At 61.5% G+C, this 55,619-nt stretch carries 54 protein-coding genes (1 of these 54 running past the window's edge); 30 read left to right on the top strand and 24 right to left on the bottom strand.

Features of this window, described 5'->3' with window-relative positions; translation table 11 throughout:
* Positions 1-863: the 5' portion of a hypothetical protein gene (locus tag AC3WKX_RS18810; RefSeq protein WP_102604866.1), read on the bottom strand. The gene continues 106 nt to the left of window position 1, outside the view; 863 of the gene's 969 nt are visible here — the first part of the coding sequence; its start codon is at positions 861-863; its stop codon lies off the left edge, out of view.
* Between the two features lie 175 nt (positions 864-1,038).
* Here AC3WKX_RS18810 and AC3WKX_RS18805 point away from each other — a divergent pair, with 175 nt between their 5' ends.
* The 3 genes from AC3WKX_RS18805 (at position 1,039) to AC3WKX_RS18795 (ending at position 3,200) form a co-directional block, all read left to right on the top strand.
* Positions 1,039-2,535 carry a PAS domain S-box protein gene (locus AC3WKX_RS18805; RefSeq protein ID WP_102604865.1) on the top strand — a complete coding sequence of 499 codons (1,497 nt, stop codon included), beginning with the start codon at positions 1,039-1,041 and terminating at the stop codon, positions 2,533-2,535.
* A 132-nt stretch (positions 2,536-2,667) separates the two neighbouring features.
* Positions 2,668-2,919, top strand: coding sequence for a CsbD family protein (locus tag AC3WKX_RS18800; RefSeq protein WP_003211583.1), 252 nt, complete (start codon positions 2,668-2,670; stop codon positions 2,917-2,919).
* Positions 2,920-2,930: 11 nt separating this feature from the next.
* On the top strand, positions 2,931-3,200 hold the full coding sequence (locus tag AC3WKX_RS18795; protein WP_003211585.1) for a DUF1652 domain-containing protein: 270 nt from the start codon (positions 2,931-2,933) through the stop codon (positions 3,198-3,200).
* Positions 3,201-3,290: 90 nt separating this feature from the next.
* Here the strand turns inward: AC3WKX_RS18795 and AC3WKX_RS18790 are convergent, their stop codons facing one another.
* Positions 3,291-4,484: an MFS transporter gene (locus AC3WKX_RS18790; protein WP_102369374.1), complete on the bottom strand. Its 1,194-nt coding sequence runs from the start codon at positions 4,482-4,484 to the stop codon at positions 3,291-3,293.
* 152 nt (positions 4,485-4,636) lie between these two features.
* A complete protein-coding gene (locus tag AC3WKX_RS18785) occupies positions 4,637-4,945 on the bottom strand; it encodes an RcnB family protein (protein ID WP_003211589.1) in 309 nt (102 codons plus the stop codon).
* A gap of 160 nt (positions 4,946-5,105) precedes the next feature.
* On the opposite strand from AC3WKX_RS18785, the gene AC3WKX_RS18780 reads away from it, so the two are divergent.
* Positions 5,106-5,456, top strand: coding sequence for a LemA family protein (locus tag AC3WKX_RS18780; protein WP_003211591.1), 351 nt, complete (start codon positions 5,106-5,108; stop codon positions 5,454-5,456).
* An 11-nt stretch (positions 5,457-5,467) separates the two neighbouring features.
* Here the strand turns inward: AC3WKX_RS18780 and AC3WKX_RS18775 are convergent, their stop codons facing one another.
* On the bottom strand, positions 5,468-5,851 hold the full coding sequence (locus AC3WKX_RS18775) for a nuclear transport factor 2 family protein (RefSeq protein WP_003211593.1): 384 nt from the start codon (positions 5,849-5,851) through the stop codon (positions 5,468-5,470).
* A 66-nt stretch (positions 5,852-5,917) separates the two neighbouring features.
* Here AC3WKX_RS18775 and AC3WKX_RS18770 point away from each other — a divergent pair, with 66 nt between their 5' ends.
* From AC3WKX_RS18770 to AC3WKX_RS18755, 4 genes are all read left to right on the top strand, one after another.
* Positions 5,918-6,475: a helix-turn-helix domain-containing protein gene (locus AC3WKX_RS18770; protein ID WP_003211595.1), complete on the top strand. Its 558-nt coding sequence runs from the start codon at positions 5,918-5,920 to the stop codon at positions 6,473-6,475.
* A gap of 11 nt (positions 6,476-6,486) precedes the next feature.
* Positions 6,487-7,833: a glutamine synthetase family protein gene (locus AC3WKX_RS18765; protein ID WP_102604864.1), complete on the top strand. Its 1,347-nt coding sequence runs from the start codon at positions 6,487-6,489 to the stop codon at positions 7,831-7,833.
* A 50-nt stretch (positions 7,834-7,883) separates the two neighbouring features.
* Positions 7,884-8,981: a DNA alkylation repair protein gene (locus tag AC3WKX_RS18760; protein WP_102604863.1), complete on the top strand. Its 1,098-nt coding sequence runs from the start codon at positions 7,884-7,886 to the stop codon at positions 8,979-8,981.
* A 150-nt stretch (positions 8,982-9,131) separates the two neighbouring features.
* Entirely contained in the window at positions 9,132-10,991 is a 1,860-nt protein-coding gene (locus AC3WKX_RS18755) for a DUF3857 domain-containing transglutaminase family protein (protein ID WP_008435877.1), read from the top strand.
* Here AC3WKX_RS18755 and AC3WKX_RS18750 read toward each other — a convergent pair.
* Complete coding sequence (locus AC3WKX_RS18750) at positions 10,988-11,878, bottom strand: LysR family transcriptional regulator (protein ID WP_003211603.1); 891 nt, start codon at positions 11,876-11,878, stop codon at positions 10,988-10,990. The two genes, AC3WKX_RS18755 and AC3WKX_RS18750, sit on opposite strands and share 4 nt — an antisense overlap.
* A 129-nt stretch (positions 11,879-12,007) precedes the next feature.
* Here AC3WKX_RS18750 and AC3WKX_RS18745 point away from each other — a divergent pair, with 129 nt between their 5' ends.
* From AC3WKX_RS18745 to AC3WKX_RS18720, 6 genes are all read left to right on the top strand, one after another.
* On the top strand, positions 12,008-13,651 hold the full coding sequence (locus AC3WKX_RS18745) for a GMC family oxidoreductase (protein ID WP_087694091.1): 1,644 nt from the start codon (positions 12,008-12,010) through the stop codon (positions 13,649-13,651).
* A 158-nt stretch (positions 13,652-13,809) separates the two neighbouring features.
* Complete coding sequence (locus AC3WKX_RS18740; protein WP_102604862.1) at positions 13,810-15,432, top strand: MFS transporter; 1,623 nt, start codon at positions 13,810-13,812, stop codon at positions 15,430-15,432.
* Between the two features lie 235 nt (positions 15,433-15,667).
* A complete protein-coding gene (locus AC3WKX_RS18735; protein ID WP_087694093.1) occupies positions 15,668-17,617 on the top strand; it encodes a DNA topoisomerase III in 1,950 nt (649 codons plus the stop codon).
* A 135-nt stretch (positions 17,618-17,752) separates the two neighbouring features.
* On the top strand, positions 17,753-18,193 hold the full coding sequence (locus AC3WKX_RS18730; RefSeq protein WP_003211614.1) for a CBS domain-containing protein: 441 nt from the start codon (positions 17,753-17,755) through the stop codon (positions 18,191-18,193).
* A gap of 14 nt (positions 18,194-18,207) precedes the next feature.
* Positions 18,208-19,056, top strand: coding sequence for an NAD-dependent protein deacetylase (locus AC3WKX_RS18725; RefSeq protein ID WP_102604860.1), 849 nt, complete (start codon positions 18,208-18,210; stop codon positions 19,054-19,056).
* A gap of 626 nt (positions 19,057-19,682) precedes the next feature.
* A complete protein-coding gene (locus AC3WKX_RS18720) occupies positions 19,683-20,012 on the top strand; it encodes a hypothetical protein (protein WP_003211618.1) in 330 nt (109 codons plus the stop codon).
* Between the two features lie 64 nt (positions 20,013-20,076).
* Here the strand turns inward: AC3WKX_RS18720 and AC3WKX_RS18715 are convergent, their stop codons facing one another.
* Positions 20,077-20,985: a LysR family transcriptional regulator gene (locus AC3WKX_RS18715; RefSeq protein ID WP_023658941.1), complete on the bottom strand. Its 909-nt coding sequence runs from the start codon at positions 20,983-20,985 to the stop codon at positions 20,077-20,079.
* Between the two features lie 133 nt (positions 20,986-21,118).
* Here AC3WKX_RS18715 and AC3WKX_RS18710 point away from each other — a divergent pair, with 133 nt between their 5' ends.
* Genes AC3WKX_RS18710 through AC3WKX_RS18700 form a run of 3 tightly spaced genes read left to right on the top strand, consistent with a single transcriptional unit; the run spans position 21,119 to position 23,701 of the window.
* The gene (locus AC3WKX_RS18710) at positions 21,119-21,817 is read left to right on the top strand and encodes a CoA transferase subunit A (RefSeq protein WP_008435892.1); all 699 of its coding nucleotides are present in this window, start codon (positions 21,119-21,121) and stop codon (positions 21,815-21,817) included.
* A gap of 31 nt (positions 21,818-21,848) precedes the next feature.
* On the top strand, positions 21,849-22,508 hold the full coding sequence (locus tag AC3WKX_RS18705) for a CoA transferase subunit B (RefSeq protein WP_003211625.1): 660 nt from the start codon (positions 21,849-21,851) through the stop codon (positions 22,506-22,508).
* An 11-nt stretch (positions 22,509-22,519) separates the two neighbouring features.
* The gene (locus tag AC3WKX_RS18700; RefSeq protein WP_003211627.1) at positions 22,520-23,701 is read left to right on the top strand and encodes an acetyl-CoA C-acetyltransferase; all 1,182 of its coding nucleotides are present in this window, start codon (positions 22,520-22,522) and stop codon (positions 23,699-23,701) included.
* 60 nt (positions 23,702-23,761) lie between these two features.
* On the opposite strand, the gene AC3WKX_RS18695 is transcribed toward AC3WKX_RS18700, so the two are convergent.
* Positions 23,762-24,181 carry a PaaI family thioesterase gene (locus tag AC3WKX_RS18695; protein WP_003211628.1) on the bottom strand — a complete coding sequence of 140 codons (420 nt, stop codon included), beginning with the start codon at positions 24,179-24,181 and terminating at the stop codon, positions 23,762-23,764.
* A gap of 93 nt (positions 24,182-24,274) precedes the next feature.
* Complete coding sequence (locus AC3WKX_RS18690) at positions 24,275-25,360, bottom strand: DUF1615 domain-containing protein (protein WP_008435895.1); 1,086 nt, start codon at positions 25,358-25,360, stop codon at positions 24,275-24,277.
* 146 nt (positions 25,361-25,506) lie between these two features.
* On the opposite strand from AC3WKX_RS18690, the gene AC3WKX_RS18685 reads away from it, so the two are divergent.
* Positions 25,507-26,121: a LysE family translocator gene (locus AC3WKX_RS18685; RefSeq protein ID WP_102604859.1), complete on the top strand. Its 615-nt coding sequence runs from the start codon at positions 25,507-25,509 to the stop codon at positions 26,119-26,121.
* A gap of 125 nt (positions 26,122-26,246) precedes the next feature.
* Here AC3WKX_RS18685 and hemB read toward each other — a convergent pair whose 3' ends face one another.
* The 3 genes from hemB to AC3WKX_RS18670 all read right to left on the bottom strand — a co-directional run bounded on the left by hemB (position 26,247) and on the right by AC3WKX_RS18670 (position 28,894).
* Positions 26,247-27,221 (bottom strand): porphobilinogen synthase, encoded by a 975-nt coding sequence (gene hemB, locus AC3WKX_RS18680; RefSeq protein WP_003211635.1) that lies wholly within the window; start codon positions 27,219-27,221, stop codon positions 26,247-26,249.
* Between the two features lie 123 nt (positions 27,222-27,344).
* Positions 27,345-28,187: a PhzF family phenazine biosynthesis protein gene (locus tag AC3WKX_RS18675; protein WP_102604858.1), complete on the bottom strand. Its 843-nt coding sequence runs from the start codon at positions 28,185-28,187 to the stop codon at positions 27,345-27,347.
* Positions 28,188-28,195: 8 nt separating this feature from the next.
* Positions 28,196-28,894, bottom strand: a complete 699-nt coding sequence (locus AC3WKX_RS18670; RefSeq protein WP_008435902.1) for a glutathione S-transferase N-terminal domain-containing protein — start codon at positions 28,892-28,894, stop codon at positions 28,196-28,198.
* Positions 28,895-29,111: 217 nt separating this feature from the next.
* On the opposite strand from AC3WKX_RS18670, the gene AC3WKX_RS18665 reads away from it, so the two are divergent.
* Positions 29,112-29,813, top strand: coding sequence for a histidine phosphatase family protein (locus AC3WKX_RS18665; protein WP_102604857.1), 702 nt, complete (start codon positions 29,112-29,114; stop codon positions 29,811-29,813).
* Positions 29,814-30,006: 193 nt separating this feature from the next.
* Positions 30,007-31,062 (top strand): permease, encoded by a 1,056-nt coding sequence (locus tag AC3WKX_RS18660; protein WP_003211251.1) that lies wholly within the window; start codon positions 30,007-30,009, stop codon positions 31,060-31,062.
* Between the two features lie 129 nt (positions 31,063-31,191).
* Here AC3WKX_RS18660 and mnmH read toward each other — a convergent pair whose 3' ends face one another.
* From mnmH to AC3WKX_RS18640, 4 genes are all read right to left on the bottom strand, one after another.
* Positions 31,192-32,295, bottom strand: a complete 1,104-nt coding sequence (gene mnmH, locus AC3WKX_RS18655; RefSeq protein ID WP_102604856.1) for a tRNA 2-selenouridine(34) synthase MnmH — start codon at positions 32,293-32,295, stop codon at positions 31,192-31,194.
* Positions 32,295-33,329: a selenide, water dikinase SelD gene (selD, locus tag AC3WKX_RS18650; RefSeq protein ID WP_003211248.1), complete on the bottom strand. Its 1,035-nt coding sequence runs from the start codon at positions 33,327-33,329 to the stop codon at positions 32,295-32,297. The genes mnmH and selD overlap by 1 nt, the downstream gene beginning before the upstream one ends.
* A gap of 84 nt (positions 33,330-33,413) precedes the next feature.
* Positions 33,414-34,160: a TerC family protein gene (locus AC3WKX_RS18645; RefSeq protein WP_003211245.1), complete on the bottom strand. Its 747-nt coding sequence runs from the start codon at positions 34,158-34,160 to the stop codon at positions 33,414-33,416.
* 28 nt (positions 34,161-34,188) lie between these two features.
* Positions 34,189-34,452: a hypothetical protein gene (locus AC3WKX_RS18640; RefSeq protein WP_023658942.1), complete on the bottom strand. Its 264-nt coding sequence runs from the start codon at positions 34,450-34,452 to the stop codon at positions 34,189-34,191.
* Between the two features lie 134 nt (positions 34,453-34,586).
* Here AC3WKX_RS18640 and nhaR point away from each other — a divergent pair, with 134 nt between their 5' ends.
* On the top strand, positions 34,587-35,489 hold the full coding sequence (gene nhaR, locus AC3WKX_RS18635) for a transcriptional activator NhaR (RefSeq protein WP_003211241.1): 903 nt from the start codon (positions 34,587-34,589) through the stop codon (positions 35,487-35,489).
* A gap of 4 nt (positions 35,490-35,493) precedes the next feature.
* Here nhaR and AC3WKX_RS18630 read toward each other — a convergent pair whose 3' ends face one another.
* Positions 35,494-36,648 (bottom strand): MFS transporter, encoded by a 1,155-nt coding sequence (locus AC3WKX_RS18630; RefSeq protein WP_102604855.1) that lies wholly within the window; start codon positions 36,646-36,648, stop codon positions 35,494-35,496.
* Between the two features lie 214 nt (positions 36,649-36,862).
* Here AC3WKX_RS18630 and sstT point away from each other — a divergent pair, with 214 nt between their 5' ends.
* The gene (gene sstT / locus AC3WKX_RS18625; RefSeq protein ID WP_102604854.1) at positions 36,863-38,083 is read left to right on the top strand and encodes a serine/threonine transporter SstT; all 1,221 of its coding nucleotides are present in this window, start codon (positions 36,863-36,865) and stop codon (positions 38,081-38,083) included.
* Between the two features lie 69 nt (positions 38,084-38,152).
* Here the strand turns inward: sstT and AC3WKX_RS18620 are convergent, their stop codons facing one another.
* Positions 38,153-38,662, bottom strand: coding sequence for a DUF1993 domain-containing protein (locus tag AC3WKX_RS18620; RefSeq protein ID WP_003211233.1), 510 nt, complete (start codon positions 38,660-38,662; stop codon positions 38,153-38,155).
* A gap of 126 nt (positions 38,663-38,788) precedes the next feature.
* On the opposite strand from AC3WKX_RS18620, the gene AC3WKX_RS18615 reads away from it, so the two are divergent.
* A complete protein-coding gene (locus AC3WKX_RS18615; RefSeq protein ID WP_003211232.1) occupies positions 38,789-39,436 on the top strand; it encodes a YceH family protein in 648 nt (215 codons plus the stop codon).
* Positions 39,437-39,603: 167 nt separating this feature from the next.
* On the opposite strand, the gene AC3WKX_RS18610 is transcribed toward AC3WKX_RS18615, so the two are convergent.
* Positions 39,604-40,422: a shikimate 5-dehydrogenase gene (locus AC3WKX_RS18610; protein WP_102604853.1), complete on the bottom strand. Its 819-nt coding sequence runs from the start codon at positions 40,420-40,422 to the stop codon at positions 39,604-39,606.
* 241 nt (positions 40,423-40,663) lie between these two features.
* Here AC3WKX_RS18610 and AC3WKX_RS18605 point away from each other — a divergent pair, with 241 nt between their 5' ends.
* The 3 genes from AC3WKX_RS18605 to AC3WKX_RS18595 all read left to right on the top strand — a co-directional run bounded on the left by AC3WKX_RS18605 (position 40,664) and on the right by AC3WKX_RS18595 (position 41,727).
* Positions 40,664-41,017, top strand: a complete 354-nt coding sequence (locus tag AC3WKX_RS18605; protein ID WP_008435927.1) for a hypothetical protein — start codon at positions 40,664-40,666, stop codon at positions 41,015-41,017.
* Between the two features lie 232 nt (positions 41,018-41,249).
* Entirely contained in the window at positions 41,250-41,444 is a 195-nt protein-coding gene (locus AC3WKX_RS18600; RefSeq protein WP_003211226.1) for a hypothetical protein, read from the top strand.
* Positions 41,445-41,547: 103 nt separating this feature from the next.
* Entirely contained in the window at positions 41,548-41,727 is a 180-nt protein-coding gene (locus tag AC3WKX_RS18595; RefSeq protein WP_003211225.1) for a hypothetical protein, read from the top strand.
* On the opposite strand, the gene AC3WKX_RS18590 is transcribed toward AC3WKX_RS18595, so the two are convergent.
* Entirely contained in the window at positions 41,724-42,785 is a 1,062-nt protein-coding gene (locus tag AC3WKX_RS18590; RefSeq protein WP_003211223.1) for an AI-2E family transporter, read from the bottom strand. The two genes, AC3WKX_RS18595 and AC3WKX_RS18590, sit on opposite strands and share 4 nt — an antisense overlap.
* 149 nt (positions 42,786-42,934) lie before the next feature.
* Here AC3WKX_RS18590 and trhP point away from each other — a divergent pair, with 149 nt between their 5' ends.
* From trhP to AC3WKX_RS18570, 4 genes are all read left to right on the top strand, one after another.
* On the top strand, positions 42,935-44,254 hold the full coding sequence (gene trhP / locus AC3WKX_RS18585; protein ID WP_008435935.1) for a prephenate-dependent tRNA uridine(34) hydroxylase TrhP: 1,320 nt from the start codon (positions 42,935-42,937) through the stop codon (positions 44,252-44,254).
* 191 nt (positions 44,255-44,445) lie between these two features.
* Positions 44,446-45,687 carry an exonuclease SbcCD subunit D C-terminal domain-containing protein gene (locus AC3WKX_RS18580; RefSeq protein WP_102604852.1) on the top strand — a complete coding sequence of 414 codons (1,242 nt, stop codon included), beginning with the start codon at positions 44,446-44,448 and terminating at the stop codon, positions 45,685-45,687.
* On the top strand, positions 45,684-49,322 hold the full coding sequence (locus AC3WKX_RS18575; RefSeq protein WP_102604851.1) for an AAA family ATPase: 3,639 nt from the start codon (positions 45,684-45,686) through the stop codon (positions 49,320-49,322). Before AC3WKX_RS18580 ends, AC3WKX_RS18575 begins: the two co-directional genes overlap by 4 nt.
* Positions 49,319-49,912, top strand: a complete 594-nt coding sequence (locus tag AC3WKX_RS18570) for a glutathione S-transferase (protein WP_102604850.1) — start codon at positions 49,319-49,321, stop codon at positions 49,910-49,912. Before AC3WKX_RS18575 ends, AC3WKX_RS18570 begins: the two co-directional genes overlap by 4 nt.
* Positions 49,913-50,043: 131 nt before the next feature.
* Here AC3WKX_RS18570 and AC3WKX_RS18565 read toward each other — a convergent pair whose 3' ends face one another.
* The 5 genes from AC3WKX_RS18565 to AC3WKX_RS18545 all read right to left on the bottom strand — a co-directional run bounded on the left by AC3WKX_RS18565 (position 50,044) and on the right by AC3WKX_RS18545 (position 55,388).
* Positions 50,044-50,223: a hypothetical protein gene (locus tag AC3WKX_RS18565; RefSeq protein WP_003211212.1), complete on the bottom strand. Its 180-nt coding sequence runs from the start codon at positions 50,221-50,223 to the stop codon at positions 50,044-50,046.
* Positions 50,224-50,379: 156 nt separating this feature from the next.
* Positions 50,380-51,555: a lactonase family protein gene (locus AC3WKX_RS18560; protein ID WP_008435939.1), complete on the bottom strand. Its 1,176-nt coding sequence runs from the start codon at positions 51,553-51,555 to the stop codon at positions 50,380-50,382.
* Positions 51,542-51,838: a DUF5629 family protein gene (locus AC3WKX_RS18555; protein ID WP_008435940.1), complete on the bottom strand. Its 297-nt coding sequence runs from the start codon at positions 51,836-51,838 to the stop codon at positions 51,542-51,544. The genes AC3WKX_RS18560 and AC3WKX_RS18555 overlap by 14 nt, the downstream gene beginning before the upstream one ends.
* A gap of 118 nt (positions 51,839-51,956) precedes the next feature.
* Complete coding sequence (locus tag AC3WKX_RS18550) at positions 51,957-54,332, bottom strand: efflux RND transporter permease subunit (protein ID WP_003211205.1); 2,376 nt, start codon at positions 54,330-54,332, stop codon at positions 51,957-51,959.
* Between the two features lie 15 nt (positions 54,333-54,347).
* On the bottom strand, positions 54,348-55,388 hold the full coding sequence (locus tag AC3WKX_RS18545; RefSeq protein ID WP_256579776.1) for a WD40/YVTN/BNR-like repeat-containing protein: 1,041 nt from the start codon (positions 55,386-55,388) through the stop codon (positions 54,348-54,350).
* Positions 55,389-55,619: the final 231 nt, after the last annotated feature.

Raw genomic sequence — 55,619 nt, 5'->3', positions numbered from 1 at the left:
AGTTGCTTGGCCGCGACTTCACCGGCTTCACGGGCTTTCTGTTCAGCCTGTTGCTTCAGTTCGTCGACCTTCTGCACGGCCTGCTGGTAGGCCTGGGCGTAGTTGTCGACAATCTGGGTGGCCTCAGCCTGGCTCTTGCCGGTACGGGCCGCAACAATGTTGACCAGTGCCTGCTTGTCCGCCGCGTTCAACGCCGGCTCACCGGAAGCCTTGACCCGCTCGAACCACTGCTTCAATTCATCACCAGCCTGGGCTGGGTTGGTCGCGGCATCGTTGGCCGACTGCTTGCCGTCCGCAGCCGCCTGATCGGCTTTTTGCTCAACGTTGGCCGGGTCCAGTTCAGGTTTGCCGCTCTGCTTGAGCAGTGTGTCGAGCTGACCTTGCAGGCTGTTCCAGTCCAGCTTGATGCCCTGCTCATTCAGTTGCTGCTTGACGCTGTCGCTGATACCCGGCGCCACGGCGGCGATCCCGCTGCCGGCAGCCGACAGGCCCTTGCCGACGACATTGCCCGCCGCTCCCACAACGCTGGTGGCCAGCGCGGCCAGCAGCCAGGTGGTGAGCAAGGTGGTGATGGTCCAGCTCAGCACGCCGTGCAGGCCGCCGCGATCCGGCGCGGTGCGCCCGGCCACGAATGCACCGGTACCGATTGCCAGCAGCGTCGAGACAAACAGCCAGATCCCGGCACCGGTGCCGAAACCGCTCAGCGGGTTACCCGCGGCCATCGGGTCTACCGCGCTGGCGCCAATCGCGGTGCCAAGTACGCTCAATACCAGATAGGTCACCAGGGCAATTGCACTACCGGCCAATACCGAGCCCCAGGACACACGAAACAGCGAACGGTTGGTTTCATAGACAGTGGTCATGTTAAATCCTTTGAACAGTGGGTAGGTGGCCAGTTTGGCGAGGCACCTGCCCTGCGGTCTCGACACAATTGCACTAGGCGCACTGGTGCATTCGCACCCCGCGCCGGGCACTTTCTCTGCACTATCCTGAGCCTCAGGTGTCGTACTTCCCATGCGACTTACCCCAGGAGAAACCATGAGCCAGGCCGTCCTCGCCAAAGAAACCAACCGCCGCCAACTGCAGCAGATCATCTCCGGCTTGTCCGATGGGGTGATCCTCGCCGAGGCCGACCAGACCATCCTCTGGGCCAATGAAGCCGCGCTGCTAATGCATGGCGTGGATAAAGTCGAAGACCTGGGTGCCAACACCAAGGAATACGCCGCGCGCTTTGCCTTGCGGTATCGCAACAACCACCCGTTGGTGCTGGAGAATTATCCTCTGAGCCGGGTGGCAGACGGTGAAGAGTTCAGCGATGTGGTGGTGGAAGTCACCCCCACCGGCGACGAGGAAAAAGTCTGGGTGCATCGCCTGCGCAGCCTGGTGCTCGACGACGCGTCGGGCGAGCCGGAATTGCTGGTGTTGATCCTGAGCGACGCCACCGAATGGGCCAGCGCCGAACAGCGCTTCGAAAAGACCTTCAATGCCAACCCGGCGCCGGCGGTGATTTGCCGCCTGAGCGACCTGCGCTACATCAAGGTCAACCAGGGCTTCCTGGAGATGACCGGCTACAACCGCGACCAGGTGATCGGCCACTCGGTGTATGAACTGGACGTGCTGGAACAGGCCGAAAACAAGGACCTGGCCGTCAAGCGCCTGGGCGAAGGCGCGACCATTCCACAGATGCAAGCCGAACTGAAACTGCCCGAAGGCGGCAGCAAACTGGTGATCGTGGCCGGCCAGCCGCTGGACATGAATGAGGAAGACTGCATGCTGTTTTCCTTCACCGACCTGGAGCCTCGCCGCAAGGCCGAAACCGCCCTGCGTCAGAGTGAGGAACGCTTCGCCAAGTCGTTCCGCCTGACGCCGGTGCCGACCCTGGTGTGCAACGCCGCCAACCGCCAGGTGGTGGATATCAACGAAGCCTTCATGACCATCACCGGCTATACCAGTGAAGAACTGATCGGCAAATCCATCGAAGACATCGACTTTATCGACAGCCCCCAGGCCTGCACGCAACTGTTCACCACCCTGCAAAAAGCCGGCAACCTCGACGGCCTCGACCTGAAGATCCGCAAGAAAGGCAATGAGCTGATCGACTGTGTGCTGTCTGCCGACACCGTCAGTATCCAGGATGTGCCCTGCTACCTGCTGGTGCTGATGAACATCACCGAACGCAAGCGCTCCGAGCTGGAACTGGTGGCCGCGATCGAGGAAGTGATGCAGGACGCCTCATGGTTCAGCCAGACGCTGATTGAAAAACTGGCCAATGCCAAGAGCGTCAACAGCCCCAATGTACCGAACATTTCCTTCACCGACCTGACCGCCCGGGAGCGCGATGTACTGGGGCTGATTTGCGAAGGCCTGGCCGACAAGGAAATCGCCTCGCGCCTGAAACTGGCGCCCAACACCGTGCGTAACCATGTGGCCACGGTGTACTCCAAACTGGGGGTGCATAGCCGTAGTGCAGCCATCGTGTGGGCCCGTGAGCGCGGGCTGTTTGCCGGTGAATTGCGGGTTAAAAAGCCCAAATAGAGTGCAAATGCACTAGTGCGACCGGTGCAAATTCGCCTTATTGCGCGGGGGTGCACTGCTTAACCTTGAAGGGTGGGCATAGGGCTTAGGGTCCTGTGCCGTTGAGATGTCATGCCCTTTAAGGAATCCATCATGAAAAGCGAACAAGTCAAAGGCGCCGTCGAAAAAGTGGCCGGCAAGGCTCAAGGTTTTCTGGGTGATCTGACCGGTGACGAACGTCTCCAGGCCGAGGGTGTAGCTCGCCAGGCCGCTGGCCAGTTGCAGCAAACCTACGGTGACGCGCTGGACACCGTTGGCGATTTCGCCAAGCAAAAACCCCTGGCAACGGTTGCGATCGTCGCCGGTGTCGGCCTGCTGCTGGGCCTGTTGCTGCGTCGTCGCTGAGGAGAACCCTGATGTTTACGCTCTCCCAACTGCGCAACTGCATCGAAGAGGCCCTGTCGCCCCTGACCTGCGAATTCACCCTGTGCCGTGACGCGTCGTTGACGCTCAAGGTCTTCGACGCCGAAAGCGGCCGGGTGGATTTGGTGGTCACCGGGATCAGCGTCAACAAGCTGCAGACCCCGCAGGAAGTGGAAAAGATGGTCGACGAGTTGCGGTACGAATTGCAGAGCAACACCGTCGGTAAACTCAGGCTGGATGACCTGCCGCTGCGCCCTTTGTAGGAGCGGGCTTGCTCGCGAAAAACGCCCAGGCACCGCGTTCATTCAGGCGTGGCGCGTTATCGTTAACGACCTTCGCGAGCAAGCGTGCTCCTACAGTATGTCGCGGGCTTTCAACGACGCCCCGATAAAATAGAACACCCCTCCCCCGACAATGAACGCTGCCAACATGTAGAACATGTAGTGGGCCGGCAGGTTGGCCAGCACCAGCCCGCACAGCACCGGCCCCAGGGCAGCACCGAGGTTGGAGAGGTTTTGCGCCCCGTAGTACATGCCCCGCAGGTTGTCCGGGGCGATGCGGTCGATGAACATGTACTCGGCCGGAAACACCACGATTTCGCCCACGGTGAAAATCGCCATCGCCAGGATCCACCACCACACGTTGCTCGCCAGGGCAAAGCCAATCACCCCCAGCATGAACATGCCCAGGCCGAAGATCAGCCACTGGCTCAGGTAGCGGTGGGAAATGCGCCGGCCAATCGCGTATTGCAGGGCAATCACCAACACCGCGTTGGTGGTGAGTACCGCGCTGATGATGGTGTAGGTGTATTCGGCGGTAGTGGTGGTCACCAGGTACTGCGACAGGTACGCGGTGAACTGGCCGAACACCACGGCACTGAGCAGGCCGCCGACGGTGAAGCACACCAGTCGGTGATCCCGCAGCAATACACGCCCCACCGCGAGGAACGACACCGGCTTTTGCGTGGTGTCTACCGTGGCCAGCGTGCGGTCGCCCCAACGCCAGTACAGCAGGAAAAAACCGAAGCCCAGGACCGCCGACAGGATAAACGGCAAGCTGATATCGAGCTTGGCCACCATCGCGCCAAAAAACGGCCCTACGGCATAGCCGATATTGGTCAGGGTGTACTTGATGGAAAACGCTTCGCTGCGCTCATCTTCCGGCAACAGGCTGGCAAACCCGGACTTGATCGCGATGTCGATCACCGCGTACGCCAGGTTGATCAGGATCAGGCAGCTGTAGAACGACCAGATTTCCCGGGCCAACACCGTGCCGATAAACCCCAGGGCAAACACCACACTCAAGCTGAGCAATAGCCTGTAGCTGTTGATGCGGTCTACCAGGAAACCGCCGTAGACACTCAGCAGCGAGCCGACGATCAACGAACTGCCGATCACCAGGCCGACCTGGCTGATGTCGAGGGCAAAGTGGTTGGTGAGGTAGATCACCAGGTACGGGAAGGTGATGGCCTTGGCCAGGGTGAGGATCAGCGTGGCCGACAACAACAGGTTCACAGTACGCGGGTAATTTCTTATTGTGGCAAGCATCCTGCTCTCATTCCAATCAAGGTAAAGGGACCATTGCGGCCCGCAGCGGACGTACCTTAACGCAAAACAAGAAGAAAAAAATGCTGGTTTATGCATTTATGCAAAATCAAATCCAGCGGGATGAAGCGCGATCACCCATCCCGCCGAACGCTTTATTTTTTAACGGGGGTGATGTCGAGAATCGTGCCGTTGGTGGTTTTGAGCAATACGTACTTGTCGTTCACTCGAGCCCACTGGCTGTCTTCTTCCGGCTGCTTCAGGCCACGTTTCTTCCAGTCGGCAATGGCCGACTCCTTACGCATCAGAATGTCTGGCGCGCGGTCTCCCGTCTTGAGGTCGCGGGTATTGATATTCGAAGGCTGCACGGTTTTTTGCGGAGTATCTGCGGCCTGGACGGTGAGACTCGCGGCGGACAGGCTCGCGGCAACCAGCAGGCAGGCAACAAGGGATTTGGACTTCATGGGCACTTCCTTCAATGAATGACGCGTAAAGATTCCGACCGCAGCGGCGTGGAATCATTCAGCGCCGTGATGGAAGCGGCAGATGGATGGGCGGCCAGCGACCGGGCCGGCGATTAATCAGATAAGATTGGTTCTTTTTTCCAGCCGCTCAGGAATTCCAATGACTGGTACCCACGTCATCATCATTTTCGTGACCGTTGTCACCTTGCTCGCGCTCTACGTGTTCGGCACCTACAGGGAACTGGTGGCCCTGCTCGATCGCTGCAAAAAAGCCTTCGGCCAATTCAAGGAGGCCGAACAACAATTGGCGGCGGCGCAAAATGCCTCGTCACCCAGCGCAGAAATCGCCAGCCTGGAAAGCCGTGTCGCGTTCACCCGCCAGCTCTTCCACGACTCGGTCAACAACTACAACACCTACAAGCACAAGTCGCCGACCTCGGTGGTGGCCGAGCTGCTCGGGCATCGTGATGATGTCAGCCTGTCGGGGTTCGAGGCCAAGCGTACGGTCTGACCTGCCGGCGCTTACACAGGTGCACGCTGACGTGTCGGCGTGCCCTGATGAAACACCATCTGCCACTGCCCGCCGCTTTCGCGCCACACCGAACTGCGCAACGACTCCCCCGCCGCATTTGCATCCGTCGCCGCGCGCTGGCAGCGATACGTCACCAACGCCACGCCTTCGGCCAGCACCTTCATTGCAAAGTCACTGATGCTACGGACTGAAAACACCTCATCCTGCAGCCCTTCGATCACCTCGGCCTTGCTGCCCCACACATTGCCACTGGCACCAAATTCGACGAAATCATCCGCCAGCAGCACCGACAACCGCGCCGCATCTGCACGGGTGGTGCATTGGTGCAGCTCCTGTTCCAGGCGGCGTAAATGCTCTGCCAACTCCATACCCATTGCCCTCGTGAAATTAATCCTGTAATTTTTCATGAAATTTCCCGATAAGAATTTCACGAAGCGCCCATGGACAAGCAAGAAGAACTCGACGCCCTGGCGATCCTGATCCACGACCTGCGCAAGCACAAGAAGCTCACCCTGGCGCAACTGGCGCAAAAGATCGAGCGTTCCGTGGGTTTCCTGTCCCAGGTTGAACGCGGCCTGTCGCGCCCGACCGTGGCCGACCTCACGGCCATCAGCCACGCCCTCGGTGTGCCCACCACCTATTTCTACAGCCTGTCCAAACCCAAGGCGGTGGACTGGGTCACCCGCCCCAACGAACGGCGCACGGTGTATTACGCCAATGGCATCACCGACATCCTGGTGTCGCCGAGCATGCACGGCGCGTTCTCGATCCTCGACAGCCTGCTGGCCCCCGGTGCCAACAGCGGCGAACAAACCATGAGCGACCGTGCCGAACAGGCCGGTTACGTGCTGGAGGGCGAGTTGACGCTGTGGGTCGAGGGCGAGCCGGACTCGGTCACCCTGGGCCCCGGCGACAGCTTCCACCTGGCCAGTTTTGCCCACTGCCGCTACGGCAACCTGACCGACCTGCCAGCCCGCGTGCTGTGGGTCTATAACTAGGAGCAACACCCGTGAAAAGCCATGCTTCCACGCTTTTGGCCGAAGTCCGGACCTTTCGCCAGAACCATCCCGATGTGCGCTACGTCGACCTGATTGCCCTGGACATTCCCGGGCATTTCTACGGCAAGCGCTACCCGGTGGAGATGCTGGAAAAGGTCGCCGCCGGCAGCCCGTTGAAACTGCCGCAGAACGCGGTGCTGCTGGGTGCCCAGGGCGGCCTGTTCAAGATCGGCGACTATTGCTTCCACGACGGCGACCCGGACGCCAACCGCCGCCTGGTGCCCGGCACCCTCAAGCCGGTGAGCTGGGAGGCGCAGCCGCTGGGGCAGATGTTGATTACCTCCGACGGCACCGAAGCGCCCATCGAATTCGAACCCCGGGAAGTACTGGCCAAGGTGCTGGAACGCCTGCAGCGCAAAGGCATTCACCCGGTGGTCGCGTTCGAGCTGGAGTTCTACCTGTTCGACAAAAAGCTCAGCGACGGCCTGCCGCAATTTGCCCGCGACCCGCTGAGTGATGACGCGGACGACCAGCCCAACTTGCACATCGAGCGCCTGTCACGCTTTGCGCCGGTGTTGGACGATATTGTCGAGACGGCCAAGGCCCAGGGCATCGACATCACGGTGATCACCGCCGAACTCGGCCCCGGCCAGTTCGAAATCAATTTCGGCCACCTGGAAGACGGCCTGCGCGCCGCCGACTGGGCCGCCCTGTTCTGCCGCAGCACTCGTGGCGTGGCCCTCAAGCACGGCTACCGCGCCAGCTTCATGGCCAAGCCTTACCTGCAACATCCCGGCAGCGGCATGCATGTGCACGTCAGCCTGTACGATGCGGCGGGCAATAACCTGCTGGCGGCCCACCAGCAGCAACCGTTGCGCCACGCGGTGGCGGGTTGCCTGGAACTGCTGCCGCACTGCATGCCGATCTTCTCGCCCAACCACAACGCCTTCCGCCGCCTTGGTGGCACGGTCAACGCGGCAACCCGCGCGTGCTGGGGCTTTGAAGACCGTGACGCGTGCGTGCGAATTCCTGAATCCGACCCGCGCAACCTGCGCATCGAACATCGCCTGGCGAGTGCCGATGCCAACCCGTATCTGGTATTGGCGGCGATTCTGGTGGGGCTTGAGCATGGTCTTGAAGCAGCGAAGGAGCCCATCGCCCCGCTGAACGAAGACCGCAACAGCGGCGCGGACTTCCCCCTGGAAATGCTGGAGGCGGTGCGCGCCATGCAGCATCAGCCGACGTTGCGCGAAGGCCTGGGCGCGGAGTTTGTCGACGTATATTGCGAAAACAAACGCCAGGACCACCTGGCATTCCAGCAGGAGATTCATGCACGGGAATATCGCTGGTATCTCTAGGCACTGATGGTTAGCCTCGTGGGCATCTCTGGCTAACCGCGGATTTGCCCATGACCGACCAAAGCGCCCCGGCCCTGAAGGAAATCTTCAACGCCGAACGCCTGCAACACATCGCCAGCGAAATGACGGCGGTGTACCCGGCGTTCGACGCCAAGGGTTTTCTCAAACACGCCAAGGCCGGGTTGGCAGACCTGTCGGTGATGCAGCGCATGGCGCGGGTCAGCGAAAGCCTGAACGCTGTGATCCCGCTGGATTATCCGCAAACCCTGAAGTTGCTGTATGCCCTTGCCCCTCGGCTGAACAGCGCCTTTGTCAGCCTGTTCCTGCCCCACTACGTTGCCAGCTACGGCGGCGATGATTTCAAGCGCTCCATGGCTGCCCTCAAGTATTTCACCACCTTCGGCTCCGCCGAGTTTGCCGTGCGGCATTTCCTGCTGAGGGATTTCAAGCGCACCCTGGCCGTAATGCAGCAATGGTCGCTGGATGACAACGAACACGTGCGACGCCTCGCCAGCGAAGGTTCACGGCCACGGCTGCCATGGTCGTTTCGCCTGGCCGAGGTGCAGGCCGATCCGAACCTGTGCGCTTCGATCCTCGACAATCTCAAGGCCGACAGCAGCCTCTACGTGCGCAAGTCGGTGGCCAACCACCTCAACGACATCACCAAGGACCATCCGGATTGGGTGCTGGGCCTGATCGAAGGCTGGTCCCTGGATAACCCCCACACCGCGTGGATCGCCCGCCACGCGCTGCGCAGCCTGATCAAGCAAGGCAACACCCGGGCACTGACGATCATGGGCGCCGGGGCCAGGGCCGAAGTGAAGATCCATCAACTCAAGGTCGAGCCGGCGGCGATCAAGTTGGGGGAGCGGATCAACCTGTCCTTCAGCCTGGAGTCCACTGCCGATTCGTCGCAAAAGCTGGTGGTCGACTACGCCATCGACTATGTGAAAAGCGCCGGTCACAGCGCGTCCAAGGTGTTCAAGCTCAAGGCATTTACCCTGGGTGCCGGAGAACATCACGCCATCAGCCGTGGCCAACATATCCGTGAATTGACCACGCGCAAGCACTATCCCGGCAAGCATGCGGTTCACGTGCTGGTGAACGGTGAGCGGCTGGGAAGCGTCGAGTTTGAACTCGAAAAATAATCATTAAAACATTAACAAAGGCTCTAGATCGGGCCTTACAGCGTAATTAATTGTCGGACAATGCTAGGCATTCGTGTTGCGATCCATTATCATCCGGCGCCTTCTCGGTACCCCTAGGGTACTTGTGTCAATGTTCCACCTGAGGCGCCCATGCTCCGTTTTTCGTTTTACCGTCCCCTGATCTGCATCAGCTGGGGGCTTGCCAGTCACAGCGCGCTTGCCGCCCTGCAACCAATGGCCGAAGCCCCACTGGCCAGCGACACCGAGCTGCATTGCCACTTCAACCGCGACGCCAGCGTCGACTGCACTACCCGCTTTCACTACACCATCCTCAAGCCAAGCGGCCGCGAAATGCTCTCGCGGATCGACTTCAGCTACCAGGAAGAAGACGGCTTCGAACTGATCAAGGCCGAGTCCACCCAGCCCGGCGGCAAACCTGTGCCCCTGGACCCGACGCAAATCGACACCCGCACCGCCCCCAACCCGGACCAGGGTTTCTCCCGGGAAAAACAGACCTCGCTGGCGTTTCCCAACCTGCGGGTCGGCACGCAAATCCGCTACACGGTGCGCGAACATCACCCGGCCAAACCGCTGATGACCGAGTTCTACTACGCCTTGCAGTTCGGCCCCAACGCCGCACGGCGCGACCACTTCAAGGCACGCTTCACCGCCGAGCGGCCGATCGAGTGGCGCAGCGAATTGATGGAGGGTTTCAGCATTACGCCATCGGCCAATCGCAAGACCCTGGACGTGGTGCAAAAGGCCCCGACCTACCTCAGCTACATCAACGAATCCGCCAACGCCTACATACGCCACGCCCCGCGTATCGAAGTCGGCAGCTCCCTGGATCGCCAGCAGTACTTCGGCGGCTTTGCCGAACGCTACAACCAGATCCTCGGCGCCAAGCTGCCGCCCCAGGGCGCCGCCGCCGTGGCCGCCGTTCGCGGCTTGCCACCGGCACAACAGGTGGCCGGCCTGATGCAGCACATCAACGACCACTATCGTTACTTGGGCGACTGGCGCGCCTCGGATCGCGGCTATGTACCCTTCAGCCTGGCGGAGATCGAACAGCACGGCTACGGCGACTGCAAAGACCTTTCGACGCTGCTGGCGGCCATGCTCAAGGCCAGCGGAATCAAGGCCGAGCCCGCCTGGGTCAGCCGTGGCGATGTGGTTAACCCGCTGCTGATTCCCGGCACCGGCGCACCGAACCACGCCATCGTCCGCGCCGAAGTCGATGGCCAGGTGTGGTGGCTGGACCCGACCAACCCGATCTTCGCCCCCGGCCAGACCCTGCCCGACATCCAGGACCGCTGGGTGCTGGTGACCAACGCCGAGGGCCAGGTACGTGAAGAACACATCCCGCTGCAACCCGCCGCCCCCACGTTGATCCTCGACAAACAAGAGCGCTTCGACGCCCAGGGCACCGCCCGGGTCTCGGCCACCGTTGATTTTCGCGGCATGCCGCTGATGCAACTGAGCGTCGCCGACCGCCAGCAAGGCGCCACCGCCAGCGACCAGAACATCTGCGACAACTTCGGCAAACAGATCACCGACTGCCAGGTCGAGCGCCCCGCCACCGCCTTCCTGATCCCGGCCAGCTACAAGGTCAGCGCCACCCTGACGGACATGCGGCCCCTGGAACCGCTGGGCAACGACCACGTCTACAACGATGCCTTGCTGCAAGAGAAATGGGACGGTCTGCTCAACTACCGCCGCAATGGGCAACTGGCCGACTTGTACATAGGCAACCCCGAGACGCTGGATTACACCATCACACTGTCGGGTGGGCAGATCGACAAGGACATCAAGGCTTGCCAGGTACGCTCGCCGTGGTACGACCTGGACCTGACGGGTGAGCGCGTCAAGGGCGACTGGCGTTATCACTACGTCCTGACGCAGAAAATACGCTGGCTGACCCACGATGAAATTGTCAGCGCACCGTTTGAAAAGATGATCAAGGAGATCCGTGCCTGTGGTGAGCAGGTGCATCAGGTGGTGAAGCTCTAACCCTCCCCCAGCAAAACCCCTTGCTCCCGCGCGCAGAGTTCCACCAGGTAATCCCACAACACCCGCAACCTTACCGACTTGTGCAACTCGCGCCGGGAGCTGATCCAATAGCTGCGCTGGATGCTCTCCGCCGGCAGCAGCGGCACCAGGTCCGGGTCGCTCGCCGCCATGAAGCACGGCAATACGGCAATTCCCAACCCCGAGCGCGCCGCCTGGTGCTGGGCGATCACGCTGGTGCTGTGGAACACCACTTTGGGGTTGCGGCAGAAACTGCTGAGGAATTTCAGTTCCTGGCTGAACAGTAAATCGTCGACGTAATCGATCCAGGCGTGCACCGCCAGGTCCTCGCGTTTTTCAATCGGCGGTGTGCGGTCCAGGTAGCTGCGGCTGGCGTAGAGCGCCAGGCGGTAGTCGGTGAGTTTGCGGGTCACCAGTTGGTCGACGCTGGGGCGTTCGAGGTGGATGCTGATTTCCGCTTCGCGGTTGAGGATGCTGACAAACCGTGGCACTGCCAGCAGTTCCACTTCCAGGCCCGGGTAGCGTTCGAACAGGCCGCCCATGCGACTGGCCAGGAACATCACGCCCAAACCCTCGGCCACCCCCAGGCGGATCTTGCCCAGGGGCGCGGCGGAATGAGTCAGTTCTTCTTCGGCCAGCAGCGCCACGTTTTCCATGGCTTCGGCATGTTTGAGCAGGGCTTCGCCGGAGGGCGTGAGTTCGTAACCCTGGGCGTGCTGCACGAACAGCGCAGTGCCCAGGCTTTTCTCGATGGCCTCGATGTGCCGGGCCACGGTGGCGTGGGTGGTTTTCAGGCGCTGCGCCGCCGTGAGCAAGCGTCCGCTACGCTGTAATTCAAGAAAGAACCGCAGATCATTCCAGTCGAACATGCCTTCCCCTTCTTCCCCTGAACAGCAGCGTTGTCTAAAAACGCACAGCAGCTGGGTAAAAACTAACATTTTTAAGACGAAAACTAACAACTAGGATGGGGCCAATAAGAAAAACAAGCGAGGTCACAGATGCATTCTGCAGCTGCTGAATACGATTACGTGGTGGTAGGCGCCGGCCCGGCGGGCTGCCTGCTGGCCAATCGACTGTCTGCCAACCCTGCCCATCGCGTGTTGCTGCTTGAAGCAGGCGGTCGCGATAACTACCCCTGGATCCACATTCCCGTCGGCTACCTGTTCTGCATCGGCAACCCACGCACCGACTGGTGCTTCAAGACCGAAGCCCAGGAAGGCCTGCAAGGCCGAGCGCTGAGCTACCCGCGCGGCAAGGTGCTGGGCGGGTGCTCGTCCATCAACGGCATGATCTACATGCGCGGCCAGGCCCGGGATTACGACGGCTGGGCCGAGGACAATCCCGGCTGGGCCTGGAAGGATGTGCTGCCGCTGTTCAAGCAGAGCGAAAACCATTTTGCCGGTGCCTCGCAATTTCACAGTGACGGCGGTGAATGGCGGGTTGAGCAACAGCGCCTGCACTGGCCGATCCTCGATGCGTTTCGTGACGCGGCGCAGCAAAGCGGTATCGACAGCATCAGCGACTTCAACCAGGGCGACAACGAAGGCTGTGGCTATTTCCAGGTCAATCAGAAATCCGGCGTGCGCTGGAATGCGGCCAAGGCGTTTCTCAAACCGATCCGCCAGCGGCCCAACCTGACGGTGATGACCGAGGTTGAAGTCGACCGCGTACTCCTGGAGAACGGCCGTGCGGCGGCGGTGGTTGCTCGCCAGAATGGCCAGCCAGTCACGTGGCGGGCGCGCAAGGAAATCATCCTGTGCGCCGGCTCCGTCGGTTCGCCGGGCATCCTGCAACGCTCCGGTATCGGCCCCTCCAGCGTGCTCAAGCCTTTGGGCATCGATGTGCTGCACGAGTTACCCGGCGTGGGCGGCAATCTGCAGGATCACCTGCAACTGCGCCTGATCTACAAGCTGGAAAACGCCCGCACCCTGAACCAGATCGCCGGCACCGTGTGGGGCAAGATGGGCATGGGCCTGCGCTACCTGTACGACCGCAGCGGCCCGTTGTCCATGGCCCCCAGCCAGCTTGGCGCGTTTGCCCGCTCCGGGCCGGAGCAGACGTCGGCCAACCTCGAATACCACGTGCAACCGCTGTCCCTGGAGCGCTTTGGCGAACCACTGCACGGGTTCCCGGCCTTCACCGCTTCGGTGTGCGACCTGCGCCCGCAAAGCCGTGGCCGCATCGACATTCGCTCGGCCAACCCGGCAGACGCACCGCTGATCCGCCCCAACTACCTCAGCCATCCGGAAGACCTGCGGGTGGCCGCCGACGCCATTCGCCTGACCCGACGCATCGTCTCGGCGCCGGCCCTGAAGCAATTCAACCCGGTGGAGTACCTGCCCGGCGCAGAACTGCAGACGGACGAACAACTGCAGGAAGCCGCCGCCCGCATTGGCACCACGATTTTCCATCCAGTGGGCACCTGCCGCATGGGTAGCGACAAGGACGCGGTGGTCGACGCCCAACTGCGAGTGCACGGGGTTCCCGGCCTGCGCATCGCCGACGCGTCGGTCATGCCACGCATCACTTCAGGCAACACCTGCTCACCGACGCTGATGATCGCGGAAAAAGCCGCGCAGCTTATCCTTTCGCCGAACACAAGGAGCCTCGCCCCGGAGAAAGAACTGACCTTACCGGCTTGACCTGCAGGACCCCGGCTTGCCGGCGGTGGCGTTTTCAAGCGTTGTGCACAGCTTGAGAGCGCCATCGCCGGCAAGCCGGGCGCCTACAGGGGAATAGCGGCGCCGATGTGGCGCCGACAGTGGAACAACAATAAATAATCACTGTGAGGGCTACCCAAATGTCAGAACACGCTCAACCCCTGGGCTCCGCCACCAAGGCGCGAGACAGCAACGACACGCAGAAAGTCATCTTCGCCTCCTCCCTCGGGACGGTGTTCGAGTGGTATGACTTCTTCCTCTACGGCGCCCTCGCGGCGGTGATCAGCAAGCAGTTCTTTGCCGGGGTCAACGACACCACGGCGTTTATCTTTGCCCTGATGGCCTTCGCCGCCGGCTTTGTGGTGCGCCCGTTCGGCGCGCTGGTGTTCGGTCGGCTGGGTGACATGATCGGGCGCAAGTACACCTTCCTCGCCACCATCATCCTGATGGGCCTGGCGACTTTCTGCGTCGGCCTGCTGCCGACCTATTCGAGCATCGGCATTGCCGCACCGATCATCCTCGTCGCGCTGCGCATGCTCCAGGGCCTGGCGCTGGGCGGCGAGTACGGCGGCGCAGCCACCTATGTGGCCGAGCACGCCCCGGCGGGCAAACGCGGCTTCCACACCAGCTGGATTCAATCCACCGCGACCCTCGGCCTGCTGCTGTCGCTGCTGGTGGTGCTGGCGTGCCGTTACTTCACCGGCGACCAATTCGAAGTGTGGGGCTGGCGCCTGCCGTTCCTGCTGTCGATCGTGCTGTTGGGCATCTCCACCTGGATCCGCCTGAGCCTGCACGAGTCGCCGGCGTTCCTGAAAATGAAAGAGGAAGGCAAGGCCAGCAAGTCGCCGATCCGCGAATCCTTCGGCAAATGGGAAAACCTCAAGATCGTGCTGATTGCGCTGTTCAGCATCAACGCCGGCCAGGCTGTGACGTTCTATGCCGCGCAGTTTTATGTGCTGTTCTTCCTCACACAGTTTTTGAAGATGGATCCGGCACTGGCCAACATGCTGCTGATCATCAGCGTGGTGATTGGTGCGCCGTTCTTCATCTTCTTCGGCTGGCTTTCGGACAAGCTGGGGCGCAAGCCGGTGTTGATGGTCGGCCTGCTGCTGGCCACCGCACTGTACTTCCCGATCTTCAAGGGCCTGGCGCACTACACCAACCCGGCGATGGACCACGCCAGCCGCCAGTCGCCGATCACCGTATTGGCAGACCCGGCCACCTGCACCTTCCAGTTCGACCCGGTGGGCAAGGCGCGTTTTGACAGCCCGTGCGACAAGGTCAAGACCTTCCTGGTGAAACAGGGCCTGCCGTATGAAAGCGCGGCCGCCCCGGCGGGCAGCGCAGTGCAGGTGAGCGTGGGTGATGTGCGTATCGACGGTTACGACGAAGCCGCCCTGAAAGGCGCGGTGACCCTGGCGGGTTATCCGCAATCGGCTGATGTGGCCCAGGTCAACAAAACCATGGTGGTGCTGCTGATCGTCGCGCTGATCCTGATCGCCGCCATGTGCTACGGCCCGCTGGCAGCGCTGATGGTGGAGCTGTTCCCGACACGCATCCGCTACACCTCGCTGTCGCTGCCATACCACATCGGGAATGGCTGGTTTGGTGGCTTCCTGCCGACGGTGTCGTTTGCGCTGGTGGTGTACACCGGGGATATTTTCTATGGGCTGTGGTACCCGGTGGTAATTACCGGGGTGAGCCTGATCGTGGGGCTGATTTGCCTGAAAGAAACCAAGAACGTCGATATCGACAATAACTAAACGTCGATCCGGCCGACGCTGGAGTTTCAGTGTGGGAGCGGGCTTGCTCGCGAAAGCGGGGTGTCAGTCGCCGGATAGGTTGACTGATACACCGCATTCGCGAGCAAGCCCGCTCCCACATTGGGTTTAGCACCAGACACACAAATTGCTGTATATCCATCCAGATAAAAGTTGCCCAATTCTGATTTATTGCCCATCCTGCTCCCCATTCAATTGCGTAGCGAATGTGGTGACCATGCGGCTGTTCCTCTGTGAAAAACCGTCCCAGGCCAAGGATATCGCCGCCGTGCTCGGCGCGACTCGGCGTGGCGACGGTTGCTGGCTGGGCTCAGGCGTGACGGTGACCTGGTGCATCGGCCACCTGCTGGAAACCGCCCCGCCCGACAGCTACGACGCCAAGTACAAGCGCTGGGTGCTGGCCGACCTGCCGATCATCCCCGAAAAGTGGAAGATGCTGGTCAAGCCCAAGACTGCCAGCCAGTTCAAGGCGGTCAAGCGTCTGCTGGGGGAAGCCCAGGAACTGGTGATCGCCACCGATGCCGACCGTGAGGGCGAGATGATCGCCCGTGAGCTGGTGGAGCATTGCCGTTATCGCGGCCCCATCCAGCGGCTATGGCTCTCGGCGCTCGACGACGCGTCGATCCGCAAGGCCCTGGCCTCGTTGAAGCCCGGTGCTGAAACCTTCAGCCTCTACCATTCGGCCCTTGGCCGCTCCCGCGCCGACTGGCTGATCGGGATGAACATGAGCCGCCTGTTTACCCTGCTGGGCCAACAGTCCGGCTACCAGGGCGTGTTGCCGGTCGGCCGTGTGCAAACCCCGACCTTGCGCCTGGTAGTGGACCGGGACCGCAGCATTGCCGACTTTGTACCCGTCGCTTATTGGGCCATCGATGTGGATCTGCTCCACGACGACATCACCTTCACGGCGCAATGGCGCGCGACCGAAGACGCCTGTGACGATCAGGGCCGCTGCCTCAATCCGCAGCTTGCCCGGGACGCCGCCAATGCCATGAGCAACGCCGCCAGCGCCCGGCTGGTCAAACTGCGTACCGAGCGCATGCGCGACGTCGCGCCCCTGCCCTTCGACCTCGGCACCCTGCAGGAAATCTGCTCGAAAAAGCTTGGCCTCGGCGCCCAGGAAACCCTGGATGTTGCCCAGTCACTCTACGAAACCCACAAGGTCATCACTTACCCACGCAGCGATTGCGGCTACCTGCCCCTGAGCCAGCACGGCGACGCGCCGAAAATCCTCGCGGCGCTGGGGCGGGCCGATCCGGCGGTGAATGAATTGATGCCACACATCGATCCGAAGCGACGCTCCCGAGCCTGGAACGACGCCAAGGTCAGCGCTCACCACGGCATCATTCCCACCGGCGCCGGCAAGGATGTCGGGCAACTGACCGGCAAGCATCGCGCGGTTTACACCCTGATTCGCGCCCGCTATCTCGCGCAGTTCCTGCCCAACCACGAGTACGACCGTACCCAGGCAGATTTCGATTGTGCCGGTGAAGCCTTGCGGGCTGTCGGTAAAGTCATCGTCGAGCCGGGCTGGAAACGCGCATTGCCGGAAGCATTGGCACCGGCCAAGGGCCGTGAAGCACCTGCGCCGCAGTCCTTGCCAAAACTGGTTCAGGGGCAGGACTACGCCGTGGCCAAGGTCAACCTCAAGGACCTGTGGACCCAGCCACCCAAACCCTTCACCGAAGGCGACCTGATCAAGGCGATGAAAAACGTCGCCAAGCTGGTGGAAGACCCGCTGCTCAAGCAAAAGCTCAAGGACACCACCGGGATCGGCACCGAAGCCACCCGCGCCGGGATCATCCAGGGCCTGCTGGACCGCGGCTACCTGGTGAAAAACGGCAAGGCGCTGTCGGCAACACCCGCCGCTTTCAGCCTGATTGATGCAGTGCCACGGGCAATTGCCGACCCCGGTACCACCGCTATCTGGGAGCAGGCACTGGACATGGTACAAAGCGGCGAGATGAGCCTGGAAGAGTTCGTCGCCAAACAGGCCGCATGGATGAGCAAACAGGTGACCCGCTGCACTGGCATGCGCCTGACCATCAGCGGCCCGGCCAGCCCGGCCGGACGTGGCGCCACACCGTGGAAAAACAAACGCAAACCGGCCAAGCGCAAGACGGCCACCAGCCCGAAGCGTGCGGCAAAACCGGCAAACAAGGGCTGAGAAGCACTAAGAAATCGCGACAATGACGTTTTTCGACGGGATGTATGCCGCTTTGGACCTTGCCCTGCTGCAGGCCATCCAGGATTCTGTAGGGCCTGCTAACCTCCCAACAATAACAACACCGGAGTGGCCTCCATGAAAACCGTTGCCCAAGTGCTGAAGTCCAAAGACCAGCATAACCATCAAGTCCACACCATCCCCCACGACCATACGGTATTTGAGGCCTTGATCGTGATGGCTTCGAAAAACGTCGGGGCCTTGCCAGTGCTCCAGGACGGCAAGGTGGTGGGCATCATCAGTGAACGAGACTATGCCCGTAAGGTCATCCTCCATGGATTGTCTTCGGTGACGACCAAAGCCCACGAGATCATGAATTCACCGGTGATCACCGTCGACACTCACCAGACTGTCGAGACTTGCATGACGATCATGACTGACCGACATCTGCGGCACCTGCCTGTGGTGGAGAACGGCGAGCTCCTTGGCCTGCTGTCCATCGGCGACCTGGTCAAGGAAGCGATTGCCGAACAGGCCGACCTGATCAAACAGCTGGAGCAGTACATTCGCGGCGAATAATCATTGGGGACCCCATGCTCGATACCCTGCAACATCAAGTCGATAACCAACTCGACAGCCTGCACCGGGCCATGTCCCAACGGCGCTTCCTGGTGCTGACCGGTGCGGGTATCAGCACCTCTTCGGGGATTCCCGATTATCGCGACAGCGAAGGCGTGCGCCGGGGCAAGGCGCCGATGATGTACCAGGAGTTCCTGGCAACCCCGCAGGCGCGCCGCCGCTACTGGGCGCGGGCGATGCTCGGCTGGCCGAGGGTGCGTGTCGCGCAGCCGAACGCGGCGCATATCGCCCTGGCCACTCTGCAGCAGCGCCAGCGCATTGCCGGGCTGATCACCCAGAACGTCGACACCCTGCACGATCAGGCTGGCAGCCATGATGTGATCGAACTCCACGGCAGCCTTCACCGGGTGCTATGTCTGGATTGCCAGCAGACCAGCGACCGGAACCTGATCCAGCGCCAAATGGAAGCGGAGAATCCGTACCTGGCGGGTGTGGATGCCGTTCAAGCCCCCGACGGTGACACCCTGCTGGACCCGGCCTTTGAAGGACGTTTTCAGGTGCCCCGCTGCCCCCACTGCGGCGGGCAACGGTTGAAACCGGACGTGGTGTTTTTCGGTGAGAACGTCGCCCAGGGCACGGCAGCCAAGGCGATGGCGGCGGTGGATGACGCAGAAGGATTGCTAGTGGTGGGTTCGTCGCTGATGGCGTATTCAGCGTTTCGGTTGTGCAAGGCGATGGTCGAGCAAGGCAAGCCCGTGATTGCCATCAATCTGGGCAAGACACGGGGCGATGAGTTGCTGCAACTCAAGATCGAAGCCTCCTGCGAACGTTTGTTGCCGTTGCTGGCAGAACGCCTGGGATAGCCCAATCCTGCTTTTCTGTGGCGAGGGAGCTTGCTCCCGCTGGGCTGCGCAGCAGCCCCAAAACCGACAACCGAATGATTCCTGAAGAACCGCAGTCAGCCTGGTGGGGGCGCTTCGCACCCCAGCGGGAGCAAGCTCCCTCGCCACAAAAAGCCCCCGGACCCCGCGACCTGCCCGCACGAAAAGTGACGCCCAAGTCACGTTTTCCGCTCACACCCCCGCCCTGCAAGGATTTATGTAGTGCTCAAAAATAATCACTACATAATCGTTGACGTAACCGTTTTGTAATTGCATGATTCAAGCGTCTCCCGGATCGGGAGCGTTGGTAACACGCGTTTTGAACAAGCTCGTCTGACCGCCGAGCTGTTTTTTCCGGATGTGCACTGCCCACAAGGCAGATTGATGAAGCTGACCGGCCCGAAAGGATCGGTACAAGGAGCTCAAACGCTGCTTGTCTTCGTTATGAAACCATTGCGTAGCAGGTCATCAGCAAGACTACATGCATCGGTTCAAGACCCTGCCCGTATTCGGCAGACAGTCGCTGACGCCCGGTTTTCTGAGCCGGAGACAACTTAGTAGTTTTAACGGATCAACTAGAGATCGCCAACTGGTCAAGGGGCTTACACATGAATCTGAACAACCAACCAACTATCGATGAATTGGCTGAGATGTTCGCAGCGCAGAAAGACACGCTCGACGACCATATCCTCTGGATTGGTAAATCGGGCCAGGTCCATATTGACTGCCTGGCGCCCCACACCGTGGAAGAAGAGTTCGACAGGAATAACCGTGAACTGGCAGCGCGCCTGAAGATGTACCGCCGCGGCCAGGGTTATGTCGGCAAGAAAGCCGCCGCCGATCGCAACTTTATCGAGCAGGTCTTCCATACACTTAATACCGAGTGGCAGAACCTTAAAGGCCATTCGCAAGTTAAGGTGATCGACAGATACTGCTGATAACTACGCACTTATCACTTAAGCCTGCTCGCTTAAAACGAGCAGGCTTTTTTATGGCCGACGGTTATTGCAACAACGCCGGGAAACGCCCCTTCCCCGCTTCATCGCAAAAAATATCAAACATGGCCTGGGCCGCCGCTGAAAGTTCGTGGCCGGGCTTGGTCAGTACACCAATCGGCCGTTCGATCACCGGATCGCTCAAGGTGATGCAATGGGCGCCTGCTTCCTGCATTTGGCGTGCACACAACGCCGGCACTGCACTCACGCCCAAGCCACTGGCAACCATCTTGCCCACCGTCGCCAGTTGATGGCTCTCCAGGGCTACGGGCAGCTTCAGGTCCAGCGCCTTCAGGTGTTCTTCAAGCATCACTCGTACCGTGGACGGGCGCTGCAAGGTGATGAAGGGTTGTTCCAGCAAGGTGTGCCAGGCGATATCGGAGCGGCGTGCCAATGGCGAGTCACCGGGCACCACCGCCACAAAGCGGTCCACATACAGCGGGGTGAACACCAGCGATGAGCTTTCCGACGGTTCAAACGCCACGCCCAACTCCACTTGGCGATCGCGGACCATTTCCAGCACCTGCTCGTTGATCACGTCATTCACCGTTACGTTGACCTGAGGATAGCGCGCGCGAAAAATCTTCAGGATCGGTGGCAGCAGGTTTCCGGCAAACGACGGCATCGCCGCCACCGTTACCCGCCCGCGCTGCAGGGTGAAACGCTGGCGCAACTCATCCTCGGCATTGTCCCAATCGGCGATCAGGCGCCGGGCCAGGGGCAGTAGCGATTCTCCTTCGGGAGTCAGCGCGACATTGCGCGTATTGCGGCTGAACAGCCGCCCGCCCAGGCCTTCTTCCAGGCCTTTGATGGTCAAGCTCAAGGCCGACTGGGAAAGATGCAAACGCTCACAGGCGGCCGCAAAGCTCAAGGTCTGGGCCACGGCAAGAAAGGCGCGCATCTGTTTAACTGTCATGAAGCTTCTCCCGATGGCTGAGGACTGTGCTGTTTTTTAAATCAATCAACCTTAAAAAACAACTTAACAAATCAATCCGTCGGCGCAACACTCGGTTCATATGGCTGGCCCACAAACAATAAAAGAGGTGCATATGGCAGGTTTTGATAAACGCGTAGCGTCCTATGAAGAGGCGCTGGCAGGCCTGGAAGATGGCATGACGGTTCTTGCCGGTGGTTTTGGCCTGTGCGGCATCCCGGAAAACCTCATTGCCGAAATCAAGCGCAAGGGCACCCGCAACCTGACCGTGGTCTCCAACAACTGCGGCGTCGACGGCTTCGGCCTGGGCCTGCTGCTGGAAGGCAAGCAGATCAGCAAGGTCTTCGCGTCCTACGTCGGTGAAAACGCCCTGTTCGAGAAGCAACTGCTCAGCGGCGAAATCGAAGTGGTCCTGACGCCCCAAGGCACCCTCGCCGAAAAACTGCGCGCAGGCGGTGCCGGCATCCCGGCCTTCTTCACCGCCACCGGCGTCGGCACGCCAGTCGCTGAAGGCAAGGAAACCCGCGAGTTCAACGGTCGCCCGTACCTGATGGAAGAATCCATCACCGGCGACTTCGCCATCGTCAAAGGCTGGAAAGCCGACCACTTCGGCAATGTGATCTATCGCCATACCGCCCAGAACTTCAACCCGCTGGCCGCCACCGCCGGCAGGATCACCGTGGTCGAAGTCGAAGAAATCGTCGAACCGGGCGAGCTGGACCCGGCGCATATCCACACCCCAGGGATCTACGTCGACCGGATCATTTGCGGCACCTTCGAGAAGCGCATCGAACAGCGCACCCTCCGCAAATAATCCACCAGCCCAAATAATAAGGAGACAAAAAATGGCTCTTACCCGCGAACAAATGGCTCAACGCGTCGCCCGCGAAATGCAGGACGGTTTCTACGTCAACCTCGGCATCGGCATTCCGACCCTGGTGGCCAACTACATCCCGGAAGGCATGGAGGTCATGCTGCAGTCGGAAAACGGCCTGCTGGGCATGGGTCCGTTTCCTACTGAAGAAACCATCGATGCCGACATGATCAACGCCGGCAAACAGACCGTCACCGCGCGCATTGGCGCGTCGATCTTCTCCTCGGCCGAATCCTTCGCGATGATTCGCGGCGGCCATGTCGACCTGACCGTGCTCGGCGCGTTTGAGGTCGATGTACAAGGCAACATCGCCTCGTGGATGATCCCCGGCAAGCTGGTCAAGGGCATGGGCGGCGCGATGGACCTGGTGGCCGGTGCCGAGAACATCATCGTGATCATGACCCACGCGTCCAAGGACGGTGAATCCAAGTTGCTGAGCCAATGCAGCCTGCCGCTGACCGGCGCCAACTGCATCAAGCGCGTGCTGACGGACCTGGCCTACCTGGAAATCGAAAATGGCGCTTTTGTCCTCAAGGAACGCGCACCTGGCGTCAGTGTTGAAGAGATCGTCAGCAAGACAGCCGGTAAACTGATCGTCCCGGACCACGTTCCAGAAATGCACTTCCAGTGAGGACAGATTCCATGCAAGACGTCGTGATTGTTGCTGCCACCCGCACCGCCGTGGGCAGCTTCCAAGGTTCGCTGGCAAGCATCCCGGCCCCGGAGCTGGGGGCTGCGGTGATTCGTCGCCTGCTGGAGCAGACCGGCATCGACCCGGCACTCGTGGATGAAGTGATCCTTGGCCAGGTGCTCACCGCCGGCAGCGGCCAGAACCCGGCCCGCCAGGCCTCGATCCTCGCCGGCCTGCCCCACGCCGTGCCGGCGCTGACCCTGAACAAGGTCTGCGGCTCGGGGCTCAAGGCCCTGCACCTGGGCGCACAAGCGATCCGTTGCGGCGATGCCGAGGTAATCATCGCCGGCGGCATGGAGAACATGAGCCTGGCCCCGTACGTATTGCCAGCCGCCCGCACCGGCCTGCGCATGGGCCATGCGAAGATGATCGACAGCATGATCACCGACGGTCTGTGGGATGCGTTCAACGACTACCACATGGGCATCACCGCCGAGAACCTGGTGGACAAGTACGGCATCAGCCGTGAAGCCCAGGACGCCTTCGCCGCCGCCTCCCAGCAAAAAGCCACGGCGGCCATTGAAGCCGGGCGTTTCAGCGATGAGATCACACCGATCCTGATTCCCCAGCGCAAGGGCGACCCGGTGGCCTTCGCCGTGGACGAACAGCCACGGGCGGGCACCACCGCCGAATCCCTGGCCAAGCTCAAGCCGGCCTTCAAGAAAGACGGCACGGTCACCGCCGGCAATGCATCCAGCCTCAACGACGGCGCGGCTGCCGTGCTGCTGATGAGCGCGGACAAAGCCAAGGCCCTGGGCCTGCCGGTACTGGCACGCATCGCCAGCTACGCCAACGCCGGCGTCGATCCCGCGATCATGGGCATTGGCCCGGTATCGGCCACCCGCCGCTGCCTGGACAAGGCCGGCTGGAGCCTGGGCGACCTGGACCTGATCGAAGCCAACGAAGCCTTTGCCGCGCAGTCACTGGCGGTGGGCAAAGAGCTGGAATGGGACGCGGCCAAGGTCAACGTCAACGGCGGCGCGATTGCCATCGGCCACCCGATTGGCGCGTCAGGCTGCCGTGTGCTGGTGACCCTGCTGCATGAAATGATCAAGCGTGACGCCAAGAAGGGCCTGGCCACCCTGTGCATCGGTGGCGGGCAAGGTGTAGCCCTGGCCCTTGAACGCAGCTGATTTCAAAGAGCAACATGGAAAAGGCCCGGTTCCACGAAAACCGGGCCTTTTCTTTATCGGTCAGTCCCGCGCCTGGGGCACCGCAAACACCGCATTTGCCCGCACCACCACCTTCTCCCCGACCTGCACGCTGACCGTGGCAAACGCCATCTGCCGCCCGCGCTTGTGATGCTCCAGACGCACCTCGACCCACTCCCCTACCTGCACCGCGCCGAGATAGTCCAGGGTCATGCTCGCCGTGATCAACGGCAGCGGCGGCTCGCTGGAAAACGCCATGGCGTAGCCCATGCCCACATCCGCCAGGGTGGCCAGCACGCCACCGTGCACGGTGCCGCGTCCGTTGGCGTGGCGGTTGTCGGCGCGCAGGCCGATTTCCAGCTGCAAGCCTTCACCTCGGCTATACACCGGGCCAAGCAGGTCCAGGAGTGGGCTGCTGCGACGCAGCGGGGTAAAGCCTTCGGGGATGGCATGGGCAGTCATGTCAGGTTCTTCCTTGGGGACAAGGCTGGAGGTGTATCCCACCGCAGCCATCCGGACCATCAACATCAGCCCGGTAAATCCCCGGTGATAAGCCTAACGCTTCATGCAGCGCTGATAACGCTCATCCACGCGCTTGGCAAACCAGGCCGTGGTGAGGTTGCGGGTGATCTTCGGGCTTTTCAGCACGATGCCCGGCAGGATCGCCCGCGGCACCGGTTTGCCGGCGGCCTTGTCGGCCAGGGCGAACACCCGCTGGTACAGGGTAGTGTCTTCAAAATCCAGGCGCTCGCCCTGCTCCAGCTGGCTGCGGATGCTCGGGTTGCGCATGTCCAGCGCCTTGCCCAGTGAGCGCACTGCCAGCTCGGTGGTGCCTGGCAGGAACGAGCCGTAGTTGATCAAGTCGCCGTCCAGCGCCAGCGTGGTACCTGAGACCCGGCTGACAGCCGCCTGGAATGCCGCATTGCGGCTGGCGTACCAACCCGCGTTGAAATCGGCGAAGCGGTACAGCATCTGGTCGTAATTCACCGGGTAGCCCAGCAGATGGGTGATGCCAAAGTACATGCCGCCTCGGCGGGTAAACACTTCCCGGCGGATGCTGCCATCCACGGTGTAGGGATAATCCCGGGCCTGCTTCTGTGCGAAGTCGATGCTGACCTGCATCGGGCCTGCGGTATGCACCGGGTTGAAGCCGCCAAACAGCGTATTGCCCAAGGGCACGACACTGATGAAGTCGTCAAAGATTCCACTCAAATCCCGCTCGGTGCGCGCAGCGTTCAAGCGCTCGGCGTAGGACTTGCCGGTGGGCGAGCGCAGTTGCAGTGCCGTGCGCACCAATACCGCCGGCACATGGACTTTAGCGGCGCGCCGCAGGATCTCGTCCTGGGCGATCTTGCCCATGTTCGGGACCGGCGGGTCGACCTGATAGGTGGACTCCTGCTCGGTCACGGCCAATACCGCGCAGATGTTCTCAGTACCGGGGTAGATTTTCTGCGTGTTGAAGGCGGTGTAGATGTCCTGGGCCCAGCCGCCACGATCCGGCACGCTGGCCGGCATCAGCCGCACGATCTGCGCTTTCACCTCGGCTTCGCTGCGCTCCGGCAGTTGCTGGGTGCGCTGGCTGGAGCAGCCGGCCAGTACCAATAAGGTGGTAAGGCACAGGATGAGGCGAGATGAACGCATGGGGCTTCCTTGGGTGACGATGGGCCAGTCTTGGCAGATATCGACCGGTAAGTCTAACCGGGGTTCGCCGACCTGCTGCTCTCGCCAAAAAAACCAGGACGTGAAAGGATCAGGCACCCGTCGTTCCTACAAGGAGTTTGAATGCCATGCTTAGCCTGAACTTCCTGATCACCTGCCTGATCGTCGTGCTCATTCCCGGCACCGGCGTGATCTTCACCGTGTCCACCGGACTGACCGCCGACAAGCGCGCCAGTGTGTTCGCCGCGCTGGGCTGCACCGCCGGGATCGTCCCGCACTTGTTGGCCTCCGTGCTTGGGCTGTCCGCCCTGCTGCATACCAGCGCCCTGGCGTTCGAAGCCCTCAAGTATGCCGGCGCCGCCTACTTGCTATACCTCGCCTATGCCACCTGGCGGGACCGCTCGGCCTTTGCCATGAACGACGCACCGACGATTTCCAGCGCCCACAGCCTGATGGTGCGAGGCCTGTTGCTGAATATTCTGAACCCCAAGCTGACGATTTTCTTCCTGGCGTTCCTGCCGCAATTCGTCACCCCGGGCGCGGGCGCACCGGCCCTGCAAATGCTGTTGCTGAGCAGTGTATTCATGGCGATGACGTTTGCGGTGTTTGTGATTTATGGCCTGCTGGCCAATGTGTTCCGCCGCGCGGTGATCGAATCGCCACGTGTACAGAACTGGCTGCGCCGCAGTTTTGCAGCGGCGTTTGCGGGGTTGGGGCTGAACCTGGCGTTTGCCCAGCGCTAAGTTGCAAGCAGCCGCGAACAGCCTTCTTGTGGCGAGGGAGCTTGCTCCCGCTGGACTGCGCAGCAGGCCCATTTTCAGGGCCGCTCCGCGCCCCAGCGGGAGCAAGCTCCCTCGCCACAGGTTACTTAGATCCCGGCGAGTGCCAGGTCCATCGCGAAGTAGGTGAAGATCAAGTCCGCACCGGCGCGCTTGATCGAGCCCAGGGTTTCCCGTACCACGCGGGCTTCATCGATCGCACCCGCCTGGGCGCCGAACTTGATCATCGCGTACTCGCCGCTGACCTGGTACGCCGCCACCGGCAAACGCGAGGCTTCGCGGATGTCGCGGATGATGTCCAGGTACGCGCCGGCCGGCTTGACCATCAGCGCATCCGCACCTTCCTGCTCATCCAGCAACGATTCGCGCACCGCTTCGCGGCGGTTCATCGGGTTCATCTGGTAGCTCTTGCGATCGCCCTTCAGCGCGCTGCCGCCGGCTTCGCGGAACGGGCCGTAGAGGGCCGAGGCGAACTTGGTGGAATAGGCCATGATCGGGATATGGCTGAAGCCTGCTTCATCCAGGGCCCGGCGAATGGCCTGGACCTGCCCGTCCATCGCGGCAGACGGCGCGATCACATCGGCACCGGCACGAGCGGCAGCCACAGCTTGCTTGCCAAGGTTGACCAGGGTGCGGTCGTTGTCGACTTCGGCGCCGTGCATCACGCCGCAATGGCCGTGGTCGGTGTACTCGCAGAAGCATGTGTCGGACATCACGATCATTTCCGGCACCGCATCCTTGATGATCGAGGACATGCGCGACACCAGGCCACGCTCTTGCCAGGTGTCACTGCCCGAGGCGTCCAGGTGGTGGGACACGCCGAAGGTCATCACCGACTTGATCCCGGCTTTCGCATAGCGTTCGATCTCGCCGGCCAGCTTCGACTCGGGAATGCGCTGCACCCCGGGCATGCTGGTGATCGGCACGAAGTCGTCGATTTCTTCTTCAACGAAGATCGGCAGCACCAGGTCATTGAGGGTGAATTCGCTTTCCTGGAACAGGCCACGCAACTCCGGGGAGCGGCGCAGGCGTCGTGGACGGGCTTCGGGGAACTGGCTGGACATTGATGCTCCTGAAAAAAGGCAGGCCAAAAATCTTTGGGGCGAAAGCTTATGCCTCGTGCACCGCAGAGCACAAACGCCAAGTGCGGAACAGTTTATTGCAGGCTTGGTAACAATTGCATTGATCTAGAGCTGTAGACGGCCTTCAATGCAAACGGCAACCGCGCCGCCGACCCAGATTTCCTCGCCGCTGTGTTCAATGCGGATTCGCCCGGCGCGGCCCATGGCGGTGCCCTGGCTGACCACATAGCGGCTGGGCGCCAAACCCTCGCCCAGCAACCACTGGGCGACACCGGCGTTCAGGCTGCCGGTGGCCGGATCTTCCGGAGCGCCGTCGCCGGCAATAAAGGCCCGCACCTCAAACTGCGCCTCATCGCCATCCCGCTCGGGGTTCCACGGGGCGATCACGCCCACGGCCAAGCCCTGCAACTGCGAATAGTCAGGCCGCAGTGCCAGTACCTGCTCGCGATCCGCCAGCATCACCGCCAGCCAGCCCGCGCCGTTATCCACCCACTGGCTGCGCAAAATCGCACCGGGCTCAAGGTTCAGGGCCCGACGCACGCGCTCGACCAATTCAGCTTCCAGCGGGCCGGAACGCAGCAACGGTGGCGCGATAAACGCCAGTTCATCGCCCTGGCGGCGGATGCGCACCAGGCCGATCTCACACTCCTGGATGATCTCCTCCCCAGCGGGTTGGCCACCGGCCAGCAACCAGGCATGGCAACTGCCCAGGGTCGGATGGCCGGCAAACGGCAACTCCTTGAGGGTCGTGAAGATCCTTACGCGGTAGTCCGCTCGTGGATCACGGGGCTTGAGCAGGAAGGTGGTTTCGCTGAGGTTGGTCCAGTTGGCGAAATCCGCCATCTGCTGGTCGCTCAGGCTGTCGGCGCCCAGCACCACGGCCAACGGGTTGCCCTTGACGGCCACACTGCTGAAAACGTCCAGTTGTTTGAAGTCGAAAGAAGCCATGCCGGTCCTTATGCTGGGATGTTCAAGCCACGGATCACCGCCGGCCGGGCGACGAACCCGTCCAGGGCCCGCAGTACGTTCGGGAAGTCGGTAATACCCACCAGGTCGCCAGACTCATAGAAGCCGATCAGGTTGCGAACCCACGGGAAGGTGGCGATATCGGCGATGCTGTACTCGTCACCCATGATCCAGGTGCGGCCCAACAGGCGCTTTTCCAGCACCTCCAGCAAGCGGCGCGACTCGGCGACGTAGCGATCGCGCGGGCGCTTGTCTTCATAGGCCGCGCCGGCGAATTTGTTGAAGAACCCCACCTGGCCGAACATCGGTCCGATACCGGCCATCTGGAACATCAGCCACTGGATCGTCTCGTAACGCATCGCCGGGTCTTCGGGAAGCAATTCACCGCTCTTCTCGGCGAGGTAGATCAGGATCGCGCCCGACTCGAACAGCCCCAGCGCCTGGCCGCTCGGGCCATTGGGATCGATGATCGCCGGAATCTTGTTGTTGGGGTTCAGCGACAGGAACTCGCTGGAAAGCTGGTCCTGGGTCTCGAAACTGACCTTGTGCGCCTCGTAGGGCAGGCCGATTTCCTCGAGCATGATCGACACCTTGACCCCGTTGGGCGTGGGCAACGAATACAGCTGCAAACGCTCGGGATGCCGGGCCGGCCATTTGGCGGTGATGGGGAAGTCTGAAAGTGAGTTCATCATGGGACTCCTGATAAAAGTAGGAGAGTAGTGGTTCAGTGCCTATCGTGCATCCGTCTTAATTCAGCAACATCTGCGGGTTAATCTCCTGCACACGGCAAGGATGCCGCCCCATCTCCCCCGCGAAACGAACCAAACTGCCTTGGGGGACTCTTAAAGAGCGCCCGATGGCTGGGCTTGCTTGCCCTGAATCCCTGCACCGAGACTTAGAACCATCATGACCATCAAGCCTCTGTGCCTTGCGAAACGCTTCAAACGCTACTCCTACATCCTGCTGCCGGTATTGCTGGTGAGCGCCGCGGTCGGCCTTAGCCTGGAATCGCGGGTCAGCCGCGCCCAGCCGGTCGACGGCGTGCAAACCCTGGTGTTCCTGCGCCATGGCGAGAAACCTGCCGGGGGCCTCGGCCAACTCAACTGCCAGGGGCTTAACCGTGCGATGAACCTGGCCACCGTGCTGCCGGAAAAATTCGGCAACGCCAACTACGTGTTCGCACCCAACCCGACCCGCAATGTCGAGGAAGGCGAGAAAGACAACTCCTACAGCTACATCCGCCCGTTGATGACCATCAGCCCCAGCGCGATCAAGCTCGGGTTGCCGGTCAACATCAAGTTCTCGGCCAATGACACCAGCGCCCTCGCTGACGAACTGGTGGAGGACAAATACCACAACGCCGTCATCTACACTGCCTGGTCCCATGGGTATCTGCCGGACTTGATCAACAAGGTGGCAAGCGAGGCCGTCGGTGAAAAACATGTGATTACCGACGATTGGTCCGGCAGCGATTTCGATAGCTTGTATGTGTTGACCCTGACCTGGCACAACGGCAAGGCCTCGCTGCTCAGCCGCAACTACAAGCAAGGCCTGGACAATGGCCAGCAGACTTGCCCGGACGCAACGCAAGTCAGCGCCGATATCTGACCGCCCCCGAAGACCCGTGGCGAGGGAGCTTGCTGTGGCGAGGGAGCTTGCTCCCGCTGGAGTGCGAAGCGCTCCCAGAATTTTGGGGCCGCTTCGCAGCCCAGCGGGAGCAAGCTCCCTCGCCACAGTGCTTCGGAGGCGGCCTTGTACAGCGTATGATGTTGCGCTATTGACTCACCTGCGGATCATCTACATGTCCAACCTCTCCTCCACCCAGCCTGCCCGGGGCTGGTCCTTCTGGTGGAAACCAGCGCTGTTCCTGCTGGTGGCCTGCGTCGGCCTCTACTACGTGAAATGGTCGCCCTACTACGCCAAGGCGTTTATCGCGGCAGACAACCACAGCATCGGCGCCTCGATTCTCAACGACCAGCAAAGCGCGCCACTGGCCGCGGCGCTGGCCTATGCCCAGGTGTATTTCCTGGCGATCTGGAAGGCTGCGGTGCTGGCGGTCATTCTCGGCTCATTGCTGCAGGTGCTGATCCCACGGGACTGGCTGCTGCGCCTGTTTGGCCGTGCCGGGCTGGGATCTACCCTGCGTGGCGGGCTGTTCGCCCTGCCGGGGATGATGTGCAGTTGCTGCGCCGCTCCGGTGGCGGCCGGTATGCGTCGGCAGAAAGTCTCGGTCGGCGCGGCGCTGGCGTTCTGGATTGCCAACCCGGTGCTGAACCCGGCGACACTGGTGTTCATGGGCTTTGTGCTGGGCTGGGGCTTTACCGCGCTGCGGTTGGTGGCCGGGATCGTGCTGGTGGTGGGTGTTTCGCTGGTGGCGCAACGCATCGCGCGGCCGGAGCAGGTACCGGAAGCCGCGCTCGACGCCGTGGCCCAGGCCAGCCATGCCGAAACAGAACCGTTCCTGACCCGCTGGCTGCGCACCCTGTGGCAGCTGTTCTGGAGCACGATTCCGGTGTACATCCTGGCGGTGCTGATCCTTGGCGCGGCGCGGGTCTGGCTGTTTCCCCACGTTGACGGCGCCATGGCCAACAGCCTGGTGTGGCTGGTGCCTCTGGCGATTGTCGGCACGTTGTTCGTGATCCCGACCGCCGCCGAAATCCCCATCGTGCAGACCATGATGACCCTCGGCATGGGCACCGGCCCGGCCGTGGCCTTGCTGATGACACTGCCGAGCGTGAGCCTGCCGTCGCTGCTGATGCTGCGCAAGGATTTCGATGCGCGGGTGCTGGTGACCGTGGCCGGGCTGACGATGCTGATGGGGGTGGTGTGTGGGCTGATCGGGGCGTTTATCCTGTAGTGATCGAGTGAATTCGAGGGCCTCTTCGCGGGCAAGCCCGCTCCCACATTTTGCCTGCATTCCTACAGGATAAATGCGGTCGAATGTGGGAGCGGGCTTGCTCGCGAAGGGGCCGGCAAACTCAATCAATCACGTACGCCGAGCGAGCCTGTCCCGGAAATACTCCACCACCGCCGCTTGCTCTCCCGCAAACTCGATGCGTGCGCCTTTGCTTTCCCGCTGGAACGCATACATCGGGTCGTAGTACTCACGCAACAGCCCTTCAATCCAGCCGCGGTGCAAATCCACCGCGCCGCTGCTGGCTTGTTCTGCCAATGCTTCCTGCATGATCGCGTGCAACCGCGCAAACCGCTCGCCGCCCAGGCGCTTGTGGATATTGGCCAGGCTCTGGGTCAGGCGCTCGGCAAACAGTTCCTGGCCAGTGTCGCCAAACACCGCGACAAACTCGGCGCAGAGGTCCACTACATAATCCTTCAGGATGCGCTCCACCCGGCCTTCAACGCTGTCTTCCAGCCAGACCATCGGGAAGCCCTGCATGCCTTTGTGCAAGGGCAACGGCAGCGCGCAGCTGCCGATCATGCGGCTCTCATCCTCGACCACAAACTGCTCGATACCGGCGGCGCGCTTTTTCAGCAGGTCCACCGCCAGGCGGTTTTCGAAGTCGATGTTGGAAGGTTGCGCCGTGGCGCGTTTGCCGAAGCTGGAACCGCGATGGTTGGCGTGGCCTTCCAGGTCCAGGGCGTTGTTCAACTGGCCGAGCACTTCGGTCTTGCCGGTACCGGTCATGCCGCCCAACAGTACGAAGTCGCATTGCGCGGTGGCGCTTTCAACCGTGTCGAGCAGGAAAGTCCGCATGGCCTTGTAGCCACCGCCCACTCGCGGATAGTCGATACCCGCCTCGGTTTTCAACCATTGCTGGGCAATCTGCGAACGCATCCCGCCGCGAAAGCAGTACAGCAGACCATCCGGATTGGCCTGGGCAAAACGCGCCCAGTGTTCGATACGTTCGGCCTTGATCGCCCCGGACACCAGTTCGTGCCCGAGAACAATGGCTGCCTGCTGGCCTTGCTGCTTGTAACAGGTGCCCACCCGTTCGCGCTCGTCGTCGGTCATCAACGGCAGGTTGACCACCCCGGGAAACGCGCCCTTGATGAACTCGATCGGCGCGCGGGTATCCATCATCGGCCGGTCGTTGAGAAAGATGTCGCGGTAATCGGTGATGTCGATGGGCATCAGAACACCTCTACCGCGTTGGTCTGTCGCTCAACCAGTTCGCCGATCGGCTCAAGGTTCAGGCCCAGCTCCGCCGCCACGGCGAGGAATTCGGCATTGCCTTCGGGGGTGACCGCCACCAGCAGCCCGCCGCTGGTTTGCGGGTCGCACAGCACGCGCTTGTGCAGTTCGTTCAGGCGCCCCAGCTTGCTGGCGTAGCTGTCGAAATTGCGCAAGGTGCCGCCGGGGACGCAGCCCTGTTCCAGGTAGTACTCAACCCCGGGCAGGCGTGGGACTTTTTCGTATTCGATGCGGGCAGTTAATTGGCTGCCGTCGGCCATTTCCACCAGGTGGCCCAACAGGCCGAAACCGGTGACGTCGGTCATGGCCGTGACACCGGCCAGCTTGCCAAAACGGCTGCCGGGTTTGTTGAGGGTGCACATCCAGTCACGGGCCAGGCCCACGTCGGCCTCGCGCAGCTTGCCCTTCTTCTCGGCCGTGGTGAGGATGCCGATGCCCAGGGGTTTGGTCAGGTACAGTTGGCAACCGGCGGTGGCGGTGTCGTTGCGCTTCATGTGGCGCTTTTCCACCAGCCCGGTGACGGCTAGGCCGAAGATCGGCTCCGGGGCGTCGATGGAGTGGCCGCCGGCCAGGGGAATCCCGGCAGCGTCACACACGGAACGGCCGCCGCGAATCACTTCCCGGGCAATCTCCGGAGCCAGCACGTTGACCGGCCAGCCGAGAATCGCGATGGCCATCAACGGATCGCCGCCCATCGCATAGATATCGCTGATGGCATTGGTGGCGGCAATGCGGCCGAAGTCGAAGGGGTCATCGACGATCGGCATGAAAAAGTCGGTGGTGGACACCACGCCGCGCTCCTCGTCGATGGCGTACACCGCCGCGTCATCGCGCGAAGCGTTGCCTACCCAGAGCTTGGGGTCGAGGTTCTGTGCGCCACTGCCGGCGAGGATCACTTCCAGTACCTGAGGTGAGATCTTGCAACCGCAACCAGCACCGTGGCTGTATTGGGTCAGGCGAATCGGCTCGTTCATGGGTATCCCTCAAGGCGTCAAGTGGGCGGATTCTAGCAGACAGCAAAAGGCCGACTGCATGCAGTCGGCCCTTATGTTCAGCCCTTAGTGTTTGGCAGCAAGCCGTTTATGCCGGTTGCGTCGCATCATGTTCAGGCATTCGATAGCCGCCGAGAACGCCATGGCCGCATACACATAGCCTTTTGGCACATGGGCGCCGAAACCTTCGGCGATCAGCGTCATACCGATCATGATGAGGAAGCCCAGGGCCAACATCACGATGGTCGGGTTGTCGTTGATGAACTTGGCCAGCGGCTCGGCCGCCACCAGCATCACGATCACCGAGACCACCACGGCAATGATCATGATCGGCAAGTGCTCGGTCATGCCCACGGCGGTGATGATGCTGTCGATGGAAAACACCATGTCCAGCAGCAGGATCTGGCCAATCGCCGAGGCGAAGCCCAGGGTCACGCTCGGCGCGCCGGTGTCCACATGCTCCTTCTCGGGGTCCATGCTGTGATGGATCTCGGTGGTGGCCTTCCACACCAGGAACAGGCCACCGGCGATCAGGATCATGTCTTTCCAGGAGAACGACTGCCCCAGGATGTCGATGACCGGCTCGGTCAGCTGCACGATAAAGGCGATGGTGCTCAACAGGCCCAGACGCAGGATCAATGCCATGCTGATGCCGATGCGGCGGGCCTTGGCCCGGTGCTTCACCGGCAACTTGTTGGTGAGAATCGAGATAAAGATCAGGTTATCGATCCCCAGCACGATCTCCATGACGATCAGGGTGGCCAGTGCGATCCACGCGGTCGGGCTGGCGGCCAGTTGTAAAAGGTATTCCATAGGTCATTCCTGGTGTTGTGTGCGGGTATCAGGTTTCTTGGGAGGTGGACTCAGGCTTGCTGTCTTCCTGTTCCGGCTTGTCCGGCTTGCCTTGCGGCGGTGCGATCAAGCCCTTGGTCGCGTCACTCAACGCCTGCTCGGCGGCCTGGTGGGTGTCGTCAATCACTTGCTTGGCCGACTCAGTGGCCTTGCCCAGCAGTTGTTGCGCGCTTTTTTCCGCTTGGTCACAGCCACTGAGCATGACTAATGAAAGCCCAAGTAACGCCGTTGCGCCCAGGGAATTGAGTTTCATGATGCGTTCCTCGTTAGAACCGTCGGGTCCAAGTAGTGGCCCCTCGATAGCGACGCATTCTATGCAGGGGAACACTTCAGGAAAATTCGTATTTTTTTCGTTTATACTTCGGTTTTCACGAAGTATTGGTCGCCATGCTCAATTACCGACAACTGCACTACTTCTGGGTCGTCGCCAAGACCGGCAGCATCGTGCGCGCCTGCGAGCAACTGAACCTCACGCCGCAGACCATCAGCGGGCAGATCAGCCTGCTGGAACAGACCTTTGGCGTGGCATTGTTCCAGAAGGTCGGGCGCCAGCTGGAGCTGACCGAAGCCGGGCGCCAGGCGCTGCCCTATGCCGAGCAGATGTTCCAGCTGGGCAATGAGCTTGAAGCGATGTTGCGCACCCAGCCCAATGAGCAGCAGATCCTGTTCCGGGTTGGCGTCGCGGATGTGGTGCCCAAGTCCATCGTCTATCGGCTGATTGCGCCAACCATGGAGTTGAGCGAGCCGATCCGCATCACCTGCCGTGAAGACAAACTCGAACGCTTGCTGGCGGACCTGGCGATCCAGCGCCTGGACCTGGTGATCTCCGACAGCCCGATGCCGCCGCACCTGGACATCAAGGGCTACAGCCAGAAGCTGGGGGAATGCGGCATCAGTTTCTTCGCAACCCAGGCATTGGCTGACCAGCATCGCGGCGATTTCCCACAATGCCTGCAGGGTGCGCCGCTGTTGATTCCGGGGGCGGAGACGGTGGTGCGCAGCCGTTTGCTGCGCTGGTTTGCCGAGCAGCAGATCCAGCCTCGGATTGTCGGGGAATTTGACGACAGCGCGTTGATGCAGGCCTTTGGCCAATCCGGCAGCGGGATTTTCATCGCGCCGAGCGTGATTGCCGACGAGGTGGAACGCCAGTATGGCGTGGCGCTGATCGGCCAGACGGATGCGGTGACCGAATCGTTTTATGCAATCTCGGTGGAGCGCAAGGTCAAGCACCCCGGCATCGTGGCGATTACCGAAGGTGCCAGACGGGAGCTGTTCACTTCCCTGCCCTGAAGGCTCAGGCGCAGACGGCGCGAGTCTTGGCAGTCATCAGCCACAGCGCCAGCAGGATCGACAACAGGATAAAGCCCGCCGCGGCAAACCCGAGGCTGCCCAGGCCCAGGGTGTCGATCACGTGCCCGCCCACCAGCGCCCCCAGGCCAATCCCCAGGTTGGCCCCGGCAATGTTCAACGAGGCGGCAAACGCCGGCGCATGGGGTGCGGCCTTCATCAGTCGCACATGGCTGACCAGAAACAATGCTGCCTGGGTCACGCCCCATACCGCCATCGCCGCCGCCAACCCGATCGTGGAATGGATGGCGGGCACCAGCGCCACCATCCCGGCGATCATGAAACCGCAGAACACCATCGACGCAATCAGCGGATGACGGTCGACCATGCGCCCGCCCAAAGAGTTGCCGATCAGGCCGACCGCGCCAAAGCCCATGAGGCACCAGCCCACTACCGTACCGTCAAAACCCGCCAGGCGTTCGAGAATGTCTGCCAGGTAGGTGTAGGCGGTGAACATCCCGCTGAACACCAGGATCGACAGCAGGATATGGCCCTGCATCAGCGGGCTGCGCAAGATCTTGAACTGCGAGCGCAGGCTGACCTGGTCGTTCTTTGCCCGGGTCTTCGGCAGGTAGATAAACAGCAGCAGGGCCTTGGCGAACGCCACCACCGCAAGAATGCCAAAGGCGGTGCGCCAGCCGAACATATCGGAAATCAGCGTGCCCACCGGGATCCCGAAGACCGTGGCACACACGATGCCGAAGCCGATTTTTTCAATCGCGCGGCCGGCGAAGTCCGGCCCGACAATGTCCACCGCTGTTTCGCTGGCCAGGGCCCAGAACACCGGCAGCCCCAGTGCCGGGATCAACCGGGCCAGGGACATAACCCAGATATTCGAGGCCATCGCCGCCAGTGTGTTGGCCAGGCCGAACATGATCAGGATCGTGATAAACAGCCGCTTGCGCTCGAACCGGGCGAAATATGCGGTGAGGAACGGGCCAAACGCCGCCACGGTGAAGGCGAACAACGTCACCAGCAACCCGGCCTGGGACACGCTTACATCGAGGTCCCGGGCGATGGAAGGCAACAGGCCGACGATGATGAACTCTGTGGTCAGCACGGTAAAACCGGCTGCCGACAACAGCAGGATCGGAAACAACATCAAAAACTCCAGAAAACAGCGACATCAACGACAGCCCGGAGGGCCCGCTGATAGAGAAGAAATAAGAGGATGGGCAATGTTAACAGAATGTGTCCCATCGTGGTGACGGAACGCCGCACCCGGATTAGACGTTTCCTACAGATGTTAGACTTCGCCCCTGCCAGATTCATGCTGCCTAGCTGCATCTATTAAAAAAACCAGAGACAACCTTTTTATGACTGCTGCCCCTTCCCTCTTTCAACGCCTGATGTCTATCAGCCTGGTCACCCAAATTGTCATCGGCCTGATCGCCGGTATCCTGTTGGCCCTGCTGTTGCCCGACGTCGCACAAGCCACCGGGTTTATTGGCAAGGTCTTTGTCTCGGCGCTCAAGGCCGTCGCGCCCATCCTGGTATTTGTGCTGGTGATGGCCTCGATTGCCAGCCACAAGCACGGCCAGGAAACCCATATCCGCCCGATCCTGTTCCTGTACCTGCTGGGCACGTTCGCTGCCGCCGTGGTCGCGGTGATCGCCAGCACGCTGTTCCCCTCCTCGCTGGTGCTGGCCACCCACGATGTGGCCGTCAGCCCTCCCGGCGGTATCGGTGATGTGTTGCAAAGCCTGTTGCTGAGCGTGGTGGACAACCCGGTCAACGCGCTGATGAACGCCAATTTCATCGGTATCCTGGCGTGGGCCATCGGCATGGGCATCGCCATTCGCCATGCCAGCGACACCACCCGCACCGTGCTGGGGGACCTGTCCAACGGCGTCACGCTGATCGTGCGCATGGTGATCCGCTTCGCGCCCCTGGGGATTTTCGGCCTGGTGGCCTCGACCCTCGCCACGTCCGGCTTCGGCGCCCTGCTGGGCTACGCACACCTGCTGCTGGTGTTGATCGGCTGCATGCTGTTCGTCGCGCTGGTGATCAACCCGGCCATCGTGTTCTGGAAGCTGCGCCGCAACCCTTACCCGCTGGTGCTGATGTGCCTGCGGGAAAGCGGGATCACCGCGTTTTTCACCCGCAGTTCGGCGGCCAACATTCCGGTCAACCTGGCGTTGAGCAAGCGCCTGGACCTGCATGAAGACACGTACTCGGTGTCGATCCCGCTGGGCGCCACCATCAATATGGCCGGCGCTGCCATCACCATCACCGTGCTGACCCTGGCCGCCGTGCACACCCTGGGCATTGCCGTGGACATCCCCACCGCCGTGCTGCTCAGCGTGGTCGCGGCGGTGTGTGCCTGCGGCGCGTCGGGGGTTGCCGGGGGCTCGCTGCTGTTGATCCCGCTGGCGTGCAGCCTGTTCGGCATTCCCAGCGAAATCGCCATGCAGGTGGTGGCCGTGGGCTTCATCATCGGTGTGTTGCAGGACTCGGCGGAGACCGCACTGAACTCGTCCACCGACGTGTTGTTCACCGCTGCCGCGTGCCTGGGCAAGGAAGAACAAGCCGCGTAGACCTTGCGCGCACAAAAAAAGCCCGGGGCAGTTCGTGAATGAACCGCCCCGGGCTTTTTATTACAAGGCTTAGAACGCGCCCATGTAGTCGCGCTTGCCCACTTCCACGCCGTTGTGACGCAGCAAGGCGTAAGCGGTGGTGACGTGGAAGAAGAACTGCGGCAGGCCGTAGCTCAGCAGGTACGACTGGCCGCTGAAGCGCTTCTCTTTCGGGGTGCCAGGGCGAGTGATGATCTCGATGCCTTCTTTACCGTCGACCTGGGCCGGGGTGATGGTGTCGATAAACGCCAGGACCTTGGCGATCAGCGCTTGCAGGTCGGCGAAGGTGACTTCTGTATCGTCGTATTTCGGAACTTCGATTTCAGCCAGGCGGGCAGAAACGCCTTTGGCGAAGTCGACGGCGATCTGCACCTGGCGCACCAGCGGGAACATGTCCGGGTACAGGCGTGCCTGCAGGAAGGCGTTCGGGTCGATGTTCTTGGCGGTGGCGTGGGCCTCGGCCTTGTTCAGCACATCGCTCAGGGCGTTGAGCATTTGCTTGAAGACCGGGAGGGAAGCGGCGTACAGGGAAATAGTCATGACAGTCTCGACAGTTGTGGCAGGGTTTGAAACAGCCGCGATTATAGACATGCCGGCCACCGGCGCCGCTTGTCTTTTATTTTTTCAGGATTAGGCTAGTGAGCTCACTGCATTAGGGAAAGCGCGATGACCACCGAGCACGACACCACTTCCGAAGAGCCGCGCCTGAACAGCACGGAAATCCGCATCCTTGGCTGCCTGATCGAAAAACAGGCCACCAGCCCCGAAACCTACCCGTTGACCCTCAACGCGCTGGTGATCGCCTGTAACCAGAAAACCAGCCGCGAACCGGTGATGAACCTCAGCCAGGGCCAGGTTGGCCAGAGCCTGCGGGCCCTAGAAGGCCGCGGGTTTACCCGGCTGGTGATGGGCAGCCGCGCCGACCGCTGGGAGCATCGGGTGGACAAGGCGCTGGAGCTGGTGCCGGCCCAGGTGATTCTCAGCGGGTTGCTGTTCCTGCGGGGGCCGCAGACGGTCAACGAACTGCTGACCCGCAGCGGGCGCATGCATGACTTTGAAGACGCCGAGCAGGTGGTGCATCAACTGGAACGCCTGATTGCCCGTGGGCTGGCGTTGTTGGTGCCGCGTCAGTCGGGGCAGCGGGAAGATCGGTACATGCACGCCCTGGGCGACCCGGCGGACATTGAAGCGATCCTGGCGGCGCGTGGGAATCCGGTGGAGCGTGGTGCGGGAAGTGGGGTTTCCCTGGAGCGTATCGAAGAGCTGGAAGCGCGGATTGCGGCGCTGGAAGAGCGCCTTTCGCGGCTCGAATAATGTTTGTGGTGAGTGGGCTTCTGTGGTGATGGAGCTTTTGTGGCGAGGGAGCTTGCTGTGGCGAGGGAGCTTGCTCCCGCTGGAGTGCGTAGCGCTCCCATTTTCTTGGGGCTGCTGCGCAACCCAGCGGGAGCAAGCTCCCTCGCCACAAATGTCAGCGGTGATGCTCAGCTTCGGGCAAACGCCACCGCCGCCTGAAACTGCTCATCCGTCGGCCGTACGCCGGTGTACAGCACAAACTGCTCCAAGGCCTGGATGGCGATCACTTCCAAACCGGTGATCACGTGTTTGCCCTGAGCGCGGCCCCGCAGGATCAGTGGCGTTTCCGAGGGAATCGCCACCACATCGAACACCGTTTCGGCCGCATCAATCGCGTCGGCCTCAAATGCCAACTGGTCAGCTTCCGCCCCGCCCGTCATGCCGACCGGCGTGACGTTGATCAGCATCTGCGGACGTAAAGCCCCCAACTCCGCCTGCCATTCATAACCCAGGCTCCGGGCCAATGCCGGGCCCGCCACTTCATTACGCGCCACAATCACGCCCTTGGCGTAACCACCATTGCGCAATGCGCTGGCCACGGCCTTGGCCATGCCGCCACTGCCGCGCAAGGCAAAGGTCGAGTCCTTGGGCACTGCATGCTTCTTCAGCAGTTGCTCAATAGCGATGTAATCGGTGTTGTAAGCCTTCAGATGGCCGTTGGTGTTGACGATGGTGTTGATCGACGCAATGGCCTGCGCTGAAGCATCCAGCTCGTCCACCAAGGCAATGCAGGCCTCCTTGAACGGCATCGACACGCCACACCCACGAATGCCCAACGCACGTATGCCACCCACGGCGCCCGGCAAGTCCTGGCTGCTGAAGGCCTTGTAATAGAAATTCAGCCCCAACTGTTCGTACAGATGGTTATGAAAGCGCAGGCCAAAGTTCCCGGGGCGCGCCGACAGTGACATGCACAGTTGGGTGTCCTTGTTGGGGTTCATCTGCATCGGTAACTCCTTGAAGCCATTCCAGAGGCGGTTTCGGATAGACGGAATACCCGCGCCGGCGGGTTGTCATGGATCATACGCACTGTGCCCGGCCACTTGTGTAAGCCAACCGATACAGACCTTACACAACCTTTACCTATCGGCTGTGCTGTTTTTTAGAAATACGCTGTCTTAAAAGTATCCCCGCGACAATCCTTGAGTCGATTGATTGCAGACCATGAGCGCAGGGGCTAACCGAGGAATGACCATGATTCGTAAACTCCCCAAGATCGCCTTGCTGATCGGCGCACTCGCTATGGCAGGACAGGCCTCCGCCCACGGTGGTGGTTGGGGTGCTCCGCTCGCACTGGGAGCCGTTGTTGGTGCAGTGGTAGGCGGCTCGATCGTCGCCAGTCAATCGCGGCCGGTCTACGTGCAACAACCGGTGTATGTCCAGCCGCAGCCGGTGTATGCCGCTCCGCCGCCGGTCTACTACGCACCGCCACCGCCTGTGTATGTGCAACAACAGGTTTATTATCGCCCGGCGCCGGTCTACTACGGCCCACCGCGCGGCTACTACGGCCCTCCACACGGCTATTACGGTCGCGGCTGGTAAGCCTCAACTGATACACCTGAACAGGCTCCGCCCTAAAAGCGGGGCCTTTTTTTGGCCTGCAGGTCTGAATAAATCTCGCCAAGGTCGTTATAAGGACAATGGCTGTGGCCAAATCCCACATCATTGATCTCAATAGGCGCTTGCCCGAACGGGGCCTGCGCTGTCATGTTTGTGTCTCAAAAGGCTTCCACTATCAACACTGTCCGACCAATAACAACAAGGACGATTGCCCATGCCCACGCAAAACCCACATCGCACCGCCGGCCTCTGCACCTCGAGCAAGGTCTATAGCGTACTGACGGAGCTCAAGGCCCTGGAAGGCCATCGCAACGCCAAGTTCCTGTCCTTGCTGACGGAAAACCTGGTGCGCAAGGGCCTGCTCAGTGAACAGGAAGTGGTGCATATGCTCGACCAGGTGGTCGACTGACTGAGGGTCGCTCGATAACAGTGATGTCGACTATCGAGCAGGTTGATTTTCCCTGAAGGCCCACGCACCGTAATGTCACCTCCATAGCGTATCGGAGGTCATCATGCCCACTATTCAAATCATGTCTGTCATCGGCAGTGCCGTTCCCGCCTCTCTCCGGGAGCTGGGTCTACTCGCCTGCTGGTACCTGGTACGCGATGGCGAAGCCATCAGCGGCCCACTCACTTCACTACCGGCCGCCCAGGCCCTGTCGGTCAAAATGGCGCATTGCTTTCATGCCTAAGGCAGTTGCACCCGCGGTTTGGTTTCCACAAACAGCGCCCAGCTGGACATGAACAACGCAGCAATCAGTGGCCCGATGACAAAGCCGTTCAAGCCAAAGATCGACAGGCCGCCCAAGGTTGAGATAAGGATCAGGTAATCCGGCATGCGGGTGTCCTTGCCCACCAGGATGGGCCTTAGCACATTGTCCACCAGCCCGATCACAAATACCCCGAACAACCCGAGCACCACGCCCTGCCAGATCGACCCGCTCAGCAGGAAGTACGCCGCCACCGGCCCCCACACGATCCCCGCGCCCACCGCCGGCAGCAGCGACAGAAACGCCATCAACACCGCCCAGAGCAACGCGCTGGGAATGTCCAGGAACCAGAAGATCAAACCACCCAACGCGCCTTGCGTGACCGCTACCAGCACGTTGCCTTTCACCGTGGCACGCACCACCCGGTTGAACTTCAATTGCAGGCGACGCTTCTGCGGTTCGGCCAGCGGCACCGCGGTGCGCACCTTGCGCACCAGCTCGGGGCCATCGCGCAGCAGGAAGTACAGCAAGTACAGCATGATGAAAAAACTCACCAGGAAATCAAACGTGCCCTGGCCGAAGCTGAACGCCTGGGTCGCAAAAAACTGGCTGCCCTGCATCGCACTCTTGACGATCTTCTCCCGCAGGCCTTCCAGGTTGCCCATGCCGAAGCGGTCCAGCAGATGCTGGAAATACGGTGGCAGGAAGTTCTTGAACTGCTCGATATACCCGGCAACGTCGAGCTTGCCGCTCTCGACGTTCTTGTAAAGCGTCGCGCCCTCCTGCACCAGCAAGGCACTGGTGATGATCACCGGCAGAATCGCGATTATCAGGCACACCGTCAGGGTTGCCAGGGATGTGAGATTGCGGTTCCAGCCAAAACGTTGCTGGAAGCGCCGTTGCATCGGCGCAAAGATGATCCCCAGGATCACCGCCCAGAACACCGCGCCGTAGAACGGCAGCAAAATCCAGATAAACGCGATGGTCACCAGGGCGAGCAGTAACAGCAGGGTTTTGAATTGCAGGTTGGTTTGGTTCATGTTCGGTCCATGTCTAAAACACCAGGCGCTCATGTGCGCCTTGATGTTTAGTCCACTGCAAATCCCGCGAGTGCCCTACTTATTAGACCTGGATCAATAAACTGCGCACCCGGCCCGGCTACCCTGCCGCCCTTTTGCGACCCGAACCCATGCCTCCCGTTATCGCCCCCGAACTGCTCGCCCCCGCCGGCACCCTGAAAAACATGCGTTATGCCTTTGCCTACGGTGCCGATGCCGTCTACGCCGGGCAACCGCGCTACAGCCTGCGGGTGCGCAATAACGAGTTCGACCACGCCAACCTCGCCCTCGGCATCCAGGAAGCCCAGGCCCAGGGCAAGCGGTTCTATGTGGTGGTCAACATAGCGCCTCACAACGCCAAGCTGAAAACCTTCCTCAAGGACCTTGCCCCGGTGATCGCCATGGGCCCGGATGCGCTGATCATGTCCGACCCGGGCCTGATCATGCTGGTGCGCCGGCACTTCCCGCACATGCCGATCCACCTGTCGGTGCAGGCCAATACGGTGAACTGGGCCAGCGTCGAATTCTGGCAGGCGCAGGGCATCTGCCGGATCATCCTGTCGCGGGAGTTGTCGCTGGAGGAAATCGACGAGATTCGCCAGCAAGTCCCCGCCATGGAGCTGGAAGTGTTTGTGCACGGTGCGCTGTGCATGGCCTATTCCGGGCGCTGCCTGCTGTCGGGCTACATGAACAAGCGGGATGCCAACCAGGGCACCTGCACCAACGCCTGCCGCTGGAAATACCAGGCGACGCCTGCGGTGGAAAACGCCGCCGGCGACATCGTGCAGCACTATGCGCCCGAGCCGACCCTGGGCCTCGGTGCGCCCACCGACCAGGTGTTCCTGCTGCAGGAGGCCAATCGCCCCGACGAACAGATGCCCGCCTTCGAAGATGAACACGGCACCTACATCATGAACGCCAAGGACCTGCGGGCGGTGCAGCACGTCGAGCGGCTGACGCGCATGGGCGTGCACTCGTTGAAGATCGAAGGCCGCACCAAATCCCACTTTTACTGCGCCCGCACCACCCAGGTATATCGCCAGGCGATTGATGACGCGGTGGCCGGGCGCGACTTTGACCGGGGCTTGATGACCAACCTCGAATCCCTGGCCCAGCGCGGCTACACCGAGGGTTTCCTGCGCCGGCACGTGCACGATGAGTATCAGAACTATCAGAACGGCAGCTCGGTGTCCGAACGCCAGCAGTTCGTCGGCGAACTGACCGGTGAACGGCGCGGGGAGCTGGCCGAGGTCAAGGTCAAGAACCGTTTTGCCGTGGGCAATCATCTGGAACTGATGACCCCGGCGGGGAATTTCCACTTTGACCTGGGCTCATTGCACAACGCCAAGGGCGAGGCCATCGCGGTGGCGCCGGGTGACGGGCATACGGTGTATTTGCCGATCCCGGCGGAGATGGACCTGCGTTTCGGCCTTTTGATGCGCGACGTTTAACTTCGCCAGACACCTCAATGAGTGTGAGACAGCTTGTTGTGGTGAGGGAGCTTGCTCCCTCACCACAGCAAGCTCCCCCACCACAAAAAGCAGGGCGTACGCGCACTAGGTTCATTTGCAAAGTAGAATTGGCGGTTCTGCGTACCGCCACCTTGTCTTGAGCGGTCACCCTCTTTTTTACGGAGATCGCCTTGCGTCTGTTTCATACCTCCGACTGGCACCTTGGGCAAAACCTGCACGGCCAGGAACGCGACTTCGAACACGCCTGCTTCCTCGACTGGCTGCTGGGCCAGTTGGGCCTGCATCGCCCTGACGTGCTGTTGATCGCCGGCGATATTTTCGACACGGTCAACCCGCCACTCAAGGCCCAGGAGCGGCTGTACGACTTCATCATCAGCGCCCATGAGCAAAACCCTGCACTGACCATCGTGATGATCGCCGGCAACCACGACTCCGGCTCGCGCATCGAACTGCCGGCGCCGTTGATGCGCCGCCTGCGCACCCACGCCCTGGGCCGGGTGCTGTGGCTGGATGACGGACAACTGGATGTCGAACGCCTGCTGATTCCATTGCCCGGTGCCGACGGTGAAATTGCCGGCTGGTGCCTGGCATTGCCGTTCCTGCGCCCGGCCGAAGTGACCGGCGCCCAACTGGGGGACGATTACCTGCGGGGCATCGGCCAGGTTCACGAGTGGCTGATTGCTGCCGCCAATGCCAAGCGCCAGCCGGGCCAGGCACTGGTTGCCATCAGCCATGCGCACATGGCCGGCGGCTCGGTGTCGGAAGACTCCGAGCGCAGCCTGATCATCGGCAATGCCGAAGCGCTGCCCGCCAGCCTGTTCGATGCCAGCGTCAGCTATGTGGCCCTCGGCCATTTGCATAAACCCCAGCGGGTGAATGGCGAGGAGCGGATTCGCTACTGCGGCTCACCGATTCCGCTGTCATTCTCGGAAATCGGCTACCAGCACCAGATCCTCGACGTGCAACTGGACGGCGAAATCCTGGTCAGCGTCGAATCCCGCCTGATCCCGCGCTCGGTCAACCTGCAACGCCTGGAAGCCGCGCCCCTGGCCGACATCCTCAAGCAACTGGCCGACCTGCCCGACATCGACCTGCTGGCCGAAACCCAGCGCCAACCGTGGCTGGAAGTGCGGGTGCGCCTCGACGAACCGCAACCCGACCTGCGCCAGCAGGTGGAAAACGCCCTGCAAGGCAAGGCCGTGCGCCTGGTGCGCATCGCCGCTGAATACGCAGGCGCGGGCAGCCGCGAAGACAGTCAGGAAGACCGCCTGATCGAACTTGATCAGCTCACACCCCAGGAATTGTTCAGCCGCGCCTGGCAGGAAAGCTACGGCAGTGAAGTGGACGAACAGACTCTGAAGGACTTCGCCGTGCTGCTCCAGGAAGTGCAACAGGAGGGCGAACAGCCATGAAAATCCTCGCCATTCGCCTGAAAAACCTTGCCTCCCTGGCCGGGCCGTTTGAAATCGACTTTACCGCCGAGCCCCTGGCCAGCGCCGGGCTGTTCGCGATTACCGGGCCCACCGGCGCCGGTAAAAGTACCTTGCTCGATGCGCTGTGCCTGGCGCTGTTTGGCGCCGTGCCGCGCCTGGGCGATACCGGCCAGGCAAAAATGCCGGATGCCGACACCGATATTTCCATCGGAGACCCACGCACCCTGATTCGCCGGGGCACTGGCGGCGGTTATGCCGAAGTGGATTTTGTCGGCGTCAGTGGCCGTCGCTACCGCGCCCGCTGGGAAGCCAACCGCGCCCGGGACAAGGCCAGCGGCAAGCTGCAAGCCAGCCGGCAAAGCCTGATCGACCTGGACAGCGAGCAACTGCTGGCCAGCCAGAAAACCGAATACAAGACCCAGCTGGAATTGGCCCTGGGCCTGAACTTCGAGCAGTTCACCCGCGCCGTGTTGCTCGCGCAAAGTGAGTTCAGCGCGTTCCTCAAGGCCAACGACAATGAGCGCAGCGAACTGCTGGAAAAGCTCACCGACACCGCGCTCTACACCCAGCTCGGTCGCCGCGCCTTCGACAAGGCCAAGGACGCCCGGGACGCCCACAAACACCTGCAGGACCAGGCCACCGGCGTCACCCCGCTGGCCCCCGAGGCCCGCGCCGAACTCGACGAACAGCTGGCCGCCGCACAGCAACAGCTCAAGACCCAGCAGGCGCAACTCAAGCAACTCGAGTTGCAGCACACCTGGCTGAAGGAACTGCGGGAATGGCAGGAGCGCCAACAAGGCGCGGTCGAGCAACTGCAACAGGCCCAGCAACACTGGGAAAGCCAGGGCCCGCAGCGCCTGGACCTCAGCCGCCTGGAACAACTGGCGCCGCAACGTCACCACTTCGCCCGCCAGGCCGAACTGACCACGCAGTTGCAGCCCCTTGCCGCGCAGATCCAGCAGCACCTTGAGCAACAAACCGCGCTGCACACCCGCCAGACCCAACTGCAACAGCAACAGGCCGACGTGCAAGCCGCGCTCGCCCAGGCCCTCAAGCAGCAAGCCGACGCTGTGCCCTTGCTGCGCCAGGCCTTCGAGGAGCAAACCACCCTCGCCCACTTGACCCGCGAGCTGGCCAAACGCAGCGAAGAGAAACAGCTGGGCGAAGCTGCCTGTGTGGAAGGCCAGGCGACGTTGACCGGCTTGCTCGACAAGCAGAAAGTTGTCGCCGAGCGCCTGCACAGGCTGGCCGCAGAGCTTGAACGCAGCGCCGCCCTCGCGCCGTTGAGTGAGGCCTGGAGCGCCTACCGCGACCGCTTGCAACAGCTGATGCTGATCGGCAATCGCCTCAATAAAGGCCAGGCCGAACTGCCACAACTGGAAGAGCGCGCCACCCGTCTCGGTGAAAAATGGACCGAGCAACGCGAAGCCCTTGACCTGCTGTACCACGAAGCCGGCGCCGAACCCCATGCAGTGGCCGAACAGATCCAGTTGCTCGGCAGCCTGCTCCAGGACAACCGCAAGCAACATCGCGCGTTTGAGGACTTGGCGCGGCTGTGGGACAGCCATCAGCAACTCGACAGCCAGAGCCAGGCCCTGACGCAAAAGCAGACCCTCGCCCAGCAACAACGCGAACTGTTGAACCAGAGCGGCTTGCAGGCCAAGGCCGAGCTGGCCGTCGCCGAACAGACCCTGACCGTCACCAAGCAACTGCTGGAGCGCCAGCGCCTGGCCCGCAGTGCCAGCGTCGAAGAGTTGCGCGGCCAGCTGCAGGATGAGCAGCCGTGCCCGGTGTGCGGCAGTGTCGAGCACCCGTATCACCAGCCCGAAGCCATGCTGCAAAGCCTGACCCGCCACGACGAAAGCGAAGAAGCCAACGCGCAGCAAGCCGTGGATGTGCTCAAGGAAAAACTCACTGACCTGCGTGGCGAAGTGGGCGGCCTGATCGCCCAGCAAAAGGAATTCCTGCAACAACAGGAGCAACTCGCCAGCCAGTTGCAGGCCTTGCTGCCAAGCCTTGAAGCCCATCCGCTGTCGGCCTCGCTGTTCAACCAGGACGCGGCCAAGCGCGACGCCTGGCTCGCCCAGCAACTGAGCCAGCTCAGCCAGAGCCTCACCCAGGACGAGCAACGCCAGGGCGCCCTGCTCAACCTGCAACAGAACGCCGGGCGTTTGCAGCAACAACTGCAAGCCGCCCAGGACGCCAGCCAACAGGCGCGCCAGTTACTGATCGACCAGCAACGGGAACTGTCCAACGACCGCGAACGCCTGGACGAAGAACTCAACGCCTTCGCCAGCCTGCTCCCCACCGAGACCCTCGAAGGCCTGCGCAGCGAGCCGGCGGCGACCTTCATGTTGCTCGACCAGCAGGTCAGCCAGCGCCTGGAACAGCTCGACAACCAAAAGGAAGAATTGGCCGAGCAGCTGCAGCGCCAGCAAGCCATCGAGAAAGAGCAGGACCGCCAGCAACATCGCCAGCAGCAGCTGGAGACTTTGCACAAACAGCTCGCCGAACAGAGCGCCCTGCAACACGCCGCCAAGGAAAAACTCGCCGGCCTACTGGGCGAAAACTCCAGCGCCGAACACTGGCAACAGCAATTGGACCTGGCCGTCGACCAGGCGCGGCAACATGAGGCCGAGGCCAACCAACAGTTGCAGGACACCCGCAACCAGTTGATCCAACTGGCCGCCGACCTCAAATCGCTGCAAGAACGCCAACAGTCCCTGGAAACCGAACACGCGGCCCTCACTACGCGCCTGAGCGACTGGCGCGCGTTGCACCCGGAACTCGATGACGAAGGCCTGGCGCGCCTGGTGGCCTTCGATGAGCCGCAGGTGGCCGAGCTACGCCAGCAACTGCAACACAGCGAAAAAGCCATCGAGCAGGCCAAGGTGTTGCTGCAAGAGCGCGAACAGCGGCTCAAGGATCACCAGGCGCTGCACAACGGCAACCTCGACGCCGAGCAACTGGACAGCGCCCTGGCCGAACTCAATGCCGCGCTGATCATTGGCGAAAAACACTGCGCCGAACTGCGCGCCCAACAGGCCGACGACCAGCGCCGCCAGGATGCCAACCAGGCCTTGGCGGCCGAGATCGCCAAGGCCTACGAAGAATGGCAACGCTGGGCACGCCTGAATGCGCTGATCGGCTCGGCCACCGGCGATACCTTCCGCAAGATCGCCCAGGCCTACAACCTCGACCTGCTGGTGCACCACGCCAACGTCCAACTGCGCCAACTGGTGCGCCGCTACCGCCTCAAGCGCGGCGGCAGCATGCTCGGCCTGCTGGTACTCGACACGGAGATGGGCGACGAACTGCGTTCGGTGCACTCGTTGTCCGGCGGCGAGACGTTCCTGGTGTCGCTGGCGCTGGCCTTGGGCCTGGCGTCGATGGCGTCGAGCACGTTGAAGATCGAGTCGCTGTTTATCGACGAAGGCTTCGGCAGTCTCGACCCCGAGTCGCTGCAACTGGCGATGGACGCCCTCGACGGCTTGCAGGCCCAGGGCCGCAAGGTCGCGGTGATTTCCCATGTGCAGGAAATGCACGAGCGGATTCCGGTGCAGATTCAGGTCAAGCGCCAGGGCAATGGCTTGAGCACCCTGGAGGTCAAGTGAGCGACGCCGTGTTGTATTCGTTCCGCCGTTGCCCCTATGCGATGCGGGCGCGGATGGCCCTGCGGTATTCAGGGGTGGCGGTGCAGATCATCGAGGTCAGCCTCAAGGCCAAGCCGGCTGAGATGCTGACGTTGTCACCCAAAGGCACGGTGCCGGTGCTGAGCGTGGATGGCCGGGTGATCGATGAAAGCCTGGCGATCATGCGCTGGGCACTGGCACAGAACGATCCTGAGGGTTGGTTGCTTGGGGATGATCGGGCGACGCAGGCGCTGATTGAAGAGAATGATCAGGGCTTCAAACATCAATTGAATCGATACAAGTATGCCGAGCGCTATCCGGAGTATCCGATGGAGCATTATCGGGCCGAGGGTGAGGTATTTTTGATGAAGCTGGAGGGGTTGCTGGCGGAGCGGGAGTATTTGCTGGCCGGGCATTTGAGCCTGGCGGATGTGGCACTTGCACCGTTTGTGCGGCAGTTTGCCCATGTGGATCGGGAGTGGTTTGGCCAGGCGCCCTATCCGCGATTGCAGGGCTGGTTGCAACGCTTCCTGGAATCGCCGTTGTTCATCGCCGTGATGGCAAAAACCTGAGACTGTCGCAGGACAAAATGTGGGAGCGGGCTTGCTCGCGAAGGCGGTGTATCAGTCAGCCCATGTATAGACTGACCCGGCGCTTTCGCGAGCAAGCCCGCTCCCACATTTGATCTTCATCAGCTTCAAGATCAGTTCTGGATTTTGTGGTCCAGCGCTGCGTAGAAGTTGGCGCTTTGTTGCAGGTATTTCTGGGTGTAGGCGCTGGTGCTGGTTTTTTTGCTGCTGATTTCAACACTGGCGCTGGCTGGCAACGCTACGGTGGCGGAAACAGCGGAAGCGGCGATGATCGAGAAAAGATTGAAGTTCATGTCGGTAACCCTTGTGTTCGGTTGGCTTGGTGGCCTGTGTTGGCCTTGGAACCAAACTTACGCCCGAGGGGTTAGCCTTAGAAATTCATTGAAACACTAGCCGCTATTAATAGTATTAATACAACAAGTCAGGCCCCGCACTGCGGGGCCTGTGGCTTATTGCCGCACCAGGAACTTGAGGTCGCTGGGGGCATCAATCGCCAGTTTCTGCACGGTCTTGCCCAAAAGACCGGTCTTGGGATCGCGCTCGACGACCACAATCTCGTTGCTCTTCTGGTTGGCGATCAGCAGGAACTTGCCGCTGGGGTCCAGGGCGAACTCCCGGGGATGGTCACCTTCCACCGATCGGCGCTGGATCTCTTTGAGCTGCGCAGTGGCCGGGTCGATGGCAAACACCAGCATCTGGTTGGCGGTGCCACGGTTGCTCACGTAGAGGAACTTGCCGTCGCTTGAGGTGTGCAGTGCAGCACCGGCCTTGTCGGACACCGGCTGGCCATCCGCGAAGTTGACCAGTTGCTTCTGGGTCAGCTTGCCATCGTTGTAGTCGAACACCGCCACTTGCGCGCTCATCTCGGTGGTCAGCCACGCGTGCTTGCCGTCTGCGGTGAACAGCAGGTGCCGCGGGCCGCTGCCCGGTGGCAATTGCACAAACGCAGGGTCGGCCGGGGTCAGCGGCAGTTCATGGTTGGCCTTGGGGTCGTAGTGGTAGGCAAAGATCTTGTCCGCCCCCAGGTCCTGGACAAACACGTATTTGCCGTCCGGCGAAGACACCACCGAATGCACGTGGTTGGACGCCTGGCGCTCCGGGTTGACCCGGCTGGCCGGGTGCCCGCTCAACTGCACCGGCGGCGACAGCTTGCCTTCGGTGTCTAGCGGCAGCACCGCGAGGCTGCCGCCCGGATCTTCCAGCACCGAATAGTTGGCCACGAACAGGTAGCGCCCGTCACTGGCCAGGCTGGAATGGGTCGGCTCGTTGCCCAGGCTCTGCACCTGGTTGATCAGGGTCAGTTGATGGTTCTTCGGGTCGATGCTGTAGCTGCTGACGCGCCCCACCGGGTCTTTTTGGCCCGGGCCGTTTTCGTTGACCACAAACAGGTGCTTCTGGTCCTTGGACAGGGTCAGCCACGACGGGTTGGCCGCCTTGGCGGCGAGCACCGGCTGGCCGCTGAACTGCCCGGTACGGCTGTCGAACTGCAAACGGTAGATACCTTCGCTGGTGCCGGCGGTGTAGCTGCCAACGAGCAATTCATAGGTGTCCACCGGCGCGGCCTGGACCGACATTGCGCCTACGCTGCCGGCCATCAGCAGGGGCCAGAATTTACGCATCATCATCCGCTTCATCCTCGTCATTATTGTTGCCGGTGACGCCGCTCATGCAGACCAGGCGGTGTTCGCCCTTGTCATCGGTAAGTGTCCAGCTTTGCAGGGTTTGATCAAAGGTCGCCGCCTTGACTTGCTCCAGGGTGAAACTCCAGCGCTTCTCGACGCGACCGTCCATGCAGATGATCAATAACGTCTGGTCATCCAGGCTGAAATCGAAGCTGTGCAGGCCATCGATTTCGACCATCTGGCAGTCTTCAAAAGCGTCGGGCAAGGTAGCGGTGTCGGCAGTCATAACCATCAATCATCAAGAGGAAAGACCTCATGATAGGTCAAATCGTTGCATCGGCCTAAGCCCGCGCAATGCAAAACGCCGTGGCACAGGCCACGGCGTTTTGGCAAACAGCGTTGGATCAGTGGGCGAACAGCGAATTGCCCTTCTGCCCCGCCAGCTTCTCGGGCTTGATCAGGAAGCGTGCCAGCGCCGGCAGCAGCCACAGCGCGCCGAACATGTTCCACAGCAGCATGAAGGTCAGCATCAGCCCCATGTCGGCCTGGAACTTGATGGCCGAGAAGATCCAGGTGCATACGCCGATTGCCAGGCACAGGCCGGTGAACAGCACGGCTTTACCGGTGGACTTGAGCGTCTGGTAATAGGCTTCCTGCAACGGCAGGCCGGCCCGCAGGAAACTCTCCAGGCGGCTGTAGATGTAGATGCCGTAGTCCACGCCAATCCCCACCCCCAGCGCCACCACCGGCAAGGTCGCGACCTTGACACCGATGCCCATGAACGCCATCAGCGCGTTGCCCAGCACCGAGGTCAGCACCAGCGGCAGCACGATGCACAGGGTCGCCGCCCACGAGCGGAAGGTGATCATGCACATGGTGGCCACGCACAGGTACACCAGGATCAGGATGGTCAGCTCGGACTCCTTGATCACCTCGTTGGTGGCCGCCTCGATCCCGGCGTTACCGGCGGCGAGGATGAATTCCAGGCCGTCCTTGTTGTTCTCTTTCGCGAAGTCCTGCACTGCATGCACCGCGCGGTCGAGGGTTTCGGCCTTGTGGTCGTTGAGGAACACCAGCACCGGCGCCAGGGAGCAATTGTTGTTATACAGGCCATCGGCACGGGCAATGGAGTTGTTCAGCACGTCCGGGTTGCGCGACAGGGTTTCCCATTTCAGGTTGCCCTCGTTCATGCCCTTGATCATCTGCTTGGACACGGTCACCAGCGAGATGGCCGACTGCACGCCTTCGGTGTTCTGCATCTTCCACATCAACTGGTCGATGGGCGCCATGGCTTCATACCGCGAGCAGCCTTCGGGCGGGGTCTTGACCATCACCACCAGCACGTCGGAGCTGGTGGAGTAGTTGTTGATGATAAAGTTGTTGTCCTTGTTGTAGCGCGAGTCCGGGCGCAGCTCCGGTGCACCCTGGTCGAGGTCACCGATCTTCAGGTTCTGGCTGTACCAGAGGCCGCCACCGAAGGCGATCAGCGCCAGGGCTATCGACACCGGCGCGACCTTGGGGCTGGCGAACTTCGACAGCAGGCGCCAGAACGGGTGTTCGCGGTGCGCATCCTTCTTGCTCTTGGCGATGGCGCGTTTGCTGATGCCGACATAGGAGATCGCCACCGGCAGCAGGATCAGGTTGGTGAACACGATGACCGCCACACCCACCGAAGCACCGATTGCCAGCTCGCGGATCACGCCGATATCGATGATCAACAGGGTGATAAAACCGACCGCATCGGCGAGGATCGCGATCATGCCCGGCAGGAACAACTGGCGGAACGTACGCCGAGCGGCGGTCAGGGCGTTGTCGGCATCACTGGATTGCAGGGCGATGCCGTTGATCTTCTGCACGCCGTGGGAAATACCGATGGCGAAGATCAGGAACGGCACGAGCATCGAGTAGGGATCCAGCCCGAAACCCAGGGCATGCATCAGCCCGAGCTGCCAGATCACCGCCACCAGCGTGGTGCTCAACACCGCGACGGTACTGCGCAGGCAGTTGGTAAACCACAGCAGCAGCACCAGGGTGATGACGAAGGCGATACCGAAGAACATCACCACCATCACCAGGCCGTCGATCAGGTCGCCGACCTTCTTGGCAAAACCGACAATGTGGATCTTGACGTTGGGGTTCTGCGCTTCGAACTTGTCGCGGATCTTGTCTTCGAGCTCATGGGAGAACTTGCGGTAGTCCAGGGCCAGCAGCTTGCCCTGGTCCTGTGGGTCCGGATAGGACTCCAGCAGCGGAATGTCGACGATGCTCGACTTGAAGTCGTTGGCCACCAACCGCCCGACCTGCCCGGACTTCAGCACGTTGTTGCGCAACTGGTCGAGGCTTTCCGGCGAGCCGTTGTAGCTCTGCGGGATCACTTCACCGCCGGCAAAGCCTTCTTCGGTAACTTCGGTCCAGCGCACGCTGGGGCTCCACAGGGACTTGAGCCCGGAGCGGTCGACGCCGGAGATGTAGAACACCTCGTCGTTGATCTGGCGCAGGGTCTCCATGTACTCCTTCGTGAAGATGTCACCGTCCTTGGCCTCCACCGAAATGCGCACCGTGTTGCCCAGGTTCGCCAGGTCGTTGCGGTGCTCCATCATCCTCTCGATGAAGGGGTGCTGGAGGGGGATCATTTTTTCGAAGCTGGTGGACGGGCGAATCAACGTCGCCTGCCAGAACAGGAAAATACTCACCAGCAGGCAGATCGTGATGACTGCCGGGCGGTTATTGAAAATCAGGCGCTCGAGAAACGTGGCCTTGTCGTTATGATGACTGCTCATTGTGTCCCCGCCTTCTTATTGTTTTGTCGGCTCGGCGCCGGTTGGACTGGCCACGCGAACGCCGCCCTGCCCCGCCAGAATCAAGTTGCCGTTGCCCGCCGCGGTGACCGCCGACAGCGAAATGCGGTCCGGGCGATTGAATACGCTGAAGGTCAGGCCGTCGTCGTGGCTGACCACCACGCTGCCACCGTTGCCCACTACCACGATGGAACCGTCGTCCAGCAGGGTCGCCCCCGACAAACCGAATTCCAGCGCGCCACGAGTGGCGTTCAGCTCCACCGGCTCCCAGGTGCTGCCAAAATCCGTGGAGCGGAACAGGTTGCCACGCAGGCCGTAGGCCAACAGCGTCTGCGCCTGGGCGGTGCCGATCACGCCGAACAGCGAGCCCTCGTAGGGGCCTTCGAGTTTTTCCCAGGTTTGCCCCTCGTCATGGGAGCGGAACATGCTGCCCTGCTCACCGACGATAAACAGCCCGGCATCTTTCACCTGGGCGATGGCGTTGAGGTGGTATTGGTCTTCGTTGTCGAGGCGGTCGCTGACGTCGTTCCAGGTCTTGCCCCCGTCGGTGGTTTCGATCAGCGCACCGTAGGCACCCACGGCAAAGCCGTTGCTGGCGTCCTTGAACCAGACGTCGAGCAGCGGTGCTTCGCGCTTGAGGTCCTGGAATTGTTGGGTCCAGGTCACGCCGCCGTCGGTGGTGGCGAGGATCTGTGCGTCATGGCCCACCGCCCAACCGTGTTGGTCGTCGGCGAAAAATACGGCGGTCAGCAGTTGCCGGGTGGGGACTTTGGCTTGAGTCCAGGTGGCGCCCTGGTCGTCGGAATAGAGGATGTGCCCGCGATCACCGACCGCGACCAGGCGCTTGCCTGCGTGGACCACGTCGATCATCAGGCTTTTGGCGGCCTTGGGGGAGTCAATGGCGAACACCGCGGCGGCGGTGGTTTCTGTGGCGGCATGGGCCGGTGTCGACAACGCGACACCCCCCAGCAACGAGAGCGCTGTGGCCAGCAATGCGACCCTGCGCGTGGCCTTCGGGCGGAAAAACACCACACCCATGACAGGCTCACTCATAGACCTTTCTCCCATTTATTATTGTTAGGTCGTCTTGCCGTGGGGAGCCCTGAAACCTGCAATCTAGAGCGCCTTGGGCAAGCTGGGCCATCCTAGCGGGCTTTGGAATCGTCTGACAATCGGCGCTACGTTATGTTTTGTTAACTGGAGGGGGTTGGGCCGGTGCTGAATGTAGTGCTATCAGCGGCGGTGATCCGTGGTGGGGGGCTGTTGGGG

The organism is Pseudomonas sp. GP01-A4 (assembly GCF_058780865.1).
This window is presented reverse-complemented; position numbering and strand designations above follow the sequence as displayed.

Coding starts and splice junctions, on each gene's coding strand:
- AC3WKX_RS18805 (WP_102604865.1), top strand. CDS start 1,039: ATGAGCCAGGCCGTCCTCGCCAAAGAAACCAACCGCCGCCAACTGCAG.
- AC3WKX_RS18800 (WP_003211583.1), top strand. CDS start 2,668: ATGAAAAGCGAACAAGTCAAAGGCGCCGTCGAAAAAGTGGCCGGCAAG.
- AC3WKX_RS18795 (WP_003211585.1), top strand. CDS start 2,931: ATGTTTACGCTCTCCCAACTGCGCAACTGCATCGAAGAGGCCCTGTCG.
- AC3WKX_RS18790 (WP_102369374.1), bottom strand. CDS start 4,484: ATGCTTGCCACAATAAGAAATTACCCGCGTACTGTGAACCTGTTGTTG.
- AC3WKX_RS18785 (WP_003211589.1), bottom strand. CDS start 4,945: ATGAAGTCCAAATCCCTTGTTGCCTGCCTGCTGGTTGCCGCGAGCCTG.
- AC3WKX_RS18780 (WP_003211591.1), top strand. CDS start 5,106: ATGACTGGTACCCACGTCATCATCATTTTCGTGACCGTTGTCACCTTG.
- AC3WKX_RS18775 (WP_003211593.1), bottom strand. CDS start 5,851: ATGGGTATGGAGTTGGCAGAGCATTTACGCCGCCTGGAACAGGAGCTG.
- AC3WKX_RS18770 (WP_003211595.1), top strand. CDS start 5,918: ATGGACAAGCAAGAAGAACTCGACGCCCTGGCGATCCTGATCCACGAC.
- AC3WKX_RS18760 (WP_102604863.1), top strand. CDS start 7,884: ATGACCGACCAAAGCGCCCCGGCCCTGAAGGAAATCTTCAACGCCGAA.
- AC3WKX_RS18755 (WP_008435877.1), top strand. CDS start 9,132: ATGCTCCGTTTTTCGTTTTACCGTCCCCTGATCTGCATCAGCTGGGGG.
- AC3WKX_RS18750 (WP_003211603.1), bottom strand. CDS start 11,878: ATGTTCGACTGGAATGATCTGCGGTTCTTTCTTGAATTACAGCGTAGC.
- AC3WKX_RS18745 (WP_087694091.1), top strand. CDS start 12,008: ATGCATTCTGCAGCTGCTGAATACGATTACGTGGTGGTAGGCGCCGGC.
- AC3WKX_RS18740 (WP_102604862.1), top strand. CDS start 13,810: ATGTCAGAACACGCTCAACCCCTGGGCTCCGCCACCAAGGCGCGAGAC.
- AC3WKX_RS18735 (WP_087694093.1), top strand. CDS start 15,668: ATGCGGCTGTTCCTCTGTGAAAAACCGTCCCAGGCCAAGGATATCGCC.
- AC3WKX_RS18730 (WP_003211614.1), top strand. CDS start 17,753: ATGAAAACCGTTGCCCAAGTGCTGAAGTCCAAAGACCAGCATAACCAT.
- AC3WKX_RS18725 (WP_102604860.1), top strand. CDS start 18,208: ATGCTCGATACCCTGCAACATCAAGTCGATAACCAACTCGACAGCCTG.
- AC3WKX_RS18720 (WP_003211618.1), top strand. CDS start 19,683: ATGAATCTGAACAACCAACCAACTATCGATGAATTGGCTGAGATGTTC.
- AC3WKX_RS18715 (WP_023658941.1), bottom strand. CDS start 20,985: ATGACAGTTAAACAGATGCGCGCCTTTCTTGCCGTGGCCCAGACCTTG.
- AC3WKX_RS18710 (WP_008435892.1), top strand. CDS start 21,119: ATGGCAGGTTTTGATAAACGCGTAGCGTCCTATGAAGAGGCGCTGGCA.
- AC3WKX_RS18705 (WP_003211625.1), top strand. CDS start 21,849: ATGGCTCTTACCCGCGAACAAATGGCTCAACGCGTCGCCCGCGAAATG.
- AC3WKX_RS18700 (WP_003211627.1), top strand. CDS start 22,520: ATGCAAGACGTCGTGATTGTTGCTGCCACCCGCACCGCCGTGGGCAGC.
- AC3WKX_RS18695 (WP_003211628.1), bottom strand. CDS start 24,181: ATGACTGCCCATGCCATCCCCGAAGGCTTTACCCCGCTGCGTCGCAGC.
- AC3WKX_RS18690 (WP_008435895.1), bottom strand. CDS start 25,360: ATGCGTTCATCTCGCCTCATCCTGTGCCTTACCACCTTATTGGTACTG.
- AC3WKX_RS18685 (WP_102604859.1), top strand. CDS start 25,507: ATGCTTAGCCTGAACTTCCTGATCACCTGCCTGATCGTCGTGCTCATT.
- hemB (WP_003211635.1), bottom strand. CDS start 27,221: ATGTCCAGCCAGTTCCCCGAAGCCCGTCCACGACGCCTGCGCCGCTCC.
- AC3WKX_RS18675 (WP_102604858.1), bottom strand. CDS start 28,187: ATGGCTTCTTTCGACTTCAAACAACTGGACGTTTTCAGCAGTGTGGCC.
- AC3WKX_RS18670 (WP_008435902.1), bottom strand. CDS start 28,894: ATGAACTCACTTTCAGACTTCCCCATCACCGCCAAATGGCCGGCCCGG.
- AC3WKX_RS18665 (WP_102604857.1), top strand. CDS start 29,112: ATGACCATCAAGCCTCTGTGCCTTGCGAAACGCTTCAAACGCTACTCC.
- AC3WKX_RS18660 (WP_003211251.1), top strand. CDS start 30,007: ATGTCCAACCTCTCCTCCACCCAGCCTGCCCGGGGCTGGTCCTTCTGG.
- mnmH (WP_102604856.1), bottom strand. CDS start 32,295: ATGCCCATCGACATCACCGATTACCGCGACATCTTTCTCAACGACCGG.
- selD (WP_003211248.1), bottom strand. CDS start 33,329: ATGAACGAGCCGATTCGCCTGACCCAATACAGCCACGGTGCTGGTTGC.
- AC3WKX_RS18645 (WP_003211245.1), bottom strand. CDS start 34,160: ATGGAATACCTTTTACAACTGGCCGCCAGCCCGACCGCGTGGATCGCA.
- AC3WKX_RS18640 (WP_023658942.1), bottom strand. CDS start 34,452: ATGAAACTCAATTCCCTGGGCGCAACGGCGTTACTTGGGCTTTCATTA.
- nhaR (WP_003211241.1), top strand. CDS start 34,587: ATGCTCAATTACCGACAACTGCACTACTTCTGGGTCGTCGCCAAGACC.
- AC3WKX_RS18630 (WP_102604855.1), bottom strand. CDS start 36,648: ATGTTGTTTCCGATCCTGCTGTTGTCGGCAGCCGGTTTTACCGTGCTG.
- sstT (WP_102604854.1), top strand. CDS start 36,863: ATGACTGCTGCCCCTTCCCTCTTTCAACGCCTGATGTCTATCAGCCTG.
- AC3WKX_RS18620 (WP_003211233.1), bottom strand. CDS start 38,662: ATGACTATTTCCCTGTACGCCGCTTCCCTCCCGGTCTTCAAGCAAATG.
- AC3WKX_RS18615 (WP_003211232.1), top strand. CDS start 38,789: ATGACCACCGAGCACGACACCACTTCCGAAGAGCCGCGCCTGAACAGC.
- AC3WKX_RS18610 (WP_102604853.1), bottom strand. CDS start 40,422: ATGCAGATGAACCCCAACAAGGACACCCAACTGTGCATGTCACTGTCG.
- AC3WKX_RS18605 (WP_008435927.1), top strand. CDS start 40,664: ATGACCATGATTCGTAAACTCCCCAAGATCGCCTTGCTGATCGGCGCA.
- AC3WKX_RS18600 (WP_003211226.1), top strand. CDS start 41,250: ATGCCCACGCAAAACCCACATCGCACCGCCGGCCTCTGCACCTCGAGC.
- AC3WKX_RS18595 (WP_003211225.1), top strand. CDS start 41,548: ATGCCCACTATTCAAATCATGTCTGTCATCGGCAGTGCCGTTCCCGCC.
- AC3WKX_RS18590 (WP_003211223.1), bottom strand. CDS start 42,785: ATGAACCAAACCAACCTGCAATTCAAAACCCTGCTGTTACTGCTCGCC.
- trhP (WP_008435935.1), top strand. CDS start 42,935: ATGCCTCCCGTTATCGCCCCCGAACTGCTCGCCCCCGCCGGCACCCTG.
- AC3WKX_RS18575 (WP_102604851.1), top strand. CDS start 45,684: ATGAAAATCCTCGCCATTCGCCTGAAAAACCTTGCCTCCCTGGCCGGG.
- AC3WKX_RS18565 (WP_003211212.1), bottom strand. CDS start 50,223: ATGAACTTCAATCTTTTCTCGATCATCGCCGCTTCCGCTGTTTCCGCC.
- AC3WKX_RS18560 (WP_008435939.1), bottom strand. CDS start 51,555: ATGATGATGCGTAAATTCTGGCCCCTGCTGATGGCCGGCAGCGTAGGC.
- AC3WKX_RS18555 (WP_008435940.1), bottom strand. CDS start 51,838: ATGACTGCCGACACCGCTACCTTGCCCGACGCTTTTGAAGACTGCCAG.
- AC3WKX_RS18550 (WP_003211205.1), bottom strand. CDS start 54,332: ATGAGCAGTCATCATAACGACAAGGCCACGTTTCTCGAGCGCCTGATT.
- AC3WKX_RS18545 (WP_256579776.1), bottom strand. CDS start 55,388: ATGGGTGTGGTGTTTTTCCGCCCGAAGGCCACGCGCAGGGTCGCATTG.